The sequence below is a fragment of the Muricauda sp. MAR_2010_75 genome, assembly GCF_000745185.1.
In the GTDB taxonomy this organism is placed as follows: Bacteria; Bacteroidota; Bacteroidia; order Flavobacteriales; family Flavobacteriaceae; genus Flagellimonas.
Genome location: NZ_JQNJ01000001.1, coordinates 4,326,445 through 4,384,115, shown reverse-complemented (window position 1 = coordinate 4,384,115; position 57,671 = coordinate 4,326,445). Strand labels below are relative to the sequence as shown.

Genomic DNA, 57,671 nt, shown 5'->3' with positions numbered 1-57,671 from the left:
CCCATTGAACCGCAAAGGTGGAAGAAAAGTTGATGTCATATCAAAGGCGTAGACTGTTTGTAGGTTGGGAAGATAATCCCCTTCCTCCAAGGTATCATTGGTATGCGGGACGCCACTGATTTCGTTGATACCGATAATGGAATTCAAAAGGATAAAACCCGGATATACCTGTTGTCCGGTTATGTCTATGATCTTATAATCGATCCCATTGGCGTCCAGATCGGAGGCTTTGCCCAAAAAGGTAATGGTTCCCTTGTCAAATCCAACCGCGGTGTCCTCCAATACCCGGCCATCCCCAGTATGAACGGTTCCCCCAACCAAAAGGATGGGAGTTTCCTGCTCCTTGGCAACCATCGGAAGAATCTGGGCATCCAATCCTTCCAAAAGGCTCGAAAGGATCAGTATCATGGTTAATATCGTATAAAATGTCTTGTTTTTCATGTTCTTGATTATTTAGTTCTGCATCTCTAAGGACTCACAATGGAATTCCACCCGTTCCAAGGATATTCTGGTTGATACGTTCTCGGTACCTTCCAACCCTTCCATTTTTTTGAGGAGCCTGGCACGCTCTTTTGAATTCTCCCTGCGCAACTGCGCATCCTTGGCCAGATCAAAATAAATGGCCCCTTCAATGATGGTCTTTTCAGGTTTGGAATAAAGCGACAGTGGATCTCCTGTCCAAAGGACCACATCCGCGGATTTACCGACTTTGATGCTTCCCATGGTATCGTCCAGATGCAAGAGCCTTGCCGGGTTCAAAGTGACCATTTTAAGGGCTTCCTCTGGTGTGACCCCCCCATATCTGACCATCTTTGCGGCCTCATGGTTCAAGTGTCGCATTGTTTCACCACTATCCGAGTTCAATGCAGTGACCACACCTTCACGGTCCATGATGGGGGCATTGTACGGGGTCCCGTTCCTAGCCTCCCATTTATAGTTCCAACGATCGGAAAATGTGCTGCCCCCGACCCCGTGTTCCTTCATTCGGTCCGCGATCCGATAGCCCTCCAATGCATGGGTGAACGTGTTCAGGGCAAAACCAAACCGTTCCGCCACCTCCATCAACATCAACATTTCCTTATCCTGGTAGGAGTGGGCCGTAATGAACCGTTTCTTCTCCAAGATTTCCAACATGGTCTCGTGCAGAATGTTTTTACGGGGTTCCACTGCGGTCCTTTTTTCCTTTTTGCCCAAGCTTCTATATGCATCCCATTCCTTTTTGTAATCCAAGGCCTCGGTGAAGGCATTGGTATAAAATTGTTCCACGCCCATCAAGGACCTTGGAAATCGTATGGATACGTTGTTTTTTGAACGTTTAACGTTCTCTCCAAGGGCAAATTTGATGAAGGGGTCAGCACCCTGGATCAACAATCCCTTGGCATCCTCCCCCCATTTGAATTTTACTAGGGCGGACTGGCCCCCAATGGGATCCGAAGATCCATGTAGGAGCTGCGCCGCAACGACGCCCCCGGCCAAAGCCCTATAAATGCCCGGGTCATCGGGGTCGATCACGTCCTGCATCCGGACCATTCCCGAATTTGGTGCCATTTCATTGATACCGCCCAAGGCAATATGGGAATGCTCATCAATGATTCCAGGGGTCAGGTGCTTGCCCGTACCGTCCAATACCAAGGCATCCTTGGCACTGAGATCGGTCCCGATCTTGGCAATCTTGCCATTTTCAAGAAGCACGTCCGTGTTCATGAGGATTCCTTCATCTTCGTTCGTCCAAACGGTGACATCGGTGATTAAAATGGATCGGGATGCAATCTTTTCCGGACTGCCAAAGGCCATAAATGGATAGAATACCTCACCCAAGTCGATAGGACCCTTGTCCTGTACCTTTTGAGCTCCCAAGGTGCCCCTTCCTTTTTCTTTCATCCGGGCGGTCCAAGGTTGGTCCTCCCCAAAGTTCAGGGTGCCAGTACCGTTAAGCACGGTCATTCCCTTTTCTTGTTTGGTCCAACCTTTCAGATTGTATTGGCTTCCCTTGACCGTGAATTTAAGGACAGGTAGGTCCCCATCCATTTTAAATTCCACTTTTTCCTTTGATCCATCGGACAATGTCAATTCGGCTTGGTACTTGGGACCTTTTTCGATAATGGACAATACGGCCTTTAAGCCACCTACGGATAGGTCGTATTCCCCAAGGATCGATTCGGAAATGGGTTCGTTTACCACATAGGGTTTCCCTTCGATCCAGTTGTCCATAATTTGAGTGCCCGGTTCAAAAAGATCACCGTCCGTAACGATGAAGTTGGCCATTTTACCGGCTTCCAAAGTGCCCATATCCTGGTCAACGCCCAACCATTTGGCCGGAACGGTGGTCAAAGAGGAGAGTGCAGCCGTTTTGCTCAGGCCATACGCCACTGATTTTCTCAGATTTTTCAAGAAGTCAGGAAGATTTTCAGGTGGAAAGGAGTTGATGGCAAAGGGTATGCTGTTCTTTTCCAAAGATGCCGGGTTTGTAGGGGCCAGTTCCCAATGCTTAAGATCGGCCAAGGTGATTTTCTTGGTGATGTAGGGGTCACTCACATCATAGGCCTTGGGAAAGTCGATCGGAATGATCATCGGAGCTTTCATGTCCTTCACTTCCATAATCCGTTGATATTCGTCTCCGCCTCCCTTTATAATGAACTCGAACCCGAATTCATCCGCTATTTTATCGGCTCTTAAGGCGGTCAACCAACCATCGGCCTCCATGATTTTAGGTAAGTTCCCATTGACCAGCATGGCATCCAACGACAGGTCCGAAAAAGGTCTGTCGGTTTGTGCCCCATACCACTTGGCATCGTAAAAGGTCTGACGCAAAAGGGCAATGGTCCCCATAGCGGAAATGGGATAGTCCTGGGTCGAGGTGCCCTTGTCAAAAGAGTAATGGTCGGCCACCTTGGAATTGATGACCAAATTGTTTTCCGTATCCTCGCCTAGGGCTATTAGGGCAGCGGTTCCCCGTGCAATTCCATCCCTTCTGATGGACGCTACGGCACCAAATCCTTGGGCCCTCCATTTGGAGGCAAGCTTTTTGTCCATGGTAAAGTTTTCGGAACTGTTGTATTGCGATTTTATGGCCTCGTTGGCATTGTAGGGTCCCTTGGTATTGGACTGTATCTGCTCCCTGCTGAGAACAGGGTTCCTGAAGGGGGGACGTTTTACCTCGGGTTGCCCATATTCCCCAAACATGTCTATAAAAGAGGGATAGATATAACGTCCACTGAGATCGATTTCCAGATAGCCGTTGGGTACCTGGTTCCCCGCTTGTACCGAAACGACCTTACCGTCTTGGATGACCAACATCGCATTCTCCAAAACTTGCGTTGGGGCTGTGACGATGGTCGCATGGGTGAGGGCCACCCTGTCCGGGCGCGCATCGAGGACATCGTTTTTGGGAAAGGTCTCCTGTGCGAAGGAACTCCCCATGGATAGCATGATACCTAACAAAAAGAGGTATCCAAAGGTTTTTTTTATCTTCATTGTTGGTGATTTTATGATTTATTTGGTTTTAGATTTCAAACCATTGGTCTAGGTCCAGTCTTTGGTTGGATTCGGACTTGTGGTAAAAGGTATTGCTCATGGGATCGTAATCATATGCTTTGGCCATTTCAGCACCATGCTCCGCTATTTCGCGAAGTGCATCCAGTATAAGGTCCAGTTCCCCATCCGTCATAGTGGGATGGAGTGAGAGACGGACCCACCCAGGTTTGTCCTTAAGGTTCCCGTGCTCGATCTGGTCGGTAATGTGCCGTGATCGTTCTTGGGTGACCTCCAATAGTATGTGTCCATAGGTGCCGGCACAGGAACAGCCGCCCCGGACCTGGATTCCATAGTGGTCGTTCAATAATCGGACCACCAGATTGTAATGGAGATGTTCCACATAAAAGGAAAAGACTCCTAAGCGGTACCTGACTTCCGGTGCGAATACATGCAAGCCCTTGATCTTTGGCAACTCCTCGAAACATTTCCTTGTAAGTTCATTTTCCCGTTGCCGGATCTGCTCAATGCCCATTTTTTCCTTCAGAGCGATCGATAGGGCTGTCCTTATGGTCTGTAGGAATCCAGGCGTTCCACCATCTTCCCGGGCCTCAATACTTTCAAAAAAACTGTGCCCTCCCCAAGGATTTGTCCATTTTACCGTTCCACCACCTGGATTGTCCGGAATCCGGTTCTTGTAAAGCGCCTTGTCGAAAACCAGAACGCCTGAACTGCCAGGCCCCCCCAAAAACTTATGTGGGGAGAAAAAAATGGCATCCAATTTCCGCGCCTTGTTCTCCGGGTGCATATCAATCTGGACGTAGGGTGCTGATGCGGCAAAATCTACAAAACAGTATCCGCCGTGCTCATGCATGATTTCCGCCAGCTCATAATAGGGGGTTCCCACCCCCGTGACATTGGAACAGGCAGTAAAGGAACCGATCTTAAGTTTTCGGTCCCCATATTTCCGTAATTCCTTTCGTAATTGTCGGGAGTCGACGAACAGGTCTTCGGTAGGTTCCAGTAGGACCACATCCGCAATGGTCTCCAACCAAGTCGTCTGGTTGGAATGGTGTTCCATATGGGTCAAAAAAACTACCGGTCTTTCGGCCTCTGGAATCGAGAGCGAGTTCTGGAACTTTTCAGGGAGCTTTAGCCCCAAGATGCGCTGAAACTTGCAGAGCACCCCGGTCATACCCGTATCGGTGGTGATGATGACATCTTCCTCGGTGGCATTGACATGTTCCTTGATCCGGTGTTTGGCCTCCTCGTACAGGTTGGTCATCAGTTTACCGGTAAAAGTGGTCTCGGAATGGGTGTTCCCGACAAAGGGTCCGATTTTATTTTTCATGATATCTTCAATGGGACCATATAACCTGCCGCTTGCGATCCAATCCGCATAAACGATCTTTTTGGTCCCAAATGGGGTTTCGATCTCCTGGTCGATACCGATAATATTTCTTCGAAAGGAATCGAAGTACGATTCCAATGTTACCGTTTCTTGCAATCTCATGTTTCTATTTTAAAAGCTGCCCTTTACTGAAGGAACATCGCATACTAACTCAAATAACCTTAGTATATGTTTTTCCAATCCCATAATGGAAGAATGTACATTCCTAAAATTTGGTTCGATCAGTAAGGACAGCCTTTCTATGGATTTTTATTTTATTGGATAGAACCATCCCATGCTATCGTAGGTCATGGGAGTTGGTTCAGTGGTTCCAATGTGTTGTCACAAAGTCCAGATAAACGGTTACCGATCGGGCAAACGCCTCAGAAAACTTTTTCCGATTTTCCTCACTGTCCCGTACACCCTGAAAATTGGCCTCGATCTGCATCCCGAAAACTTTGGGATGATCGGAAGTAGTATACCTTCTGGTATTATACCCTCCATTGAAGTAGGCCTCGCCCTCCTTGGGATAAGGGTCGCCTTGGCTTGGAACCGCAGGGAAACCGGCTTGTTCCATAAGGGTTCCAAAAGCGTTTTCCCCGGTCAAGAGTTGGTTGAGTCCCAATTGTGCGTTATCCTTTAATAGGTTCCGTACCGAAGTGTTTCCGCCGATTTCAGACTCGGAACTTTCCCCTTCCCTTAGTTCCTTAAGGGCAGGTGTCCTAAGTAGGTACCCTAACTCCAAACGTTTTACTTTATGGCTTTGGCCGTGAAGGTCGATGTACATCGCATATCCGTATTTTTTGATGGCCGCATCCAAGGCCTCCTCGATATGCTTGTGATATTGTCTCCAGATATACTCCATTTGGGGGTTTCCACAGGTGGCCTCCTCCAGATCCCGGTTAAAATCGATCTTAGTCCTTGCCAACCGGGCAATGACCAGATATGGTTTTTTACCATGGGCCTTGAAGGCGTTTTCAATTTCAAGGGCAAGTTCGGCCGTGTTGTTATCCATTACCTTCGCGCCACAATCCCTGTCCTTGACCTCCTCGGGTGATATGGTTCCCCCATGTGGGGCACTGATGACCAGAGGCATATTGCCCTTTACAGTTTCCAACCAACTATCCTTGAATGTTTTCCGTCCTTCGGACAAAACCTTTTTGTCCGAACCGTCCGTTGTGCTTTTGCCACCAGCGCACTGCACTTGAAGAAGTGCAGTGGCAACTAGAAGGCAAATGAGCATGTTTTTCCCAATATTTCCTTGAAAAAATAGATCCCTATGCATTTTTCGGTGATTTAATTTTTCAATTATTGATTGACCTTGGTAGGTTCATATAAACCAGGGTCTGCCGGGGCCATTGGATTGGAAAGGACCTCGTCCTGGGGATACAACATACGCTCCACGTTTTGTGTACTGGTCGGTACGTTCAAAGGAAAAGGCACCGCTACGTCCGAATCATTCTTTCGGAGTCTGCGCGCATCATCGAATGGCATATAGGTGGTAAAGCCAGAAACATATCGTTCTTCGATGATTTCCCTGAGCAAGGCAGTATTCGGGTCTGTCCCGTCTATATTTTCCATGCCACCGGAATTGAAATCCCCGGCCACATAGGCTTCATATAAATAGGGTTCGGCGGAAAAATTCGCATTTAGGAAACTTCCGGTATTCAGATAGGCACGCAACTCGTTCAAATGTCCCAAACCAATTTCGAAACTTTGGGTACGGGCACCCGCTTCCGCCAATATGAGCATATTCTCCTGAAATGTGATCATTGGCTGTGGTTCAAGTTCCTGTGCTACACCCAGATTTCCGTCCGCATCCGATTGGTCGATGACATAGTACTGGCGCCTGGCCGTTTCATCGGTCTTGGCATTGTTTCGGGAGATTCCACTGGTATCGTCCAATAGCTGCATCAAATAACTGTCCCCGGTCCCTGTGTTCGGGCTACCGGCCAAAACAATGTAGTATTTGTTTTTGGTGGCGTTTTGCCCCGTAACGTCAAGGGGATTGAACATCATGTTGTTATCACTAGTGGAAATCCCGTTCAAGGCTGCACTATAAGCTTCGCCATATGCTTTGGTATGCATAAAGTAACGAGCTTTAAGGGTCCATGCGGATTCGAGCCATTTGTCGCGGTCTCCTTGGAAGATGTAATCCTCCAGAACGCCAAAACCGGCAGCACCCTCTAAATCGGCGATGGCACTGTCCAACAGTATCTGTAACTGTTCAAAAACATAGAGTTGGTCATCGAATTCAGGGTTTTCTATATCACCCAATGCCTGTGAATATGGGATATCGCCGAACAAGGAAGCATAAGTACCCACCAAATGAGCTTCTACTACCTTGGAGATACCCAATAATAGGGGGTTGTCCACAGCTCTGTCCTGTATTTGCCGCACTGGCGTCAAAACATTTTGGTAGCCATCCCAATCAAAGGTATTGTTGGCGACATTGTATTGATATCTTTCCAGTTCCACTTGTTCAAAACCGGTCAGTTGTCCGGACCAATAACCCGCCATTCTACTATAGGCCCCCAATTGGATGCCGATGTTTGAAAGCTCCGCGCCGTTTAGGAAAAGACCTGCGTCAATATCTGTTAAAGTTAATTGGTTCGGATTTTCGTTGAGATCTTCGACCATTTTTTCACAACCAAAAAAAACGAAAGCCGTGAAAATCAAAAGAATTTGTATATATGTTGATTTCATGATTATTAGGTTTTAGAAATTGGCTTGAAGGTTAAACAAAATCGAACGTGTTCCGGGATTGTTGAAGTAATTCATTCCGAAGGCATTGCTGACACCATAGTTATTGGTCTCTGGGTCCACATCCTTGATACCGGTCCATAGAATCAAATCCCGTCCCGTCACCGATATCCGGAACGAATCCAATGCCAGTTTTTTGCTCAACTTAATGCCCGAAAAAGTATACCCTAGGGTCACGTTACGGAGCTTGGTCCACGTGGCATCCTCGATGTACAGATCATTGGTCTTGTTGAAACCTAGGCCTCCACCGATACCGCGATACCACGATTCGTCCAATAATACATTGCCTGCACCAAAGTCTGCAATGTTTCCCCTTACCGTGGTACCTGCAGGGATTATGTCCCCATTGACATTAACAAGGTCCTCGGATAGGGTAACTTCTTGGGACACGTCCTCATGGACACCGAAGCCATAAAGAACGATTCTTGTCCTGTTGATGTAATCTCCACCTTGGGAGTGTTCAAAAAGGAAACTGAAGTCAAGATTTTTATAGTTGAGTTGCATACCGACGCCTCCCCTCCAATCAGGATTGGGGTCACCCAGAACACGGCTATCGGTGTCCAATTGTGGAAATCCATTGGCATCCAATGCTATACTATTGTCCTCATTACGTAGGGTTCCTGGCAAGAAAAAAGAACTCATCGGGTATCCCTTGACCGCTTTGGAGGTCCCCCCGATATCCACAGTTTCTGCACCAGCAATATCTACCACCATATTTTCATTGTTGTTAAAATTGGTGTTTAACGACAAGGTTAAATCTTCGGTTTCGATCAACTTGCCAGTAAGATCGACTTCAAGACCCTTGTTCTCGATGACCGCGGCGTTCTTATAGTTAAAGTTGAAACCGGAACTCGGATTGGCTTTGACGGCAAAGAGGATGTCCTTGGTTTCATTTCTATAATAGGTAAACCCTAATCCCACTCGGTCTTTAAAGAACCGTAAATCGGTACCAACTTCCCACTCTGTCTTAATCTCTGGTTTCAGATTTGGATTTCCTTTTTCCGAATCGACCATAAAACTTCCACCAAAAGAGGAAAAGCCCGTAGTGGCCAAAGTCTCGAATTTATAAGGAGCCGGTTGGATGCCCACCTTTCCCCATGCTGCCCTAAGCTTTCCGAAACTCAGGAAATCAGAGGAACCTACCAGGTCACTGAACTGCCAGGCAAGATCTACCGAAGGATAGAAAAAGCTACCCTTTATGGTGGACGAAGCTTCCAAGGCTCCTGAAAAATTGAGGAACAATTGACTGTAAAGGTTTATTCCCAAAATACCATAACCACGGTTTGAGCGAATATGTTGAAGATTACGATTCCAAGAACTGGCCGCTTGGTCCGGATTGAGATCTGGTGTGGGTAACCTTGAATCAACGGCAAAGGGACTTATTGTATTTGTATTGATAGCTCTTTTCCGATCATTGAAGTTAACACCGAATGTAGCGGATACCCCTAAATCATTGCTAAAGTCATGGGTAGCAACTATAATCCCATCTAAATTGAACTCCTTGCTGTTAATATCTGTCTGACTCCAATACCCGCCACTTCGAAGACCACTAGCCGAACCGATTGGATAAAATTGACTTCTTGCATCAGTATAATAATCCAGACCGCCCCTTAAAATGACTTTTAGCCAATTGGCAGGATCAATGGTCAACTCGGGATTGATGATGAAACGGTTGACATCATTGGGTGCTTTTTGTTCGTTTAAGGTCCACAAGGGATTGTTGTAAATGGGATTTTCAGATTCGCCCAATTGGCGTCTATAGGACCTTTGACGATTTGAGATGATGTCTCCATTGGATGCCGTGTAGGTTCCGATATAGTCTGTGATGTCAAAATCGGGTGCTGTTCTCAGTAATCCTAAAAGAATACCGTTAGTTGTTTCCCCTGCCTGTTCAATACGATTCGATTTAGTATTGGTAAAGGATACTCTATTGTTCCAACTCAGCCAATTTGTTATTTGGAACTTGGTGTTCAACCTAACATTTTGTCTTTTATAATCATAATTTTCGATGATTCCTTTTTGATCCAAATTCTCATAACTGAAAAAGTAAGAGGCTCTTTGCCCTCCTCCATTCACGGATACATTATGTTGTGAAAAGGTTCCAATACGAAAAACCTTGTCATAATTACTATCAGTAAAAGTTTCTCTTGAGTTTTTTGAGATTACGGAATAATATCGATTGCCGGTTGTGTTTGACAAAAAAGAGGCTCCGGATGTATTCAAGTCATCGGGCTCACCTGAGCGGTCTGCGATTTTGTCTCCCCAAGATTCCGCAAAAGAAGTACTGAAAACTCCATTACGTCCTTGTCCAAAGGAGTTCTGAAGAGGGGTCCTGACATTGATATAATCATAGGATTGTGAAAAAGTATATTGTATGGTTGGCTTTTGACCTAATTGACCGTTCTTGGTCGTAATCACAATAACCCCATTGGCAGCGCGGGAACCCCAAAGGGCAGCAGCTGATGCACCTTTTAAAATCTGAACCGAGGCGATATCCTTTGGATTGATGTCGTCCAATCGGGATTGTTGGCTGAGGGTGACGCCTCCGATATTGTCATTGCTCACTGGAATACCATCCAAAATGATCAAAGGCTGACTGGCGCCTTGGATGGTATTTGCACCACGGATCTGAATGGATGATCCAGCGCCTGGGTCACCGTTCGATTTACCGATCCTTACACCTGATGCTTTACCCGCCAAGGCATTTATAACCCCGGCTTCTCCGGATTTTGCAATATTCTCGGATTGAATGGAGGAGCTCGTGGAACCTGATTCATCCTTAAGTTGCTTGGTACCGATGGCCGTGACGATCACTTCATCCAGATTACTGACACTAGGGGTCATGGCAATATTGATGATCGGATTGTTCCCAATGGTTATCTCAGATGTCTGGTACCCGATATAGGAAAATACCAGGATATCGCCTTCGGAGGCATCAATGGCATAGTTCCCGTCGAAATCGGAGGAAACTCCTTTAATGGTCCCCTTAATGACAATACTGACCCCTGCTAGGGGGGAGTTGTTCTCATCAGTGACTGTTCCTGTGATGTTAATGAAATTTGGCTTCGAGGACTTTTCTGGTTGGGTACTGATCTTTTCCGGTTCATTTTTCCTTTTTACAAGGACGATCAACTTTCTCCTGATTTCATAAGAAACGTTGCTTTCGGCAAGGATAATATCCATCAGGACATCGATCTTAACTTTTTCCACATCCACTGTGATCCTTTTGTTCAAATCCAAGGTTGAATTTTTGTAAAGGATATTGTAATCGGTATTCTCCTCAATTTTTTCGAAAACGGATGCTATGGATGCATTTTCCATCTTCATCGAAACGAATCTTTGGGAATATGAATTATTGGCATTGAGTTGGAACAGTGCAACCAATAAAAACAGGGCGGAAATTTTCATTTTCAAATCTATTTTACCACTAAAATAGCTTTTGCATAGTGTGTTTTTCATACTTTTGATATGGTTTAAAAATTGGTCATTCAGTTTTTGAATTGTTTGAAAACCAGGGATTGTTCCCGCAATTCCTGGTTCTTTTTTGTGGTTTAGGTCATAGGCTAGTTGCTTTTTTGAGTTAGTATTATTTTATCGTTGGTTATCTTATAGGCAAAATCCTTGATTCTTTGAAATCCTTGTAGCACCTCTTCAATAGTTTCCGTTTTGAAGCGACCCGTGTACCGTTCACTTTTAAGAAGGTCCCCCCTTATTTCGATGGTCACATTGTAGTGCCTCTCCAATTTTTTGGTAATGTGGATGAAATCTTCGTTTTTGAAATACAGGATACCTTCCTTCCAGGCAATGTACCTGCTGACGTCCACATCGGTCAGTTGAAGTTCTTTATGACCATTGGAATAGGATGCCATTTGGTTCGGTTTCAAAAGGAGGTGTGATGCTTCGGAACCATTGCTCCTTTTGACCGAGAGACTGCCTTCCACCAAGACCACTTGAACGGTTTCGTCATCGGGATAGCTGGATAGGTTAAATTGAGTGCCCAAAACTTTAGTGTCCAATTCCCTTGTTTTGACCCTGAAAGGGCGCAAGGAATCGGATTCTACGGTGAAATATGCTTCCCCTGTCAATTCTACATCCCTTGGTCCCGAAGCATAAAATGCCGTGGGATAGGTCAAGGAAGAACCGGAATTGAGATAGACCTGGGTTCCATCGGAAAGCACAATCTCGAATTTTTTCCCATAGGGTACGTTGAGGGTATTGTATACCAAGGGTTCGCCCAAATCATCATTCTCAATGCTAACTTTTTTGTATACAATCTTAGATCCATCCTGTTCAGCAATGATATTGTTTGAACGCGTGACAATACCTGAGGCATCCTTGTTCGATAGTTCCTTGGTCGTACCGTTGTCCAGGACAATGGTGACTTCCTGTTGGCCAATGGTCTTTGGGGTATTGTTTCGTAGCAAAAGCAATGTTGATATTCCGATGAGCCCGATAAAAATGGCAGCATACCGCAACCAAGCCTGTCTTCTTTTTCTTTTGGATCGTACCAAGAGGTCAAATTTTGACAGTAATTCCTTTTTGTACTGTTCGGCATTTTCCTGACCGAGGGACCGTGTGATCAAATAGTGAAGCTCGGCCGATTCCTTAAAGGAAGAAGGATTGTCCTTGACCCATTGGGCCAATTGCTGAATTTCATCCGGGTTTGAAGGGTTTTCAAAGAAATTGAAAATAATTTTTTTGATATGTTTATTTTTCATTATCGTTAAATGCGGATTACCAAAATGTTATTTGTAAAACGATCTGAAATTGACAAACCCTTGGTTTTAATCAAAAAATATTGATAATATTGATCGGACTTAGAAGATAGGTGCAATGGATTCCAATGATATCGGGGGAAATATTGATTTAATCTCAATCCAAAAGGGCAGTCGAAAAGAATTCGAGAAGGTTGTTGAACTTTACTATAACGAACTCTTTTTTTATGCCAAAAGTTTATGTAGGGACGAATTGTTGGCTAAGGATTTGGTCCAAGAAGCTTTTTTTGGACTATGGCAAAAAAGGGAATCTTTGAATGCAAAAACGGTCCTTAGGGGATGGCTTTATCTTTCATTGAAGAATAAATTTCTAGATTATGTAAAAAAGTACAGAAAGGAAACCTATTTTTTCGAGAGGACCTATTCGGAGACTATGGAAACCCTTTCACAACAGGAACACCAAGAAAACCTATCCAGAAAGATTGAATTGATGGATAGGGAGATTGCCTTGTTGCCCAAGAAATGTAAGCAAGTATTGGTCATGAGCAAAAAGGAAGGATTGACCAATGCGGAAATTTCGGATTATCTGGACATTTCCATCAAAACCGTGGAAGGCCATCTTTCCAATGCCTATAGAATCCTCAAGGAGAAGTTGTATGAGAAGTTTCAAATTTTGTTCACCGTAATCGGGTTCAGATCAAAATGATAGGGAAATAGGTCCTAACCTTGATAAACCGCGATAAGGTTGTGGCCAATTCAAACATTTGACAATCCTACCGTCACGTATTAAAGGTTTTTTTTCATCATTTTTTACATTACAAGAATTTTGCGGTTCATCTTAATAACAATGAAAATCCTGAAAGCATTAGCAAAAACAGGATGCTCTTTTTATAATGGGATTTTCCTGAAATGTTGAAAGTTTTCCTACCCAAAAACTGGGCTAAAAGGAAAATGGGAAAAATAATTGCGGCGTATTTACATTGCTCAATATTTAGAATGCCACTTAAGGCCAAGGTTGGTATTCTAGTAAGGGTAACAAGTCCCAAAATGCCAATCATCGTGGCCCTTATAGCATTGATTTTCTTGACCCTATTCTCCACACAGATGATATACAATGGTCCCCCAGTGGAGAAAACCCCTGAGAAAAAACCTGCAAGAATTCCAATACCTAGAATACCTGCGTTCCTCAGATTCAATTCTCGCTTACCTAGTAAGGAATACAACACGTAGGCAAGAATAAAGGCACCGAGCATTCTTTTTAAAAAGATTGGCTTGGAAAATGAAAGGACCAATATTCCTAAAACAACCCCTACAATTGATGTTATGGAAAGGTCAAGGATTGTCTTTTTATCAATGAAGACCCATTCCCTGTAAATCAGGAAAATACTTGAAAATACATAAAATAGGGAAATGTAGGCAATGGACTCCGGTAATTGAAACTTCAATAATAGGATGGGAAGTGCCACGAGAGAACCTGCGAATCCCATGGCACTTTGCACATAAAACCCTGCAAAAATACCTATGGCCAATGTGATAAGTGAAAATAAATCCATGTTTCAAAAATTAAACGGCTAATCTAGTGGGTTGCAAAATGGTTTTAAAATTGAAAATTTGGAAAATGCAGGGTATTTTAATTGAATAAGTATAATTTTGACCAAAATAACGTTGAAAGGATGGTTGATGGAATAGATAACCGAATAATTGGTCTTCTGAGAAAGAATTCTAGGTATTCATTTGCCGAAATCGGCAGAATCATTTCACTTTCGCCTTCATCTGTGAGGGAAAGGATTCAGAAGCTAGAGGATTTAGGCATAATCGAATTGTACAGTCTCAAGGTCAATTATGCCTTGTTGGGGTATGGGATGGAGGTCTTTATCCTTCTAAAGATTTTCGATGGAAAACTAAAGTATTTTTTGGAGGAAATCCATGACTTTGTTGAAGTGGAGGAGGCACATAGGATTACAGGCCCTTATAATATCCATATTAGAGCAATTCTGCGGGACCAAAAACATTTGCAGGACTTTGTGGACAGGCTGATCAATTATGGAAGTCCAACAACCCTTTTGATTCTATCCGATATTGAAAAGAACTTGTAATTCATAAGTTCATTGTAGTGTAAAACACAGTGTAATTCTGTGCAAATGGCATTTGGGGGATTTAACTGATTTTATTTGAGTTTAATTGTTTACTTTTAACTCGTGAAAATCATTATTTCATACGAAGATGTCCTATGGGATGTCCTATTTTGGGAAAATCGACATAATATTCTGGATATTAATGGGTTAGCGCCTCTTTAAGAGGTCAGTCATCCCGACGAACCACTAAATAGGTGGTATCAAAGCACTGTCAACTGACTGATTGACAGTGCTTTTTTTATTGCATTCATTTGAAACCAGCTGAATTTACCTTTCTACTAAAAAATTCGTTTGATGGATCACTGTTTTTTTGAGTAGAACAGGTTCTTGCCTTTGGAAAGGTTTGAAAACAGTATTGGCCGTGAGATCATTAAGAACGGGAATCAGACAGGTACGATTATTGCCATTATCAGGGACATTGTAAAGAACCAGACGCTTCTCACTATTGGCATGCAGCAAGCTTTGTTCAATCTGGAATTGGACAATGATGGGCAAGAGGATTATTTTCTAGAGGACATGATGGAAAAGAATCCACCAAAGCCATACCCAGTATTTGAAGGTGAGGTATTGGGCCTAGGATTAAGCATGATCGTTTAGAGAAAAAGGCAGCCTCCCTTCAAACAGATTTAATGGAAATCATTAAAAAGGTCAAAGTGGTCAAGAATAGTTTTGGGAAGAGTTATCTGAAGCTTGAAATAACAGAAGGTTAGGTTTGAACGATATAAGTTTGAAGCCAAAAGACCTTTGGATTCCCAAATTCGATGAGAAGACTATATATAATCGATTAGATAAAGTTGCCTCGCTCAATAGTATTAGTTTGGTAAGTTTTGGGAACCTTGAAGTGTTACAATAGACTTGCTTATCTTCAATTAATTTGTAAGATTAAAAAATTAATATGGTTTAATTTTGGCTTGCCAAAAAAGTTAATATGATTGAAATATTTTACTTTTAAATAACTAGAAATTTGGATTGAATATCAATAGGAAAATAGACTCAAATTGTTCTCCCAACCTTGCTCGAAGTATTGTGAAGGCCTTGGTGATCTGAGCTTCAACCGTTTTTAATGATATGCCAAGATGTAATGATATTTCATTATTTGTGAGCCCTTCTTTTTTACTGAGACAGAAAACCTCCTTGCATTTGGGGGGAAGTTTTTCGATTTCCTGATAGACAATCTTTATCATCTGGACAATTGTGTTTTCATCCGATTCCTCCACAATTTGATTCAAAGTCTCCACATATTTATATTGTAGGAGCATCTGGGCCTTATCCTTTTGATATTGGTTAATAAATTCATTATGGACAGATCTAAAAAGGAAGTTCTTTATGTCATATTTACTACTGAGTTTTTTGCGGAATTTCCATGTGTTCAAGAAAACATTTTGAACAATATCCTTTGCCAATGGTGGATTCTTTACTAAAGTAAGCGCGTAAGCATACATACGGTTTCCGTATGTGTCCACCAAATATTCATAAGCAATTTCCTTGCCATTGTTCAGTGCCTTAATCAATTCCTCATTATCTTTAAATTCCATTGGTTATGCGTTTTCAAGAAACTAAAAGTAAATATTTTGCGAATATTAAAAAAAATAGACAAAAAATTAGGGTATTGTGATTGTGCTTTGTAATTCTTAAAACGAGCTCAACTAACAATGTCGTCAAAAGGTATGGATTCACTTCTGGTAAAGTTTCTTTGCGATTCCGCAAATAGCCATGATTTGGATAGCTTGAATGAATGGATTCAGGATCAAAAACATGATTCCACCTTTAAACAATATGTAAAAACCTACTATGCAATAACAGTTTCAATGAACGAACTCGACAAGAAGGAAATTAAGCAACAACTTTTCAAGGAAATTAGAAAGGATAAGAATGTTTTTTATCAAAAGCGGATGGGAACTTTCTTCCGCTATGCCGCATTGATTGTTATTTTATTTGGAGTGGGTTTTATGTTTAGAAACCAATTTTTTCCCGAAACAGAAAGTGTTAACCCAACCATTGTTCCACGCACCGATCAGATAACCCTACAGTTGGACAACGGTGAAGTAAAGGTCCTTAATACAGATACCAATGGGAGCATACAGTCTGCCAATGGCAATTTGGTGGGTATCCAGAAAGGTAACACGATTAAATACGAAAACGCTAAGCAGGAGACCATCATTTATAATACATTAAAAGTACCCAACGCCAAGCGTTTCAATCTTGTGCTTTCTGATGGGACCAAAGTACACCTCAATTCAGGGAGCTCCCTTCGTTACCCGGTAAGTTTCTTGCCTGGACAAAAACGCGAAGTGTTCTTGGAAGGCGAAGCTTTTTTGGAAGTCGCCCATGACAAGGAACACCCATTTGTGGTAAACGCCCATGATTTGAATGTTGAAGTCTTGGGTACGCGGTTCAATCTATCCGACTATGGGGAGAATAGTGATACTGAGGTAGTACTGGTAGATGGACTGGTGAGTCTGGAACCTCTCAACAATTTCGATGAAAATAGCAAGGTGTTACTTGAGCCAGGCTACATGGGCTCTTTTAATCGCTCCAACAAGAATATTTCCAAGTCAAAAGTCAATACCTCATTGTATACCTCTTGGGTAGAAGGTAGAATTGTGATTCGGAACGAACCTTTCGAAAATATTTTGATAAAACTTCAACGCTACTATAACGTCACTATCATAAACAACAACGAATCCTTGGCAAAGGAACGGTTCAATGCCACCATAGAAACTGAAAAGGAAACAATTGAGCAGGTGTTGAACTATTTCAAACAGGTTTATCGGATTGACTATGAAGTAGTGGAAAACAAAGTAGTAATTAACTAAACATCATAATTCTATGCACTGTACACAATCCCCTTTCCGCTGAACCGTAAAATAAAAATCGGGAAATGCTGCTACATTCCCCGACGAAAATTCAGTGACCTATAAACTAATTAATCACTAAAACTCAACCAAAGTTATGAAAAGCTTCTGGAAGTCTGGCTATATAATACCCCGGACACTAAATTTAAACCTTAAAATGAAGTTATCGCTTGTTGTACTATTTACGATAACCTTATCGCTGCAAGCCAAAAGTTCCTACTCTCAGTTAACCAAAGTCACCCTGGATGTGGAATCGGCAACTGTAGCGGAAGTTATAGATGAGATTGAATCGACCACCGAATTCACTTTCATTTTTAAGACTACTGCTGTTAACCTTAATCAAAGGGTTACCCTAAAATTTACTAAAGCCAATATTGAGGAAGTTTTAAACCGTTTATTTGATAAGACCAGAACGGTTTTTGAAATTCTCGATAGAAAAATAATCCTTACTGAAAGCCAACGATCACGTATTGACGATCAAGATAAGGCTGAAATTGAGCAACCTATACAGTATCAGGTGTCTGGGACTGTGGTTGACTCCCAAAATGTACCCTTGGGTGGTGCCAATATTGTAGAAAAAGGGACGACAAATGGAACCCAAGCCGATTTTGATGGCAATTTTTCAATGACCTTATCCGATGAGAACGCCATTCTTATAGTTTCATTTATTGGCTATGGAACCAAAGAAATTCCCGCTAACGGTCAATCAAGCCTTACTATCATTCTTGAAGAAAGCGCGGCCGGGCTTAATGAAGTTGTTGTAGTTGGGTATGGTACCCAGCGTAAGGTGGATTTGACTGGGTCTGTTGTTTCTGTGGAAGTTGAAGAACTTGAGGAACTTCCGATTACAAGAACAGACCAAGCCCTTCAGGGTCGTGTTCCTGGTGTGTTTATTCAAAGTACCGATGGTTCACCCAACGGAGGGGTAAACATTCGGATAAGGGGGTCCAACTCGCTGAGTGCAGGAAATGATCCACTTATAGTTATTGATGGTTTTCAAGGCGGGTCCTTAAACAATTTGAACCCAAATGATATCGAATCCATTCAAGTTTTAAAAGATGCTTCTGCTACTGCGATTTACGGTTCTCGTGGAGCAAATGGGGTTATCTTGATTACGACCAAGACGGGAAAAATAGGAAAGCCGGTATTGACCTACAATACCTTTTTTAGTGTACACACGGTAAGAAGGGAATTGGATTTGCTCAATGCCTCAGAATATGCACAAACTGTCAATGCCCACAGGGTCGCTTTTGGTGGATCACCGGTTTTCAGTGATTCTGAAATCTCAAATTTCAGAAGCACCGGAGGTACGGATTGGCAAGATGAAATTTTCAAAAATGGTTTTGCCCAAAACCATGTGCTAAGCATTAGTGGTGCAAGTGAAAACGTTGACTACTATGTCTCTGGAAACGTGACCGATCAAGATGGAATAGTCTTGAACACTGGGTATACCAGATATTCACTTCGTTCCAATATCAAGACCAAATTAAGTGATAAGTTGAGTGTTGGGGTCAATGCTTTCCTAGCAAGGGAAGAAAACCACCCCACAACCTTGAACGGATTGAACAGTCCAATTTTTTCAGCGCAACTTTTTGCGCCGGTTTTGCCGGTCTATGAAGACGATGGGACCTACAGTCAACCTTCCGGAAGTTTTGGACCACCAACACAGTTCAACCCTGTAGGTGTGGCCAAGGAACCCATCAACCAGAATATTTCAAATACGGTAAGTGTGAATGCCAATTTTGAATATGAGATTATTGATGACCTTAAGTTAACGGTTAGAGGGGCATATCGTTCAGTTGATTTGGAAAACAGTGCTTACAACAATCAATTGGCAACAAATAAGACCCAATTGGAGACAGCTTCCATTACCAATCAAAGGAGTTTGACATTACAGAACACCAACCAACTGACGTATACACCCAATCTTGGTGAAGCTCATCGCCTTACCGTTACCGGGGTTCTTGAACAACAATATGAAAGGAATAACGGTAGCGTTGCTTCAGCAACCGGTTTTTTGACAGATGGAGTAACCTTTAACAATTTGGCGCTTGGAGCCAACCCTCAGGTACCCACTTCGTTCCACGATGAACGTTCATTGTTGTCTTACGTCGGAAGACTTAGTTATGCATATGACGATCGTTATTCTATAAATCTTACAGCCCGATCAGATGGTTCTTCCGTATTTGGAGCCAATAATAAAAGAGGTTTCTTCCCATCTGCTGGTTTTGCCTGGAACATCTCAAATGAGAGATTTTTGGAAGATTCAGAGGACATCAACAACTTTAAGTTAAGGGCAAGCTACGGAATCATAGGTAACCAGAATATTGCTCCTTTCCTGTCCTTGGCCAGACTTTCAACAACTACTACCATTTTGGGAAGCGGTGGGGCATCTGTTGGTGTAATTCAAGCTGCAACCGCTGCCAACCCCGATTTAAAATGGGAGCAGACCAGACAGTTCAACGTTGGGGTAGATCTTGATCTCTTTAACAACAGGCTAAACTTTATAGCAGATTACTATAAGAAAACAACCGAGGATTTGCTTTTGTTTGTACCGCTACCAGGTACCTCAGGGGTGGACAATGTTCTTAGAAACATTGCCGAAGTGGAGAACAAAGGGTTTGAATTTTATCTGGGAGGTACACCTTTAAAAACCGAGAGGTTTTCATGGGATTCTGGATTCAACATTGCTTTCAACAACAACAAAGTTTTGTCATTGGATGGAGATAGGGACGAGATTCCTGTTGCAGGGGTAAATTCACTTCCCAACTTTGGAAATGTACTCTGGTTAGAGGTTGGTGAATCCATTGGCCAAATGAGAGGATACATACAGGACGGGGTTTGGAAAAGTTCCGAAGCAGCCGAAGCTGCCACGTATGGCTCTTTCCCTGGAGCACCAAAATATGTTGATGTAAACAATGACAATCAAATCAATGGTGATGACATCACGGTTATTGGAAGTGCTCTTCCAGATTACACTTTTGGGTGGAACAATACCTTCCGATATGGGAATCTTGATTTGAACATTTTCATTCAAGGAGTCCAAGGCAATGACATATACAATTTGGGTAGAGTACGGTCCGATCGTACTTCTGGGGATGCAGATGCAACTGGTGCTGCGATTTTGGACCGATGGACGCCTCAAAATGAAGATACCAACGTGCCATCCTTCGAAGGAACCAATTCACAGGAGCAACTGCAATCGAGCAGATGGTTGGAAGATGGTTCTTACATCAGATTTAAGAACATTGCCCTTGGGTATAGTTTTCCATCAGAAATATTGGACAAGCTTAATATTTCCAAGGCACGTCTCTATGTATCGGGAACAAATCTGATCACCATTACGGATTACACCGGATATGACCCTGAATCTACGAACCAAGTAGATACACAAGCTGGTTTGGATACATCATCGTACCCATCCCAAAAAGTGATAACAGTAGGTTTGGATTTAGGTTTTTAAGAAATAATAAAAATTGATATCAATGAAGAAGTTATTTATAAAGCAGTTTTTGCTAGGAATTACAGCCGCTTTGGTTTTAGCGGGCTGTACAGAGTTGGAAGAACAGCCCGAAGGTTTACTATCCCCTGAAAGCTTTTTTGCAACGGAAGCCGATTTTGATGCCGCTACAGTTGGGATTTATAGAAACCTTTATGGGGGTTGGGGAAATTTTGACTTTAACAATACATTCCTAATGAGTGGAGGTAGTGAAGATGTTACTTCCAGACCTCCAGCGGCCAACTTAAAAGAATATGATGAGTTTCATCCAGATCCAAACAATGGTTTGCATGTTTCTGTCTGGAGAGCATTGTACCGTGCTATAAACAATGCCAACAGTGTCATTGCAAATGCTGAAACAAGTGAGTTGTCAAATTTGGACGGGTCAGTGGGTCAGGCTTACTTTTTAAGAGGGCTATCCTATTTTTATCTGACACAATGGTGGGGCGAGGTGCCCATAATCACTGTTGAAAACCAGAATGATGCTGCAAATGTGGGACAATCTCCAGTTAGTGAAATTTATGCAGCAATCATATCAGATTTACAAAATGCAGAAAATCTATTGCCAAACTCATTTCCTGAAGAGGCAAGAGCAGACCGATGGGCTGCCTCCGCAGTGTTGGCAAAAGTATATTTGACCAAGGCGGGTTGGCCATTAAAAGATGCAGCTAGTTATGCATTGGCAAGAGATAAGGCCAAGGAAGTCATGGATGGTGGGGAATTTAGTCTTGAAACGGATTTCGCCAATCTCTGGAGGGCTGACAATAAGTTCACCAGTCCAGAATGGATTTTCTTGTTCGCAGGTAGTTCAACTGCCGGTAATGGTACAGGTAGTAAGCACCACCATGCCACCAGACCTGGTAGCGAAGGAGGTTGGTCCGATTGGTTCTCTGAAGCACGATTTTTTAATGCCTTCCCTGATGGCTATCGTAAGGATGTGTCTTTCCACACTGTTTTTAGTGACGGTACAGCATGGGAAGATGGAGAGTTTGGACAACCGTATATTGGTAAATTTAGGGATGCAGGACCTCCCTGTGGCCCAGATGTGTCGCCTTGCGGTAGTACAGAAGGCGATTTGTTTACTCCTATTATAAGATATGCCGATGTTCTTTTAATATATGCTGAAGCAGCCAATATGGCTGGTAGTGGTCCTACGACCGAAGCCTATGAAGCAGTGAACATGATTCGTAGAAGAGCGAACAACCAGGCAATTGGTACGCCTGACCCTGCAGTTGACCTACCAGCCGGACTGTCACAAAGCCAATTTGATGATGCGGTCATCGCAGAAAGAAATTGGGAATTAGCCTTTGAGAACAATCGCTGGTTTGATTTGGTGCGTAAAGAAATGGTAGTGGAAGCCAATGAGGATTTATATCCCAATGTTTCTGCAAACAATATGCTACTGCCCAAGCCTGGCACCGAAGTTGAACTCATTGATGGTCTAGATCAAAACCCTGGATATTAGATGTGGGTACTAAGAAGTGGTTTCATAACGGCAATAGGACATGTTCCATTGCTGTTATGCCCTTCTTTTGTTGACCGATCGGGATTATTTCTCCTGTCATTGCGCGGCTCTATCTTAAAAGTGATGGTTCCAAATGTATTGGGCATTGGGATTGATTTGGAAAATTTTGAAACTAAAACTCCATGGATTCAATGAAGAGAAATCTTTTAGGTTTTTTGTTGCTGATGCTGTTAGGTTCATGCACCAAAAAGAATAGTTCCAGTAACCAACTTTTTGAAGTGTTGGATTCAGATTATACCGGCATCGAATTTAACAATCAACTCGATGAAAACACTTTTCTAAATGGTTTTGTTTACGAATACTATTATAATGGTGCGGGAGTTGCCACCGGAGACTTTAATAATGATGGATTACAGGATATTTATTTTGTCAGCAATAGAAGGGCCAACAGCCTTTACCTGAACAAAGGAGACATGAAATTTAGGAACGTGACCCGTTCCTCCAATACAAAGGGTGGGTTTGGTTTCCCTACTGGGGTCACAGTTGTGGACATTAACAATGATGGCCTCTTGGACATATATATCTGTAAATCTGGAAGAATTGCCAATAAAGAACATCTTAGGAATGAGTTGTTGGTCAATCAAGGTATCAATGACAAGGGCATTCCTGTTTTTAAGGAAATGGCAGGGAAGTACGGATTGGATATTCCTTTGAATTCTACACAAGCCGCTTTTTTTGATTATGACTTGGATGGTGACTTGGATATGTTCTTGATCAATCATGATATAGACGTGTACAGTTTGGATAGCATCCGAACCCGTATGCTGTCATTACCTGATAATACTGGTGAAAGACTTTTCAGGAACAACAATGGCATATTCACCGATGTTACCATGGAATCGGGGATAATCGCAAATAAACTGGCGTTCACTTTGGGAGTGGCCATTGGGGATATCAATAATGATGGTTGGCCAGATGTATTTACCAGCAATGATTATTCGGAAAAGGATCATCTGTACATTAATAATCAAAATGGCACTTTCACCGAAAGTTCATTAAAGACTTTTGGACATGTATCCAATTTTTCCATGGGGAATGACATGGCCGATATCAACAATGATGGGTTGTTGGATATTATGACAGTGGATATGACCGCTGAGGACAACTATACCCAAAAAACAAGTATGAGCGGAATGAATGTTGAGATGTTCTTTAAACATGTCAATTTAAATCTCCATCACCAGTATATGTACAATGCCCTTCATTTGAACAATGGTGTTGACCCAAAATCCAAATTGCCCATGTTTTCAAATATTGAACAGATTTCGGGAGTTTCCAGTACCGATTGGAGTTGGGGCCCCTTATTCTTTGATATGGATAATGATGGGTACAGGGATATTTTCGTTTCAAATGGTATAAAACGGGACTTTAGGAACAACGACTTTAAATTATGGCACAAAGAATATCATAGTAAGGAAAGGGAACAAGCCATGGAGAGTGGGCATCTGGACAAGGAAGCCTATATGAAAGAGGTGATAGACCGATTGCCCAAAAGAAAGAAAGAGAACTATTTCTTCCTGAACCAAAGAAATTTAAAATTCGATAAAGTTGAATTGGCCAGACAACCCTTGACAAACTCAAACGGTGCGGCTTATGCCGATTTTGACAATGATGGTGATATGGATATTGTGGTCAATAATTCGGAAGATAACGCATTGGTGTATCGGAACAACACGGATCAAAAGAACAACTACCTAATGGTCGAGTTAAAAGGGGAAAATAGCAATGTAGATGCCATTGGCGCACGTGTGGAAATTAAATCAAAGGGAGTACATCAAATTGCGGAACAATATTATTCCCGCGGTTTTCAATCAGCCATGGCAGACAATCTACACTTTGGATTGGGGCACCTGAACGTAATTGATACTTTGATAGTAAGATGGCCAAACGGTAGCATGCAGTATCAATATAATGTTCCGGTCAATCAAACCTTGGAAATAGCCTATCAGCCTACAGATACGTTCAAGGCAGATGATTTTCAGAACGCAGGATATCTGTTTACGGATATAACCGATTCACTACAGCTTAATTTTAAACATGCGGAAAACGATTATAATGATTTTGATAAAGAATCACTGATACCCCATAAAATGTCCATGATGGGCCCAGCACTTGCCGTGGCAGACGTGAATAACGATGGACTTGATGATTTCTTTATCGGTGGTGCCAGAAACCAAGCCGGAAGTCTCTTCATCCAAAAGCAAAATGGAGGCTTTGAAGTTTCAAATTCCATAGTTTTTGAAAAGGATAAGGCACACGAGGATATGGGAGCTGTATTTTTTGATGCAGACAATGATGGCGATCAAGACCTCTATGTTACAAGTGGAGGCAATGAAGAGGCCCCGTTGAGCGGGTATTATAGGGACCGTTTTTATGAAAATAGAGGGAATGGAATCTTTGCAAGACTGCAAAGCAACATTCCAGATATAGTGACCAGTGGGTTTAAAGTTGTAACTGGGGACTATGACGGGGATGGTGATCTGGACCTTTTTGTGGGAAGCAGGCTAAGGCCCATGAACTATGGTCGTTATTCAAAAAGTACAATTCTGGAAAACAAAAGTGAAAATGGCCAAATAGTGTTTGCCGATGTTACCGAAAAAGTTGCTCCGATGTTAATGGAACACACCATGGTTACTGATGCCCTTTGGACGGATGTCAATGGCGATGGGAGCTTGGATCTAATTATTGGGAATGAATGGGGGCCTGTGGAGATTTTGATCAATACAGAAAACATGTTTGAAGATGCAACCGCACAATTTGGGTTGGACAAACATATTGGTTGGTGGTTTGGACTGGCAGTAGAGGACGTTGATGGTGATGGGAACAAAGATATCATTGCAGGTAACTTAGGCCAAAACTATAAGTACAAGGCAACATTTGAGGAGCCTTTCCATATCTATTTAAACGACTTTGATGAAAATGACTCCAAGGACATTGTGCTTGCCTATCATCAAGACAGCACTTTGTATCCTTTAAGGGGAAGGGAATGCAGTTCCAATCAAATGCCGTTCATCAAAGAGAAGTTCAAGACGTATGACGCCTATGGAAAAGCCAGTCTACAGGAGGTGTATGGTACCAAGCTGGACGAATCCATTCATTATGCGGCCACTAATTTTTCAACAGGGATTTTTAGGAACAACGGACAAGGAAAATTTGATTTTCAGCCCATGACAAGTGATGTTCAAATATCATCGGTCAATTCCATTTTGGTTCATGATCTAGATGGAGATGATCTAAGTGATATGGTCCTGTTGGGCAATCTGTACTCTTCTGAAGTGGAAACCCCACGAAATGATGCCAGTTATGGACATTTCCTGAGAGCAGATGGAAATGGAAAATTCAATGTTGTTCCGGCAAACAAATCTGGACTCTTTGTTAGGGGCGATGTGAAGAACGCAGAATTTATACGCATTGGTGCTGAAAAGGATAATTCCTTAGGAATAATTGTGGCCAGGAACAATGACAATATTGCTCTATTAAAAATAAATACTAAAAAAGTAAACCATAAAATATGAGGGGTTTAACACCAAAACCTTTGAGTGCATTAGCATTTGGAATCCTTGTTTTTTTCTCATCCTGTATAGATTCAAAGGAGAAAGATTCAAGTGATTGGCCTACGTATGGGGGCAATTATGCAGGTAACCGGTATTCACCACTTGATAATATCAATGTGGACAACGTAACGGAACTTGAGGTTGCCTGGATGTACAATGCGGCTGATGTCATAGAAGAAGGGCAATTTCCTAGACAAATACAGTGTCAGCCTATAATGGTGGATGGGGTGCTCTATGGCACCACCTCCAAACTTAAGCTGTTCGCTTTGGATGCAGCCACGGGAGAAGAACTGTGGAAATTTGACCCCCAAGCCATTACTCATGGATATAATAGCTCTAGCCGGGGGCTCATGTTCTGGCAGGATGGTGAAGACCGTCGTGTTCTTTATACGGCAGGAACTTATTTGATGGCTGTGGATGCAAATACTGGTGAATTGGTTGAATCCTTTGCAGACAATGGAAGGCTTGATCTTCATATTGGATTGGAAAACGATAGGTTCGCTATTAAAGATTTGGTAGTCACGGCCACCAGCCCCGGGGTCATACATGATGATGTATTGGTCATGGGCTCAACGGTATCCGAATCTGGAGATGCGCTTCCCGGTGATATCCGAGGGTTCAATGTCCGTACAGGAGAATTGTTGTGGGTATTCCATACCGTTCCCAGACCTGGAGAATTGGGTTATGATACCTGGCCGGAAGATGCCTATAAAAAAATTGGAGGAGCCAACAACTGGGCGGGCATGGCACTTGATAAAAAAAGAGGTATGGTCTATATGGGTACTGGAGCACCCTCCGTAGACTTTTATGGCGGGGAACGTGAAGGAGCCAATTTGTTTGCTAATTGCATCCTTGCATTGGAGGTAAAAACAGGCAAGTTAAAATGGCACTATCAAGTAGTGCACCATGATCTTTGGGATCTTGATTTGGCCAGTCCTCCAAACCTTACCACAATAGAACATGATGGAAAGGAGGTAGATGTGGTTGTTCAAGTGACCAAAGATGGTTTGGTATATGTTCTTGATCGTGATACAGGGGAATCCTTGTTTCCGGTTGAGGAACGAAATGTGCCCACTGAAGGTCTTCCAGGTGAGACGCCCTATGCCACCCAAAAATTTCCACTTAAGCCCGATCCTTTGGTGACCCGTCAAGTCATTACAGAAGCTGATCTTCCGGATTCAATCACTTTTCCAGAGCTGCACGCAAAGGCTAAGGAACGCTTTCTAAATACAAAAGGAGGAGAAAAGTTCCTTCCACCTAGTATAGAAGGAGCATGGTATATTGGAATAAGTGGCGGAGCCGAGTGGGGTGGTAGTGCTGTAAATCCCCAAGGCGTGTTTTTCCAGAATGTCAATGAAATGCCATGGGAAATCAAAATGGTCAATGTGGCCGAACAGCTCAGGGAAACCACTTCATTGGGTAGCAAGTTATATGTTACCAATTGTGTCATGTGCCATGGGGTGGATCGAAAAGGGGATGGGTCGGAATTTCCCAGTCTTGTCAATATTGGCGAAAAACTAAGTAGGAGAGAGCTGTTCACCACCATTCGAAATGGTCGCGGTAGAATGCCCGCGTACCAGCATCTGTCCTATGAGGAAATAAATGCATTAACTGCATATCTGTCGAACATCGAGGAAGATCAGCCAAAAGATGAACATACTGATGACGGAAATGTGGAACAAAAAAGCAAGGATTTTCCCTATAAGCCAGAGTACAATCGTGGAAGGGGAGGTAAGGTCAATATCGATGGATATCCAGCCATAGACCCACCTTGGGGCACTTTAAATGCAATAGACCTCAATACCGGGGATTATTTATGGCGGGTCCCTTTGGGAGAATTTCCGGAATTGACCGAAAAAGGCATACCCATAACAGGAACAGAAAATACCGGAGGACCATTGGCAACAGCAGGTGGCTTGGTATTTATTGGGGCAACCCAAGATGAAAGGTTTAGGGCATTTAATAGCAAAACGGGTGAAATGGTATGGGAATACCAACTTCCGGCAGGTGCTTTTGCAACACCCATATCATATTCTGTAAATGGAAAACAATATATAGTTGTTGCAGCAGGAGGTATCCGTTTTGGGAAAAAACCAGGGGGCAATTACATAGCATTTGCCCTTCCTGAATAATAAGATGTACAAAAATGACAAACCAAAGAGTAAAATGAATAGCAATAGGTACTTTCTATGTTGTTTGCTGATAGGCCTCTTCCACGGGGGATATGCCCAAGACAGGATTTCCAAACTTGAAAACAACCAGTTTAAATTGAAGGTTTCGGACCTTGAAATGGAAATAGACGCAAACAGTGGGGCCAAGATTACTTCTTTTAAGATAGGAGGTCAGGAAACCATTGCTGGAAAAGAAATTCACCCTTTTTTCTATGGCTCAACATTATGGTTGGCTCCAGAAGGAAAATGGAAAGGTCATGGCTCATTGGATCGTGGTGTTTATATGGAGAAATCCAAAAGTTCCGATGTTTTGAGCTTGGTCAGTGAAGCGGATACCGAGAGAGGTTTTCAATTCACAAAGAAGTTCATGGGCAATCCAGATACTTCTATAACCATCAAGTATTCCATTAAAAACATAGCTGAAACATCACAGGAGGTTGCTGCTTGGGAGGTTACCCGAGTTCCCACTGGAGGGCTGGCATTTATGCCCAAAAGAAACGAAACTGATCTGCCAAGACCCAACAACGTATATCCACTTCCCACCACTCAAGATAAAATCGGAATGATTTGGTATCCCTATGATTCTGATACAAGTTCACCCCAAAAATTATTTATGGAAGGTGGAGCGGGATGGATGGCTTATGTGAAGGATGGCATTCTGTTCGCTAAGAGCTTTCCTGTTGTGAGCAAGGATGAATTTGCCCCTGGAGAGTCAAACATCGAACTCTATGTGAATAAAGAAAAGACCTATGCAGAATTGGAAAATCAAGGGCCCTATGAAAATCTTGAAAGTGGGGAGTCCTTGACCTATGAGGTAAAGTGGTATGCACGGGAATTGCCTTCACACATAAAAGCGGAAGTGGGCAATCCAGATTTACGGAACTATGTTGAAAAAATGCTAAAAATAACCATGGCTGATAAAGAGAAGAACCTTGAAGAGGCTACGGCATTGTTGATTCATGCCATGCTTGAACCAGATGCTGATGTTTTGGGTGGACTATTTTCAGATCAGCTTAGCTATGGACATTCGGGCGGCCTCATAGAAAATAAAGAACAGATTATCTATGGATTGACCCAAGGACCTTTTCATTTTGAAACAATCGAAATTAAAGACCAAACAGTCCAAATTCTTGATGACGTTGGTATTGTGAGGCATTTTTTAACAACAAATTACACTAACAATGGGGAGACTGGAACACTGAAATTTGGAATCCTTCTTGTATGGCGTATAGAAAATGGAAAATGGAAATTATTGGCGAGACAAGCTGCAAAACTTTAAAACCTAAACAAAAGATGAAAACTATGAAAAAAACATTTTGGGCATTATGCCTCCTCTTAATAATCTCGGCCTGTAAAACCGAAAAAAAGCCGGACTGGGCAGGTGTCAATGAACAGGTAATTACTGAATATGAGGTTACAGGGCGCACCCGAACAGATGTTCCAAATACTGGCATAATATCAAACCTAGAAGATGCCAAGGTGACTAATGTGAAAAATTTGGAGAAGGTTACACTTGAAATAGGTGTTACGGCGAAGATATATTGGGGAATGGGAGCCCTTATGGCACTCATTGATATGGAACCGGATACTAGAATGCCAATTAGGACAATAGAGGGTGAACGTTTTCTTTTCGTATTGGAAGGTGAAGTGGAAGAGATAATAGATGGGGAGCCTCATACTCTTATAGCACGACCTAGAGAGGAACCTGGTCCATTGAAGGGTAGTGCTCCCAAACATGAATTCGTTTATCTTCAGAATGGTGCACAAAGTTCAGTTAAAGCCGGGACCGATGGGGCCAAAATTCTTGAGGTGTATAGTCCTGTACCCTCTTTTTATCTTAAGGCAGTAGGATACAAAGGGGACATCCCTACACCTATTTCCATCGATGGTTTCCCAGTGGAACCCAATGTGGACCCCGGTGTCATTATGAACCTTGATGAACTTCAATATGCTGAGTTGGTTCCTGGGGCCAATTCCAGGATTATATCTGGGAATGGTGTTCAAATGAGTTTTTTGCGTATGAACCCCAATACCGTTTTTGCACGACATATTCACCCAGAGGAGCAAACCATGTTGGCTTTTAGGGGATGGATAGATGAAATCATTTTGGACACTATTGTACAAATGAAGGATGGTGATATTGTAAACCTACCTCCAAATTTGGTACATGGTGGAAATCTTGGCCCTTACGGATGTGATGCAATGGATGTCTTTTTCCCTCCTAGAACAGATTATGATGCCAATAATAAGGCAAGGCTGGAAGGCTATCACAGCATAGTTCCTGAGGGCGCTAAGGCAGAATTATTGATCAACGGCTCGGAATCCGAACCAACGCTTGTGTTTACCGAAGGACCTGCTTGGCAGAACGGCAAGCTATACTTTTCGAACATGTATTTTGATGAAAACTTCAATGGAGACCCCAAGAAAAGTAGCCTCGTGGAAATGGACCCAGATGGTTCCTATCGAAATATCGTTCAGAATAAGATGCAGACCAATGGAATCACCGCTTTGGAGGATGGAACCTTGGCCGTATGTGATATGTTTGGTCACCGTGTACTCAAAATGGATACAAAGGGAAATATCCTAAAAGTTCTAGCCAATCGATATGATGGCAAACCACTTGATGGTCCCAATGATTTAGTAGTGGACAGTAAAGGAGGCATATACTTTACGGACCCACAATTCACGGCCGACGCTGTTAAAAACCAACCGGGTAGAACTGCATATTACCTCAGTCCTGATGGTAATTTGACAAGGCTTTTGGAACCTGACTCCTTTGCCATGCCCAATGGAATTGCGTTAAGTCCTGATGGTAAAACCTTGTACATCAACAATACGTATGATGATCGTGAATCATGGAATGTGAACAGTGATAAAGAGAATTTTATCTGGGCGTATGATGTTCAGGAAGATGGTACTATTACCAATGGGCGAAAATTTGCAGAGCTCTATCTAACAGGTGATGTCCTGGATAAGCTTGAAAAATCATCAGGAGCCGATGGAATGAAGGTGGATGCCAAAGGCAATCTTTATGTGGCCACTTTTGCAGGGGTACAACTTTTCAATAATAAAGGGGAATTCCAGGGCATAATTTATGTGCCGGATTATCCAGTGAACCTAGCTTTTGGTGGACCTGATATGAAAACGCTTTATATCACTTCCCTCAGTAAGATATATAGCATTCCTACTAAAATTGGAGCACCAAAATAAGGTGCCCTAAACAGAAGTCCGATTGTATACGCGGTATCAATAATAAATTGAACAGACATTATGGGTTTTTTAAAAAAATTGAATGAGGTCAAGTTTTTTGTCCTTGTAATGGTAATGGCGTTTTATGGCGTCAGCGCTATTGGGCAAAATGGAAGATGGGAGAGAGAGTTGTCCAACGCTCCCTGGAAATTGTGGCTCGATCACGGTGCCTTATGGTATAATGATGAGGTTTACCTTCCCCCAGTGGACATTTCTAAATTGCCGGTCAACCCTCCTACGGGTGGCTGGGATAAACTGCATGGAAATCCAGCGGCCATTGAGACCAATGTTCCCGGAACAGTGGAAGAACACTATTGGGGTGAAATTGGAGGAGTAGTTCCTGATACCGGGGGTGATTTTATTGGAGTTTCCTGGTGGAGTCGAACTTTTGACTTGGATGCTTCGCTGAAAGGCAAACGTATTCTTTTGGCCTTCCAATCGGTCAATCTCAGGGCAGAGGTATTTGTAAATGGAAAGTTGGTGGGATATGATGTCATCGGGAATACCCCTTTTGATGTTGATGCCACTGAAGCAGTTGTTTTCGGAGGTAAGAACTATCTCGATATTAGGATTACCGATCCGGTAGGAAGTTTTTCCTGGAATGACAATACCTTGATGCGTTGGGGAGACAATTTAGTTCCCGCCGTGCATGGTTTTGGGGGAATCACGGGCGATGTGATGCTCAAAGCCTTGGATAAGAACATAACCATCAGCGATATCTACGTTCAAAACCAGCCGAACCCCAAAAAGGTAAAGGTGATTACCACTGTGGAAAATTGGTCTGGAACGCCCCAAAAGGGGCAGTTGAAAGTTTCGCTGCACGAAATGGGGAATCCCAATGCAGAAGTATGGGGTAAGACAATCAATACTGAACTAAACTCAGAATCCAATACGTTCGAGGTTTCTGCAACCGTATCCCAAGCCAAACTTTGGGAACTCACCATTAACAAACCAGAGACTGAGCGGCATGCTCAACTTTATGAGGCTACCGTCTCTTTTATTGATGGGAATAAGATAGTGGATAACCAAAGTCAACGCTTTGGCTTCCGCTGGTTTGATGTAAAGGAAAAGAATGGTGATAAACGATTTTATTTAAATGGGAAAAGGGTCTTCATGCTTGCCGCGATGACACGTGGATTTTGGCCCAAGAATGGTATTTTTCCCACCCCAGAAATGGCAGAAAGGGATAAAGACGCCCTATATGATTTTGGACTTAATACGATGTTGATGCATAGAGCCATTGGACAGCCTTTGGTTTTTGATTATGCAGATGAGGCCGGACTTTTCACCTATGAAGAGCCCGGAGGGTATCGGGTAACTGCCAATCGCTGGGACAGTATTGCAGGTCCGGACGAACAAGCCTATAAATGGCGAAGCGAAAAATTGCGCCGAATGGTCATTAGAGACCGTTCCTTTCCTTCCATGGTGATTTACAATCTGAAAAATGAAGAAACCAATCCCCCCAATGAAGAAGATGTGAAGGATATGGAGATGGTCCACGAGTTGGATCCTTCCAGAGTGCTTACCTATAACAGTGGGAGCGACATAGGCAAATCTGGAGACGAATATTATCGGAACAAGCCTAACGACCCCTTCGAACTTCATGCACTGCCCTTTAAACCAGGACTCATCTATGGGGGTTGGTGGGACCAACACCATTGGTATTCTTATTCGGGCTATACTGATGACATGTACCGTAACCCCAAATTCTATTTAAGGGGTGTAATCAATGCTGCAAGGGTACCCTTGGCCAAGGACTCCTTATATCAGTTGAACAAGAAAAAGGTAATTTTCTTTGGTGAGGAAGGCGCTTTTGGAACCATGGTACGGCTACAGAAGATTAAAGAAGAAATAGAAGAGACCAGCAGTACGGGATTTAGGGAGCGAGAGCACTTGGATTGGTATGAGCATTATGATCGCTTTTTGGACGAAACCGGATTTAGAACGGCCTATCCCAATGTGGATAGTCTTACCATGAGTTTGGGAAGGAATCTACATTACTTCCATGGTCGAAACATTGAGAATGTAAGAATGGGCAATATTGCTGATGCCTATAATATGAACGGATGGGCCTCCGCATCAACCCGCACGGATGTAGTGGATATGTATCGAAACCCTACCGCTGATCCATCCATCATAAGGCACTACACCCAACCCCTTTATGTAGCAGTTAAGTTAAGGAACAAGGTCATCCCAACGGGAAAGGCCCCCATTGCGGACATTTATCTCATCAATGAGAAAAACCTTCGGGGACGGCATAATTTAGAACTCACTTTAACGGATATACAGGGCAATACCTTGTTTGAAAAAAACTATTCGGTAAGTGTAAAGGGAGGGGAAGAATTTGGCCAGATGTTGGTTGAAAGTGTTCAGTTGCCACCCATAGACAAGCCTGGGCATTATGTTCTCAATGCTAGCCTGAATTCCAATGGGCAGGCAAAAGCCACTGGATTTGACAAAATATTTTCAGTTGAACTTGATAGTGGGACTTCTTTGAAAGGTTCCATCGCGGTATTGGAAAATGATGGCACAGTGAGCGATTTTCTCAGCCAGTATATGAATAAAGAAACCACTTCATTTGTCAAAGGTGCTCCCCAAACAGATGTTTTGATTATAGGAAATCAGCCTGAAGAAGGCATTGCACCGGAATTGTTGCAAGACATTTTGGACAGGGTGGAAAATGGAATGTCCCTTATTGTACTTACTCAAGCGGATAAGGTTGCCGAACAAATTGACGCTAGACTAAAAAGAGTCCCCAAATTCTATGATGGTGAAGGCATCAAAAGATGGGGTGGTTCTGGCCGACTTTTTACAGGGTTGAGCCCAGTACTCACAGGACTTCCCCAAGGTGAAAGTATGAGTTGGGAATACCAATGCTTCTATAAAGGTGCACATATGGGCGATTATGCCCAAGTTCAAGGCATCATGCTCGACTATTTAGGCTTAGATCTTATTGTTGCATTGGGCAATCAAGGGTCCAAACAGATTTTGACCGCCTTGGGTCGTATACCCTTGGGGAAGGGGAATGTCACCATTTCAACATTACATTTAATTCCGCACCTTTCAAGTAAGGAGCCAAATGCGGTGGTAGCCAAGAAAGTATTGGTCAATCTTTTAAAATACTAACACCTATGAGTATATCCAAAGCTATTGATCTGATCAAACCATTGATGCTGAAGTGTTTTTTAGTAGTGTTGATACTATTTCATCTTGCGAATGCATTTGCCCAAGAAAGGCCCGAACATGCCCGTAACCTATATTGGCGCGCTCCGGATGTCATTAAAGAGACACTCCCTGAAATGAGGAGCGCAGCGTACTGGGTCAACCAAATGGATGCGCCAGATAAAGTAATTCTTTCTGTGGAATCCATACAAAAAATGAACAATGGTTATCAGAAACGGATGAAGCTGTGGGAAACGGACTTGGACAGTCTTTCAGCTCGAAGGATAGGATGGCAGATGCGAAGCAGACCTGGATTATTGCCCTATATTCCCAACTTAGGTAAAATGTCTCCAGAAGAACTGACCCAATTGACCAAGAATGCCATTGAAAAACAGATGGTTTACTTGGAAAGGGGAAGTTTTGGAAATCGACTTGCTGTGGAATACAGTCAAGCAGAGTTGGAATCTTTCAAGGCTGAGATGGCCTTGTCCCAAGTGCTGGAAGAAGCAAATCCAAAATCAGGCATAACAGTCTCCAAAACGCTTCTCAGGATAATTCCCTCGTTGCGAGATGAGAATATTGGTATGTCAAACAATGGTAAGGCCCGTTGGGATATGTGGAATTTGGATGTTCTGTCCTTGGGTGAAAAAGTTCAGGTCATACATTCATCGGCTTCCAAAGGATTTCTTTTGGTTGTATCAGAAAAGGGGATTGGATGGGTCCGGTCAGAGCAAATCGCTCTTGGTGAGGAAAGTGAAATCAATAGTCTGGTAAAGTCCGAAGATTTCCTGGTAGTAACTGGGGAAAGCGTTCCGTTTTATTCCGATAAAGAAGGTTCCTTGGTTTCTGGATGGATGGGGATGTCTACTCAAATGGCTTACAAAAAGGGGAATCCGAGTATTGTTTTGGTGCCGACCAGAAAAATAGATGGCACTTTGGTCATTCAAGAAGCTTGGCTGAAGGAACAAGCAGATGTCTCCGTAGGTTACTTGCCCTATACCAAAAAGAATATCATCACGCAAGCAACAAAACTTTTGGATTTGGTCTATGATTGGACAGGAGGTTGGTACGGTCGAAACCATACCACTATTCTTGCAGATCTATTTGGTTGTTTTGGTTTCAAATTTCCTTCCAATGGGGTATTGCTTTCAATGTTTGCCCCAGAACCGCATACCATATCACCGGAAGCGGGAAAAGAGGCACAAATGAGTGCCATTGGGTCCCATGATGCGTTTACCACTATTCAAGTCAGTAATAGTGGGCACAGCCAGCTTTTCGTTGGAACCTATAACAATATACCCATAGTGTTTGATACCCATGGATATGGTTATGCGGAAGAGAATGGAGATGAGTTTGAGATAAGAAGAAGTGTTATTGGAACGGTAGAGATTCCTGACTACATGCTAAAGCAGGAGATGACATTTATCGAATTAAAGTGATAAAGTCATAGTCGAGTCCACACTCATACCAAAAGTTCATTTTAAAAAATAGCGATAATCAAGTTTGTTAGTCCAGTTTGTTAGTTAGTGAAAGGGTGTATCCAAAAAGTGGGCACCCTTTTTCATACATAAAACGAACGGACACTAAAGTGAGGTAGTTATTAAACTATCCATAAAAATTGAAATTAATACTATGGCAAAATATACAAGATTGGAAGTGGCTTCGGCCATGCACGAAACTGGATTGGTGCCCCTTTTCTTTCATCAGGACCCGGAACTGGCAAAAAAAGTTCTCAAGGCCTGTTATGATGGAGGAGCACGTTTATTGGAGTTTACCAGTAGAGGCGATTTTGCCCACAATGTTTTTGAGCAGCTCAACCAATATGCCCTAAAAGAACTTCCCGGGATGATTCTTGGTGTTGGCTCAGTGACCGACGCTGCCGCTGCATCCCTGTATATGCAACTGGGAGCCAACTTTGTGGTGACCCCTGTATTGAGAGAGGATATTGCGTTGGTTTGCAATCGGAGAAAAGTTCTTTGGTCGCCAGGCTGTGGGTCGTTGACAGAAATCGCTAGGGCAGAGGAATTGGGTTGCGAGATCGTAAAACTTTTCCCAGGTGATATCTATGGTCCTGCTTTTGTTAAGGCCATAAAAGGGCCATGTCCATGGACCAGCATTATGCCCACTGGTGGAGTGTCCCCAACAGAGGAAAATCTTAAATCCTGGTTCCAAGCAGGAGTAACATGTGTTGGTATGGGTTCTAAATTGATATCCAAAGAAATCTTGGCCACTGGCGATTTTGACAGCTTGGCCGCGAAGGTAAAAGAAACCCTTGACCTTATTCAAAAATTGAAATAATCGAGCACAAAGAATTTAATAGTATGAAAAAACTAAACAAATATACCGTAGCATTCGGTTTGGCTGCCCTGCTTTTTTTGATTTGCCTTGTAATGCTGTTTTTGGGCAAAACTTCAGAAATGGGACCGCTCTTCATAGGGTTCTTTGCGGCCTTGGCATTCGGTTTCAGTGGGTATAAAGTTCTTAAAGGTTACATATTCACGGCAATGATTTTTGTTGGTGTCTCGTTGGCCATGTTCTATCCCAATTACTTTATTGAAATAGCAGGCTTTAAACTTACAGGCCTTATTATACCACTCATTCAGATCATTATGTTTGGTATGGGGACTTCAATGAGTCTAAAAGATTTTGCAGCGGTGGTAAAAACGCCGAGAGGAGTAATAGTTGGGGTCATTGCACAATTGGCAATCATGCCCATTGTTGGATTTATTCTGGCCAATGTTAGTGGATTGCCTCCTGAGATAGCTGCGGGGATAGTACTCATAGGTTGTTCCCCAAGCGGAGTGGCTTCCAACGTAATGGCATATCTGGCGAATGCCAATCTGGCCTTGTCCATTACCATTACATCCATAGCCACACTTATTGCTCCCTTTGTTACCCCGTTGTTGATGAAGTTTTTAGCTGGGGAGTTTGTTGAAATTGATGTACTTACAATGATGTGGAGCATTGTTAAAATGATTATACTGCCCATTGGATTGGGGCTGCTGTTCAATAGACTTTTGGGAAAAAGGACTCAATGGCTTGATAAAGCAATGCCCTTGGTTTCAATGGCTGGTATTGGGCTGATAATTGTTGTGATTACCGCTGCTGGTAGGGATAGCCTGTTGGACATTGGCGGTATTTTGATCGCCCTTGTACTGATCCATAATCTTTTTGGATATTTTCTTGGATATGGATTTGCCCGCTTGGTCAAAATGCCGGAAAGGGATGCGAGAACAATCGCCATTGAAGTGGGCATGCAAAATGGCGGATTGGCATCAGGAATTGCCAATTCTCTTGGAAAGATTGCCACCATGGGACTGGCCCCGGCCGTTTTTGGACCTCTGATGAACATTACCGGCTCCATTTTGGCTTCGTACTGGCATAAAAAGCCGATACCTACGGAAGATTTTGGTGCGATTGCAGATAATAGTAAGATTGAATAGTTTATTAGTTTGAAAAGGGCACGCAAAAATTAGTAGCGTAGGTAGCGTGCCCTTTTGTTTAAATAAAGTGAATTAAAAAAATAAAAGCTCTTTACAAATGAAGAAAGTAGTCACCTTTGGTGAAATTATGTTACGGTTGGCCCCGAGAGGATTTAAACGTTTCTCACAGGCAACCAGTTTTGAGGTCATTTATGGTGGAGGAGAATCCAACGTTGCAGTATCCTTGGCCAATTATGGAATCCCGGTTGATTTTGTGACCCGATTGCCCAAAAACGATATTGGCGAATGTGCCCTAATGGAAATGCGAAAACGAAATGTGGGAACGGATCACATTGTTTTTGGGGGAGACCGATTGGGCATTTATTTTTTGGAAACCGGAGCGGTGAGCCGGGGCAGTAAGGTAGTTTACGACAGGGCCCATTCCGCTATGTCCGAGATTAAACCGGGAATGGTGGATTGGAAGAAAGCGTTTGATGGAGCCGATTGGTTCCATTGGACGGGTATCACACCCGCAATCTCACAAGGAGCGGCCGATGCTTGTCTGGAAGCCGTTGAAGTTGCAGATAAGATGGGACTTACCATATCAACAGACTTAAATTACAGGGCCAAACTTTGGAAATATGGAAAGGAACCGGAAGAGATAATGACCCAATTGGTTTCGCATTGCGATGTTATTCTGGGCAATGAAGAAGATGCCCAAAAGCATTTTGGGATTCATCCCGAGGGGTTGGATGTACATAAGTCAGGTCATGATGTGACTGCAGAGGCCTTTCTTTCGGTATGTCAGCAAATGATGAAAAAGTTCCCAAATGCAAAAAAAGTTATTACTACCCTTAGAGGCTCCATTAGTGCTTCCCACAATACATGGGCAGGAGTAATGTATGATGGCAATACAATGTATAAATCCCCTACCTATCAAATAACCCATATTGTTGACCGTGTTGGTGGTGGTGATAGCTTTATGGGAGGTCTCATCTATGGTCTTAAAACTTGGCCAAATGATAATCAAAAAGCACTGGAATTTGCTGTAGCGGCTTCATGTCTTAAGCACACCATACAGGGAGATGCCAATCTTGTAACTGTAGATGAAGTTATGAAATTGCTTTCTGGGGACGCATCTGGAAGGGTGGCTCGATGACAATATATACGTTGCAAGTTGAATTATTTTTACTATTACATTCTTTCAAACATCAAAAAAATTAGCAATGAAAACTTTTTAAAACTATATTTTTGCTTCTGAAGATGCTACTTTCTTATCGCGAATTTGAAAAACAATACACTTAGACTATTTCTCTAATAATTCTTTATACTGATTTACCATTTTGGACAATTAAAAACCATTTAAAACTTCATAGTTCATTGCCAAGAGAGAGATATTATTGTTAACTTGATTTTTTGTGATAATAGCTTTGATGAAAGCCTTTTACACAATAAAATAATCCAGCTAAAGAATTTTTGTATAAATTTGGTATGCAAAATATCACTAATTTTTGCCTCTGATTGTACTGTTTTAATTACAGTTTAGAGTTCGGTTAATCAAGTCTTTATATTGGTGTAAAATATTGATTGTTAGGAGTTGTGAGAACTACTTTCTTCCAGTTATCCCGAAAAAAAGCACTAGTTTTATAGTGCCTTTTTTTTATTACAGGTTAACCCTTCTCAATTCAACATCCTGAATTCATTGGGTGTGTAGCCTACTTTTTTCTTAAACAAGCGACTAAAATGTTGGGGATGTTTGAAACCCAATTCATAGGCAATCTCACTAATGGATTTATGGGGGTCAAAGATTTTGTCCTTTGCAATCTCAATTAATTTATATCGTATAAATTCCATTGCACTCTTTCCCGTCTCTTTCTTTACCAAATCACCAAAATAGTTCGGGGATAGATGCTGTTCTTCCGCAAAATAACTTACGGATGGCACCCCTTCCTTTTTGGCCTTACCTGAAAGTATGTAGGCATTCAAAGAAGTTTCGAACTGCTCAACGACACCAATATTGGCCGAATCACGGGTTATAAACTGTCGGTCGTAAAACCGGGTACAATAGTTCAGGAACAATTCAATGTTGGAGATTATAACTGTTTTGCTGTGCTTGTCGATGTTCTGTGAAAGCTCATTGGAGATTTTATCGAAGCAATCAAGTACTATTTGTCTTTCTTTTAGGGATAGGTGAAGTGCCTCATGTAACTCATAGGAAAAGAAGGAATACCGCTCCATGATATTACCCAGATGGGTACCACGAATCAATTCCGGATGGAAAAGCAGCGCATGGCCCGAAGGCTTTATGCTCGTATCCAAATTTGAAATATCCACCACTTGGCCCGGACCAAGGAATACCAGCGTGCCGTCCTGATAATCATAGTTCTGTCGACCATACCTCAATACGCAATTTTGGCCCTGTTTTAGGAATGCGGCATAAAAGTGGTACCGTACTGCACCTGCCTTTTTGTCCACAGACCATTCGCCCTCATTAAGATTGATGGCACTGACCAAAGGATGCAGTGCCGAAAGATTAAGTCCAGAGCAATAATCGTTTACCGTAAATAAATCCACAATATCATTCATACCATTACTCATTTTGATAAAGTTAATATTTGCATCCGGAATAAATAATATAAATAAATGCAAATCCGTAATTCGGGTTGGTGATTCCGTAGTGTGGGTAAGTCATTTATTCTGTGGGCTTTGTAGCTTTGTGAAAATCGTTTGAACGTAAAAGAAATACACTATGAAAAATTCAGTTTTCACCCTATTAATTTTAGCCCCTCTATCATTATTTGCACAAAGTTCCAATTATGATGTTTCCTCTTATTTAACAGAGGGCACAAAGGCACCAAACACGCATTATATTGGAGAGGCTTGGTTAAATGGCATAATTCACGATGATACAGAATTGGGCTATAACATATCAAAAGCAACTTTCAAGGCTAATTCTACATTGGATTGGCATAAACATTCATCACCACAAGTCCTGATCTATGTTGACGGTGCAGGATATTATCAGGAAAGAGGAAAAGACCCTGTCATATTAAAAGCTGGCGATGTTGTTAAATGTGAAAAAAACGTAGAACATTGGCACTCTTCCACGAAGGAAAGCGATGTTACTTATCTGGCTCTGTATGGAGGCGAGACACCAACAACTTGGACCGAAGTTCTTACCCAAGAATATTATGATAGCGTAGCAAAAAAGCTAAATAAATAATGGTTGTCAGAGCCCATAGCTTATAACTTATTAGATTTAACAAAACTGTCTAAAAGGATGATGGGTATTGACATGTGACTCCAATATAAATTCCTTAACTTCAAGAAAATAATTAAGATTATGGCAAATTTCACACTTAGCATCAACGGAGAAACCCATCAGGTGGACGTTGATCCATCCACCCCAATGCTCTGGGTATTGCGAGACCATCTGAACTTGGTGGGGACCAAATACGGCTGTGGTATTGCTCAATGTGGTGCCTGTACGGTCCATTTGGATGGTACGGCGACCAGATCTTGCATGTTGACGGTTTCCATGGTCGGCAATTCTGAAATCAGCACCATCGAAGGTTTATCGGAAAATGGGGACCATCCTGTACAGAAGGCATGGTTGGAAGTGGATGTGCCCCAATGTGGGTATTGTCAGGCCGGACAGATCATGACGGCTTCGGCACTATTGCAGAAGAACCCTAACCCCAGTGATGAGGAGATCGAAATGGCCATGAACGGGAACATCTGTCGTTGCGGGACCTATATAAGGATCAAGAAAGCAGTGAAACTGGCTGCGGAAAGTAACACATAGACCATTAAAGGACAATAAGATGAGTGTAATGAAAACGCATATAGGGAGAAGGGCTTTTATCAGGAACACCAGTTTGGCCAGTGGTGGGCTGGTTCTTGGCTTTAGTCTATTGAATGCCTGCAAACCAAAGGACGTAGAGACCATGGCGGCCTTGGAAATGCCCAAGGAATGGTTTGAGATGAATGCTTTCCTAAAAATAGGGGATAATGGGGTAGTGACCATTATGTCTCCGAACCCAGAGTTTGGTCAAGGCGTGATCACCTCCATGCCCATGATCGTGGCCGATGAACTGGATGTGGATTGGAAAAATGTTTTGGTCGAGCAGGCCAATTTCGATCAAGAGGAATATGGATGGCAGTTCACGGGAGGTAGTCAGGGTATTAGACGTCGTTGGGAAGGCCTGCGTATGGCCGGGGCAACGGCAAAGCAAATGTTGGTGGCCGCAGCAGCGGAGACCTGGCAGGTTCCGGCATCTGAGATTACCGTTGCAAATGGAGTGCTGAGCCATATAGGATCGGAGAGGTCCGCAGGGTATGGGGAGATGGCTTCAAAGGCGTCAAAGTTGGAGATCCCTGAAGAAGTTACCTTGAAGGAAGTGAAGGATTTTACCATTATCGGGACTTCCCAAAAAAGTGTGGAAAACCAGAAAATTGTCACTGGAAAACCTTTGTTCGGATTGGATTATCAGTTTGATGGGGCCCTTGTGGCCATGGTGGTCCATCCACCTGCCTTTGGACTCCAATTAAAATCTTTTGATGGGTCGCGGGTCGAGTCCATGCCGGGCATCACAAATGTTTTTAAGATAAAGACCTTGGAAGAGGATTTTACCAGGGGCTATTTTGATACCAATGCCTTTACGGATGTGGTCGCCATTGTAGGTAAGAGCACTTGGGAAGTGATGAATGCCAAAAAACAATTGGACGTGCAATGGGAAACCATAGCAGATTCCATGCACAAAATGGACCGTTTTGGCACCCAAGTGGACGTGGAGGTTCCTAGTGGACTTGAAAGTACGGAGGACCATTATGCCCAGATGAATGAAATGGCCACCAGATCGGGTACGACCACCCGGAAGGATGGATATCCCGAGGGGGTATTTGCCTCAGCGGCAAAAACGCTGGAGCGCTCGTACACCTGTCCATTTTTGGCGCACAATTGCATGGAGCCCATGAACTTTTTTGCCCATGTGACCGAGGATATGGCCAAATTGGCCGGCCCATTGCAGGCACCTGTATTGACCGCTCCGACCGTGGCCGCTAGGTTGGGTATGCCCGTTGAGAATATTGAGATAGAGCTTACCCGAATGGGTGGTGGATTTGGGAGACGTGCCTATGGCCATTATGCCGTGGAGGCGGCCCTGATATCCAAAGAGGCGCAGGCTCCGGTGAAGTTGGTCTATACGCGGGAGGATGATATGACCTGTGGTATTTACCGACCTTCCTATCAGGCTACCTATAAGGCGGCTTTGGATGAAAATAACAATCTGGTCGCCTTTCAGGTCAAAGCAGGTGGTATACCCGAAACACCACTTTTTGCCAATCGGTTCCCGGCAGGTGCCGTGGATAATTATTTGGCCCAACAATGGGAAATCAACTCTAACATTACTATAGGAGCCTTTAGGGCACCACGCTCCAATTTCATGGCAGGTGTGGAACAGGCCTTTTTGGACGAGGTGGCAGAATTGGCAGGGAAGGACCCCATTGAATTTCGATTGGAGCTTTTACAGCGCGCCAAGGACAATCCGGTAGGGGAGAACAATGAGTATGATCCCGAACGTCTGGCGGGAGTATTGCAGTTGGTACGGGAAAAGTCCAATTGGTCCCAAGTACCATCGGGAACCCATAGAGGCGTATCCGCTTATTTCTGTCACAACAGTTATGCTGCCCATGTGGTCGATGTGGTGATGGACGGGGATACACCCAAAGTTGAGAAAGTGGTCTGTGCCATAGACTGTGGTATCGTGATCAATCCGGATGCCGCTGCGAACATGGCCGAAGGTGCCATTGTGGACGGTGTGGGAAATGCGATGTACGGGGAGCTTACCTTTAAGGACGGTAGCCCACAACAAAAGAATTTTGATAACTATAAAATGATACGACATGCCGAGGCACCAAAACATATTGAGGTCCATTTTGTGAAAAACGAGGTAGATCCCACAGGGATGGGGGAACCTCCGTTCCCTCCAGTATTTGGAGCTTTGTCAAATGCTATCTATAAGGCTACGGGCAGAAGGCGTTATAGACAACCATTTGCTACGGACAGGCCTCCTTTGGTCGGATAAGATTTTGGATTTCCGTACTACATTGATAATGGTAACAAAAAAACTTAGGATCATGCTACCCATACCTTATGCTATATTCTAAAAATTATATTAATTTTTACCTAGCAAAGCATCCATAAGTTTTGCCTCTGAATGTGCTGTTTTATAGACAGTTTAGAGTTTGGTTAATCAGTTTTGGAACACAGTATTAAGTGTTGACTGTAAGGTAGTTGAAAATGCTACTTTCTTCCAGTCATCCCGGCAAAAGAAAAGCTGAACAATTGTTCAGCTTTTTTGTTTGACCCCATTCCTATACAGGTTTAAACAAAGTTCTGGCAGTTGAATAGGTTGAAGTCGACTTTACATATACCTCGTATACTTAAGTAATTATAGGTAGGTTAGGAAATATTGCAACAAGAAGCCGAGTTTCACGCGTTTTTGACAGTATTGTTTCTTAATAATCAATCCCGGACAATTTGCCAGCAGCCATTAACCTGTCTTCTTAAAATTCTATGGAAAATAATATAAACTGGTTTTTAGATTTATGCGCTTTCTAAATCGCCAATATTTTTAAATATTCATCATAAGCTTCAATTTGCAATATGGGTCCAACAACTTCTACTTTTCGACCTCCTTTTTGCAACAATTCAATGGCTGGAATTTCAAAAACCAAATTTGAACCATCCCTTCCTATAATATCATAAAATGTGGTCTTGGCCAATGCATAAACCAATCGTCCGATACCACTCCAATAAATGGCAGAAGTACACATAGGGCAGGGTTCTACACTTGTGAATATGGTGCAATTGTTCAAATATGAAAAATCAAATGTCCTGCTGGCTTCCCTAATAAGGTTGACCTCTGCATGGGCAAGGCAATCCTTATCTGAATTTATGGTGTTTTGTCCTGTTAAAAGGACTTCCCCTTGTTGATTTACCAAGATGCATCCAAAAGGCAGATTGCCTTTTTGCTTTGATTCCTTGGCAATTTGAATGGCCATTCTTAGAAAGGTTATTTCGCTCTTCACTTAAATGTTTTTTTAATCAAAAAAAAAACCACCAAATATTTTATCTGGTGGTTTCAACTTAACTAAACACTGATTAAATATTTATGAATGCCCCCTAATCCCTTTGGAAAATAGTTACCACACATAAACAGTACTTTCTGGAATATTTAGATAGCTAATATTGGTATCGATCAAATTGGATCTCTGATTATTATAGACCGAGATGCCATGTTGACCACTAAAACCAATAATTGAATTTGATATGGTAAGTTTTCCTTCTGGACTATTATCTATGATAATATTTGCTGAAAAGCTATTAGCTACCTTTTTGCCCCCATGTAGAACTTCCACATAATCAAAATGGTTGGAGGCGTTGCTATTGGAGAAAGTAAACCCGTACCAACTTCCAGCCATTTCATTGGTGTTCTTGAAAACAATATGCTTGTTTGCTGAGCCCAAAGCATTGATGTAACCCTCACGGCCATTGGCATCTTCCACTACAATCCTGGCGTCGTTTTCCATTTCAATAATTACGCCTTCAGCCAATTTTAGGCCAGACCAAACAACTAGGTCTTTGCTTAATCCTTTAATGTGGTAGCTCATATTACTATGGTTAAACCCAGCCCAAACGGTTTCCAAATCACTGGCTATAGGATAATTTCCATCAACCCTAACCTTTGGAATACCATTGTTGGTGAAATGGGTATAGTAATCAATGACTGCCACATTCTTGGTCGAAACTGCCATCGGGTACCCGGCTTGGCCTCGAATTTGATTTTCAACAAAACTTGTAATTTGTGCTCCCTCTGAAGTAGCTTCAATGCCATCTCCAGCTCCTTCGTTAATATTTGTGTGGTCAATTGATGCAACACCGTATGGCCCCAAATGAATGGAAGCTGGTTGACTTCCGGCCAAGGGTGAACTTCCCGCATTTTGTATCACGGCATGTTCAAATTTAGAAGGATTATTGTCACTATGTTGAATGAAAATCCCTTTCCAATACCCAGCAACGTTTTCTACACCTTTAAACTCTACCCATTTACCATCTGTTCCCAATGCTTTTATTGCCCCTCCGTTCATGGCGGCTATCTGTTTGTCCTGAGAGACTGTAATACTGGCATATTGAGGCAATTCCAAGGTTGTTCCATCAATGATTTTTAGATCTTCCAACAATGTGTAGAGGTATTGGCCCCAGGTTATTATTTCGCCACTGTCCAGAAACGTAGTGGTTACAGCAACATCTCCATCCCAAAACTGATTGCCTGGTTGAATCTTTTTTACCTCATGGGCCGGTAAAGCAATTACGTGCCCAACGTTAAGTGACCCCTTAAAGTAGTTTGTAGTAAAGGAATTGATTACTGCACTGGGAGCAACATAGATTTGCAGCCCTTCATTTTCATCAAATACAGAACTTTCAACACTTAATTTGCTGAAATCGTCCATCCAAACTGCAGCTTTGGTGGCATACAAGTCATTTTCGGCACCAGCATGATTAATTACAGTATATTTTAAGATGTTTTGCTCATCATCTGACTGCAGTAAAATACCTGCCCAATACCCGGGAGTTGCATTTTGACCTACCAGATACACTTTTTTCTCATCCTCAACTTCACCTTCAGAGATCAAGGTTCCTGAGGAAGTTATGGTGAGTGCAGCATTTTCTGCAAAAGCAACCCTAACACCCGGATTGATGGTCAACTTAGCGGTTGACTTTATCGGTTTAGTGATTAAATAATCAATTTTGGTGTAATCCTCTGGAAAAATATCATTCAGAATCCTGTCTTCCGTAATGTCTTCAGATATGATGACCATTTGCTGGGTGGCCACTTCGGAAACAGTTATTTTTACCTCATCCTTGTCGGTCCAATTGTCCTTGCTGATTTCCAACTCCACAATGTAATCACCAGCAGTATTGGCCTCAAAATCTGGTGTTGCAGTATCATCGTCCGTTAGTGTAGCTGTACTACCGGAAGGTTTAGTCTTCACACTCCAGAGATAATCAAAGGTATCTCCTTCAGAATCTTTGGAAGCAATACCATCAAGCGCAACGGATACATCAACTGTAGTTTGTTTATCCTGCCCCGCGTTGGCGGTTAAGGGATTCATGATGACTTCTCCATCATCATTTTGACAAGAAAAAATGGTTAAGGCGGACAATAGTAGTCCTGCCAATTTTATGATTGACTTTTTCATTATATGTTTATTTTAGAGGTTGAGATTAAATTTTTGTTTGTGAATAAGCGGTTTCAGAGCCATCTGGATGTATCAAAGTGAGCACCTTTACTTCGTTTCCGTGATACTTTTCACCATCCGTTATTTTGAAGTTTAGAGAGAAGCTGCCTTTATCCTCATCTCGGTCAAAATCATTACCGGGATTGCAAACACTGTGATATTTTTTACGTCTTACAGTTGGATGAAAGGTCATTTTATTGTCCTCCACATTCACGGTTCCTTTAAGATATTCTGCCGTATAGACCTGGCAGCCTCCTGTACTTGTACTTGCCACTACGGTCCAAATAAAGTTTGCTTTGTCGTCTATTTGAAGGCCAAAACCAGGCCTCGGGTCCATGGACCAAGCGTCATGACTTCCACGAAACCACACTTTGGTGTTGGAATTGTACAACAATGGTTCAAATTCATATTGCATAAACCAACTCCAAGAGTCCATCCAATCGCCTGTTAGGGTAGCGGGAACTTCACTTGTTGGGGGTTCATTCACAGGTTCTTCTCCATCATCGTTGGAACAAGCATACGAGCTTAAAATTCCGGTTATGGCCATACACAAAATGACCTTTTTAAAAGTTTTCATAGAATATTAATTAGTAAAAGTTTATAACTGCTGTTGGTCAGGAAAACCCTTTATTTTTCTTCGGTTTGCAAATAGAGTTTTAAGACACTTGAGGTTAAAAAGGGGCGCAATGAAATTTGGTTTGTCAATACAATCACCGTGATTTTTTTATCAGGTAGCCTCATAATATCCGCAAGGGCAGGTCCCCCGCTATGACCAGTTGCTGTTGCTTCGCCAAAATGGTCCACAATCCAACCAATACCAAAAGGGGAGTTGGATTCGTCCCTTAATTTTATGGGCGTCCAAAGCAGGTTTTGATATTTTTCCGATAGTAGGGTGTTCTTGTCCAAGGCCACAATCCATTTGGACAAGTCTTCAATAGAAGAAAAAAGTCCACCTGCCGGATAGGTCCATTTTGGGAAGAGCATCGAGAAAATGCGTTGCCTTTGCTTTTCACTGTCCCAAACATAAGTGGTGGCAGCGTTGGGCATCATATCTTGGGTGCGATAGATAAAATCCTGTTCCATGTTATTGTATCCAGAATTTTTCATTCCAAGTTTGTCAAAAAGATAGGTTGACATGAATTCCTGAAATGGAACACCACTTACATTCTCAATTATTTTCATCATTACAGCATAATCCCCACCGGCATAAACGGTTTTGGTCCCGGGTTCAAAATCCAGCGGTTCAGTAGTGGCAGCTTGCAAAGCTTCATCCACAGAATTGAACTCTTCTTTCTGTGCCAAAAGATCTACTATGCCCGATTGATGGGCCACTAAATCTTTAATGAGCATGGACTCCCATGAGCTGGGAAGGCCTTTTACATAATGACTCACTCTTTCCTCCAAGTCCAGCTTTCCCTCCTCTATGAGCATGGCAATCGCTGTTGCACTCAATAATTTGGTGACGGATGCCAACTGAAACGAGGTTTGTTCTGTGCTGGGCACTTTAAATTCCAAATTGGCCATTCCATAGGAACCGATGCATTTGACATCACCATTCTCAATAATGGCGACAGAAAGTGCAGGAATATGGTGTTCATCAATTTGAGCCGTCAAAAAACTGTCTATTTTTGCCGCTCTTTCAAAAATGTCCTGAGCATTGGCCAAAACAATGGCGCACAAGGACATCGCAAACGCTAAAATGCTTTTACTAGTCATGTTTTTTTATTAAAAAGGTTTCTAAAAAGTCCTTTTGGCTAGTGTTTTAGCCAAAATGGATGCTTGCGTCCAAAATGGAGAGCTAAAAATTCAGCATAGGAGATGGCACAATATTATCTACAGGCTTAGTACTTTTTAAGTAGTCATAAATGGCCTTGATGTCGTCGTCACTCAATGCCTTATACGCTTGCCATGGCATGGGAGGCAGAAGGGTTCTGCTATTTTCAATTCCCTTGAACTTTCCTTCGGTAAGGGCCTTCTTAAATTGGGCGAGTGACCAAGTTCCAATCCCGGTATCACTGGAAGAAATGTTTCCTGCAAAGGAAACTCCCCAAGGGCCTACTGCTGCGGTAAGATCTGGATAAAAAAGCACCCATTTTTTGGCAATCTCCTTTTCACTGTCACTTAGTTCTGGGAATGGCTGCGAACCATCATAACCTCCAAAAAGTCGGGAAGGATTGGGAACCGGACCGTTTGGCGTGAAAACTTTTGGAGAATGACAAGATGTACAGTCCATGATTTCCACTAGATATTTGCCCCGCTCAATGGAAGATTCCATTTTTACGGGTACATCTTCAATTGATGCTTCTTTAGTTGCATTGTTTTGGCAAGCAGCAAGCAGAATGCCCAATGTGGCGCTTAAAATTAATTGTGATTTCATTTTTTTGATTGATGATGAATTAATATTGAAAATTTAGTCTAGTACTCGATAGAGTAGCAAATCTTGAAAATCGTAACTGAAATCAATGTTGGGCGATATGCCTTTCATTCTAATTTCGGTGGCCAATCCTTCCTCATTTAGAACGAAAGAAGCAAAGGCATCGGCCTGAAGATCACGGTCCTCCCATTTTATGGCAAAGGTGTTGGCCTTGTAATGATACATAGAACCTGTCAACTTGGGTGAGCGGTACGATTTGAACCATAACTGCCCATTATTCTTATGGATTTCAATTTTACCGAACCACCTGTCTTCGTAAGTTCCTATGTAATCATCAAAATTGATTGGCAGGCTTTTGTTGGCATCAATAATTTTCCAAACTGCCGTGGTGATAGAGTCTCCTTGCTGTTGCCGGTGTTGAAACCGTTGTTGGTATACGCTCACCCAATCTTTTGAGTCCAATCCCAGATAACTATCAGCGATAGTTTTGGAAACCGATGAAAAGAAGGCTCCGCCGGATTCGCTAGTGTTGGTTAAAATAACAATACCCAGATTCATTTCTGGAAGTAACCATATTTTGGTCATGATGCCTGGCCCACCACCTGTGTGTACCAAACTGAGATTGCCACGAACGTCGGATACGAACCACCCCAAACCATACCCCAAGAAGTGGGAATTGTACCTTGGGTCGTTGCTGGCATCCATAACGGTATGAATCTTCCACATTTCATATTGGCTTTCCGATGAGAACAATTGTTTCTGTAAGTCTTTACCGTATTTGCCATTATTGAGATGAACCAACATCCATTTGCACATGTCCTCAGCACTGGAAAAAATGCCCCCGGCGGCACCATTTACGTTCTCCCTAAAATGCGCTATTGTTCTTATACCGTTGCTCGCGCTTATGTGGGGAACGGCAACTTGATTCAAATCCTTGACATTATCAAGTCTGGAATAGGTGTTTTCCAATTGAAGCGGCTCAAAAATACTTTTCTCCACAAAACGTTCCCAACTGGAATCGGTTACTCTTGCTATTACTTCGCCAGCCACCCAGTACAAAAGGTTGTCATAGTCGAACTGGGTCCTAAAAGGAGATTTGGGCTCAAAATATTGAAAGCTCTCCAATACGTCCTCAATTGTAAAGTTACTACCGGAGGGGTAGCCCATCAGGTCACCTACGCCCATGCCCAGGCCACTTCGGTGGGTCAGTAAATCTTTAATGGTAAAGTTTTCCGTTACATAGGAATCATACATTTTAAATTCCGGAATATACTTTATGACTTTGTCATTCCATGAGATTTTACCCTCTTCCACCAAAATGGCCAACGCTGTGGTAGTGAAGGCTTTTCCTAAAGAAGCGATGGCAAATGGTGTGGTCCCGGTTATGGGAAGCTTGGTGTCCACGGATTTTACTCCATATCCTTTTAGGTGAACGATCTTCCCATCCTTGACAATGCCAACGGAAGCCCCGGCCACGCCGAAAGTTTCCAATGCTTTGTTTGCCAACTCATCAACTTTAGTGGACGACATTTGGGAATACATTGAAAGGTGGAGTAGGATGGTCAACGCCAATAGACACGTTTGGCCTATAACACGACTGTTCATTTTTTTGATTTATTTAATGATTGATGATAAATTTAAATTGGGAGACTGTTGATGTCCAATTATGTGACAGAGAGCACCCTACTTTTTCCAACCTTTTGAAGCATTTCGCCTGCCTGAACCAGATGACGTTCGTTGTGATGAACAACAAATCGTAAGGTGTCACCCAGATTGAGGTATAAAAAATTGGAAAGTGTCGTTTTTATTTTGATTTTTTTCAAATTGTAATGCTTGCTTCTGTTGAGGAGTTCCAGCAATCTTTTTTGTTGGGCGATAAATCTGTCCACTGTTTCCATAGTGAGGTCTGAAGCAATGGGATCCATGGCCTTGGTTGTTTTCATTTTTTTAATATCACCTTCAACGGGACGAATGATCTTAACAAAATAATTGCCCAGAATACTTCCTTTAAAGTTTTTAAGCCCATCACCGGGTTTGGAATTGTTCAGCGCTTTTTCAATCTCATCCAAATAATGGTCCCCATAAAGGTTTAAGTGCTCCAAACACTCGTAGATGTTCCAAACATTTTGTTCTGGCTTGAACTTAAGTTGGTAGTGGTCCAATTTTTTAAGGGCCAAGCCAAATTGTACGGCCTTCTGGGTGAGCTCGGTCAATTCATCGAATAATTCATCAACAGATATGTGCATTTCCTTTTTTTTACAAATATCGATTGGATCTTGTCCATTTGCATTGATTCAAATCAAGAATTACAAAGGCCTATTTATTCCGAAGTCTGCTCAAGGTCTCAGGGGTCATCCGAAGATAGGAAGCAATATATTTCAATGGGATTTCCTGAAAAAGCTGGGGGCTTCTTTCAAGCACACGATTGTACCGTTCCACAGGAGCTTCGGTCAATAGATCAATCTCTCGTTCCAACTGTTGTAATGCCAACTGTTCCATTAATCCACTATACTCTTTTAGACTTTGAATATCACCTCGGACAAATTCAAAGAATGTCATTTTTGGAATTTGGTACACTATGGTTTTTCTGATGGCCTGAATGTAATATTGTGATGTTTTACCCGAAAGAAACGAATCCAAGGAGGTAATAATATTGCCCGTGTACCCAAATCGAATATCGTGTTCTGCATTTCTGGAAACATAAAAAAGGCGCAAAGCGCCTTCTTCAATATAGTAAATGTGATTCTCTACCACACCGGGAGTCAATAAATATTCATGTCGGGACAATTCCCGCCTTTCCGACTTAAGGTGTTCCTTGGATCTTAAGGCTTCCATAAGACTGGGCCTATCATTCATTTCTGTATGGTTTGACCCCTAAAGATCTGATAAAAAATCATTGCAAGGTCAAATAAAAGGTCATTTATTGGTTTTTCACGGCAGTTTTTGATGTTAGCTGCCCCATGATCTTAGTTGCATTTACCTGACATTCCAATATAAGTTCGTGGGTTGTTTGATATGTTATTTTACCACCTTGTTTTACAATGTTTCCAGCAATTATCACAGTATCCACATCATGTTCTTTGGCATATAAAACCATACTTGAAAGGGGGTTGAAGGAAGGGGCCGTACCAAGTTTTTGGATATCTATCAGAATTATATCAGCTTGCTTGCCAACCTCCAGTGATCCTATGTATTGGTCCATGCCGAGCGTTTTTGCGCCATCAATGGTCGCCATTTTAAATATATCCACATCGCGGAGGGCAACTTGTTGGGACATGTCCCCGCGTTTATAGTTTTTCTCATTTTGAATGGCGCGTTCTGTTTGTAATGCTGTTTTCATTTGATCAAAAAGGTTCCCCGAAGTGGCAGTGACCACATCTACCCCCAAACCGGAGGTAAGGTTATGTTTTAAGGCTTTTCCTGTGGCGGGCAGTCCCAATCCCATCTGAAGCTCTACTTCTGGCGTGATGGAGAGTGTACAACCATGATCTGCCAACAAACAAAAATCAGCATCACTTAAGGTATTTCCATGCGCAAAATTTAGATCGGGGCCCAACAATCCAAGTTGATCCAATTTTTGCACCCCTTTATATTTAGGGCCAAAAACCCCGCCTCCAATGTGCATGGAAATTTGAAGCCCAAGGTCTCTTCCCATTTCTATATCCTGTTTGGCAATCTCCAGATCGGAATACTCGGGCCCCCTTATGGCCAAGGCCATGGTAACAAGCTCATTTTCTGAACTGAAATATTTCTTTTTGATGTCATACGCATTTTGGGGATGTGGATTTTTACTCTCGTAGAACCATTCCCATACGGAGGTGCCCGGGGTTCCATAGCCAAATTTGGCCCGTATACCTGAATCTCGTAGTGCCCTAATGGCAGCTTCTGCATGTTCATCGGAATTCATGACATGTGACCAATCAAAAATTGTTGTGATTCCTGAGTTGATGGCCTCCAGTGCACCCAATAGGTTCCCAAGATAGACATCCAATGGACCCATCTTAGGAGCAATGTCGCCAAGCATCCCGTTCAAATACTCCATTAATGTCCAATTGCTTGCAGTGCCTTTAAAGGCTGTTTCCCACAAATGTCGATGGGTATCGATCAACCCGGGGCTTACAATCATTCCGTTTGCAGAAATTTCCTCAACATCTGGTATTGAAATGTTCTTCTCAATATTGGAAATTTTATCGTTTTCCACTAGAATGTCCAGTTCCTCACAGACCAAGGAACCTTTTTGAAAGGTGAGAACGGTCCCCCCTTTTATTAGAATTTTTCTTGTACTCATGCTTTTTGATTTATGAGGTCAAAATTGCCTGTAATGCTTCAAAAAACACTTGATTTGGGTCAAGAGATGCGCTTGGCTGAAACTTGGTTGGACACTATCAGTTTAGAGGACCATTTGCATTTCGTACTGATCTAGGTAATTTGTGAGTCCGGCATTTTGGAGGTAGGTGATTTTATCCGTCAACCTTTCATCAACGTTGTTGATCTTGATTTGGCCTGCAATTTGTACCAGTCCGGAAAATAGTCGATTCCATGCACCTGGGTTTTCCACCAGAACTTCCATCTGGGCAACATACCCACCGCTGGGTGCTATTATAAAATATGATTCCGTAGTGCCCTGAAACAGAATTTCAAAATATCTGTAGTTTCCTTTGGTAATGGTCAATGCGTGATTTTCCCAAGAATACCAGTTTTGGTTTAACAGCATGATCAACACTTCAGTTGTGAAGCTACCTTCGCAAACTTGATGATCTCCTGAAGTCTTGTTGGGCAATGTGCCATTAAAGCATTTATAACGTTTGGAGATTTCAAAACCAACGTTTCCATATGCTTTAATGGCTTTTTCATTCTTGGTGATTACTTCAAGGGTGCATCGCTCTACTTCATTTGCCTTTAGTATGGGAATGGCATGGTCATAAATGGATTTCACCAATTTCTTGCCCCTAAACTCGGGAAGAACCCCAGTACAGGCATTGTAAGCGGTGAGCAGTCCTTCCCTGCAATCAACGGCATTAAGAACAAAGCCCACCAATTTATTACCGTGAAAAGCACCAAAGGACAATCCATAATTTACATTGGCCATCCTCCAACGCTCTTTGTAATATTCACGGTCCTTGGATATATCAACATAATACTTATGGAACGCTTGGAAAAAGCATTCCAAGATATCATTGAAGGGGGTATCCCTTAAACTTCTTATTTGCATTTTTTAATGGGAAAGTTCGGCATAGCGTTTGGTCAACCATGCTTCGGCCTGTGAAATGGTCTCGCACAACACGGTGGTAACCATATCATTGCTCTTTTTTTGTAACTCTATTGAAGAAAGTTTGGAAAACAGGTCTGGCGAAATGATACTGATGTTGTATCTAAGGCCAAACTCATAATTAAGAGGGAAAAAATAGTTGCTGATCCAATCTACAAGTCCTGCCCAGGCCCCTTCTATTTCCTTGGTGTCGTGTACGTGGAATTTACAGCCTTTCTTGAATCCTTCTCTTTTTTGCCATTCATACATTTTCATGGAAGCTGCCTTGACCTCATCTTCCGAACAAAATCCTATCCATTTCATCAAAAGATAGTTTTTTATGGGCTCATAGCTTAATTTGGCATAGATTTCCCCAGCGTCATTTCTAATAAGGTCAACAACTATCATCCTAAAGAAAATAAAGAGTAAGATAATTAGTTTTTGGCGATTTTCGGTACTATAAATTGAACGTTGTGCTCCTCGGCATGTTTAAATGCCCTCTCCACATTTAATTTTGAGAAGTCCGGTGCTTTTTCCAAATCTGGATAATCAGAATTAGTGGTTATAGGGTCCCCGATTGCCCTAAAATAATCGAGTAAGTTACCGGGGGTAAGTATAACGACCATTTTACCGGGCGTCTTGCCTACGTTTTTAAAGGTATGTACTTCATTGGAGGGCACGTGGACAACGCTTCCGGGAAGTGCCTTGAATGGATTGTTTAAATCGTTCTTGACAAATTCAAACTCTCCTTCCAACACATAAAAAACTTCTTCATCTGGATGGGAGTGGGGTGGTGGACCGCCCAGGGGAGGTACGCTTTCCTCAAATATGGCATATTTGTTTTCCGTTTCGGTATTGTTTACCAAGACCTTGATAACATCGGTCAGTATCAGTAACTGTTCGTTTTTTGATAGTGATTTCATTTTATTTCGATTATTTGATTTACGCTAATGTGGTAACTTCAATTCTATTGTTGTCTGGGTCCAAAGTTTCAAATTCATAATAGCCATCACCTGTAATCCTAGGGCCCTTAAGAATTGGAAATCCTTTGTTTTCCAGTTTTTTGGCCATTTGGTCCACTTCACTTTTGGATTCAACCCCAAAGGCAAGATGTATGATTCCCAAATGTTGCTTGATAACTGTATCGTTACTGTTTTTTGGAATCTCGGGCATGGACATCAATTCCAACCGCGCTCCAGACTCAAACGTCAAAAAGTAGCTTTGAAAATGGGTCTTTGGATTTGTGTATTTCTCATTGGGTATTCCAGAAAAATAAGTGGAATAGTATTCCTTGAGCTTTTCAAGATTGGATGTCCAAATGGCCACATGTTCAAGTTTCATCTGTAATTATTTGATCACCTTGAACAAAGAAAGGAAAGCAATCTATTTTTTCAATTGATTCAAATCAAGAAAAGTCAAACTAAAAACTTGGTTCGGTACCGGCTCAGGGTTTCCGGTGTTATGCCCAAATAGCTGGCAACATATCGGAGTGGAATCCTTTTAAAGATTTTGGGATGTTCTTCCATCAAGTTTTGAAACCGTTCCTCTGGGCTTACACTCAGTAATGCCGCCTCCCTTTTTTCGGCCCGTAGTAGTTGTTCCTGTACAATGATGTCCCCCATTTTTTTGAGGGAGTCATATTTTGATATCAATTCCATCACATCATCACGGTGGAGTACATAAAACGTGCAATTTTCTATTGCTGCAATGTTGACCAAGGAAGGGGTTTGGGACAAAAAACTGGCCAGTGAACCTACCATGGAATTTTCGAAGAAAAAATCGTTGCAAACCTCTTTGTCCGGCGAATCATAAAACAGTCGCATAGATCCCTTTGATATAAAGGCCAACCTATTGCATACCTGTCCAGATTTTAGAAAGATTTCATTTCTATTAAGGTGTTCTTCCTTCATGATGTTTCTAAGTGTGGACAATTCTTCCTCCGAAGCCTTAAATGTTCTTTCTATATTGAAGATGAGGTGGTTCATTTTATTTTTTTATAAATCAATGTTAGAAAAGTACGCTCAAATTTAATTGAAAGACGTGTGTGTTTTGAAAAAGCTTATTGAAATTACCTTTTTTGTTTTTGCAACCAATCAAAAAGTTTAATAGGGTGTTTTTTACATCCACCGTTTATCAATCAAATTTTTCTTAATAATCCCAAGGTTTAACCTGTGAGCGGTATGGTTGACTGTGGAATTATCCTCAGGGGAGAGCCTACCGATTTTAGTACTTGTATAGAAATCAAAACCTTAAGTCATGAAGCAGTATTTGTATTATGTTGTTTCCAAGAAAAAGTAACTCTACAGCTTATCGAGAGCATACATTGAGACCATAGCCTATTTGAATTGTTAAGGTTATTGAAGAAGTAACGTATAACCTCAAATATGTTAATCTTATACTAAAAAGAATGTTTTTTTGATCACTAACCAGTGAAATAAATGACAATTTGAAAAAAAACCTTATTTTTAAAAAGTGTGAAGTGAACACTTTATTTTAGACGGTTCATTTTGCGAGTTAAATCAAATCAAAATCAAGTAATAACCAATTATCAACTAATGCAGAATAAAAAAGGTTGGCTAAGGTTAGCCATTGTGGTCTCACTTTGCGTCATGATTAGCTCATGTAACAGCAAGAAATCCAACACCACGGACAATACTCCAAAAAGAATGGAGATTCTCTTTTTGGGTCATAAGACGAATTCCCATCACAACTCTGAAAAGTTGGCAAGTATTCTATCGAGGGAATACTTTAGAAGTGGCATCAATATCTCATTTACCGATGATCCAGACGATCTAAATAAAGAAAACCTTTCTCACTATGCGGGGTTGGTGGTTT

At 42.2% G+C, this 57,671-nt stretch carries 43 protein-coding genes (2 of these 43 only partly in view); 19 read left to right on the top strand and 24 right to left on the bottom strand.

The features are described from left to right. The 7 genes from FG28_RS19725 to FG28_RS19695 form a co-directional block, all read right to left on the bottom strand. Positions 1 to 441: the 5' portion of an amidohydrolase family protein gene (locus tag FG28_RS19725; protein WP_036385840.1), read on the bottom strand. Its footprint begins 882 nt before the window's first position; the window shows 441 of its 1,323 coding nt (coding positions 1–441); it begins with the start codon at positions 439 to 441; its stop codon lies beyond the left edge, outside the window. 12 nt (positions 442 to 453) lie between these two features. Then, complete coding sequence (locus tag FG28_RS19720; RefSeq protein WP_081894466.1) at positions 454 to 3,474, bottom strand: amidohydrolase family protein; 3,021 nt, start codon at positions 3,472 to 3,474, stop codon at positions 454 to 456. Positions 3,475 to 3,502: 28 nt separating this feature from the next. After that, on the bottom strand, positions 3,503 to 4,984 hold the full coding sequence (locus tag FG28_RS19715; RefSeq protein ID WP_036385838.1) for an aminotransferase class V-fold PLP-dependent enzyme: 1,482 nt from the start codon (positions 4,982 to 4,984) through the stop codon (positions 3,503 to 3,505). 199 nt (positions 4,985 to 5,183) lie between these two features. Next, on the bottom strand, positions 5,184 to 6,146 hold the full coding sequence (locus FG28_RS19710; protein ID WP_051947528.1) for an N-formylglutamate amidohydrolase: 963 nt from the start codon (positions 6,144 to 6,146) through the stop codon (positions 5,184 to 5,186). Positions 6,147 to 6,169: 23 nt separating this feature from the next. Continuing rightward, the gene (locus tag FG28_RS19705) at positions 6,170 to 7,567 is read right to left on the bottom strand and encodes a SusD/RagB family nutrient-binding outer membrane lipoprotein (RefSeq protein ID WP_036385836.1); all 1,398 of its coding nucleotides are present in this window, start codon (positions 7,565 to 7,567) and stop codon (positions 6,170 to 6,172) included. A 12-nt stretch (positions 7,568 to 7,579) separates the two neighbouring features. Further along, a complete protein-coding gene (locus tag FG28_RS19700) occupies positions 7,580 to 11,083 on the bottom strand; it encodes a SusC/RagA family TonB-linked outer membrane protein (protein WP_051947526.1) in 3,504 nt (1,167 codons plus the stop codon). A 104-nt stretch (positions 11,084 to 11,187) separates the two neighbouring features. After that, a complete protein-coding gene (locus FG28_RS19695; RefSeq protein ID WP_036385835.1) occupies positions 11,188 to 12,342 on the bottom strand; it encodes a FecR family protein in 1,155 nt (384 codons plus the stop codon). 115 nt (positions 12,343 to 12,457) lie between these two features. Between FG28_RS19695 and FG28_RS19690 the strand changes: the two genes are divergently transcribed. Beyond that, positions 12,458 to 13,045: an RNA polymerase sigma factor gene (locus FG28_RS19690; protein WP_036385834.1), complete on the top strand. Its 588-nt coding sequence runs from the start codon at positions 12,458 to 12,460 to the stop codon at positions 13,043 to 13,045. Positions 13,046 to 13,172: 127 nt separating this feature from the next. On the opposite strand, the gene FG28_RS19685 is transcribed toward FG28_RS19690, so the two are convergent. After that, the gene (locus FG28_RS19685; RefSeq protein ID WP_036385833.1) at positions 13,173 to 13,892 is read right to left on the bottom strand and encodes a sulfite exporter TauE/SafE family protein; all 720 of its coding nucleotides are present in this window, start codon (positions 13,890 to 13,892) and stop codon (positions 13,173 to 13,175) included. A 120-nt stretch (positions 13,893 to 14,012) separates the two neighbouring features. On the opposite strand from FG28_RS19685, the gene FG28_RS19680 reads away from it, so the two are divergent. Next, positions 14,013 to 14,435, top strand: a complete 423-nt coding sequence (locus FG28_RS19680; protein WP_036386927.1) for an Lrp/AsnC family transcriptional regulator — start codon at positions 14,013 to 14,015, stop codon at positions 14,433 to 14,435. A gap of 372 nt (positions 14,436 to 14,807) precedes the next feature. Then, entirely contained in the window at positions 14,808 to 15,071 is a 264-nt protein-coding gene (locus FG28_RS19675; RefSeq protein WP_156102334.1) for a hypothetical protein, read from the top strand. 359 nt (positions 15,072 to 15,430) lie between these two features. Here FG28_RS19675 and FG28_RS19670 read toward each other — a convergent pair whose 3' ends face one another. Then, positions 15,431 to 16,009 carry an RNA polymerase sigma factor gene (locus FG28_RS19670; RefSeq protein WP_036385830.1) on the bottom strand — a complete coding sequence of 193 codons (579 nt, stop codon included), beginning with the start codon at positions 16,007 to 16,009 and terminating at the stop codon, positions 15,431 to 15,433. A 132-nt stretch (positions 16,010 to 16,141) separates the two neighbouring features. Here FG28_RS19670 and FG28_RS19665 point away from each other — a divergent pair, with 132 nt between their 5' ends. The 12 genes from FG28_RS19665 (at position 16,142) to FG28_RS19605 (ending at position 39,070) form a co-directional block, all read left to right on the top strand. Continuing rightward, the gene (locus FG28_RS19665; RefSeq protein ID WP_197062639.1) at positions 16,142 to 17,290 is read left to right on the top strand and encodes a FecR family protein; all 1,149 of its coding nucleotides are present in this window, start codon (positions 16,142 to 16,144) and stop codon (positions 17,288 to 17,290) included. Positions 17,291 to 17,486: 196 nt separating this feature from the next. Continuing rightward, complete coding sequence (locus FG28_RS19660; protein WP_036385827.1) at positions 17,487 to 20,792, top strand: TonB-dependent receptor; 3,306 nt, start codon at positions 17,487 to 17,489, stop codon at positions 20,790 to 20,792. A 22-nt stretch (positions 20,793 to 20,814) separates the two neighbouring features. Then, positions 20,815 to 22,293, top strand: a complete 1,479-nt coding sequence (locus FG28_RS19655) for a RagB/SusD family nutrient uptake outer membrane protein (protein WP_036385825.1) — start codon at positions 20,815 to 20,817, stop codon at positions 22,291 to 22,293. A 191-nt stretch (positions 22,294 to 22,484) separates the two neighbouring features. Further along, positions 22,485 to 25,868: a VCBS repeat-containing protein gene (locus FG28_RS19645; protein ID WP_036385820.1), complete on the top strand. Its 3,384-nt coding sequence runs from the start codon at positions 22,485 to 22,487 to the stop codon at positions 25,866 to 25,868. Beyond that, positions 25,865 to 28,039, top strand: a complete 2,175-nt coding sequence (locus FG28_RS19640) for a PQQ-binding-like beta-propeller repeat protein (RefSeq protein ID WP_036385818.1) — start codon at positions 25,865 to 25,867, stop codon at positions 28,037 to 28,039. Before FG28_RS19645 ends, FG28_RS19640 begins: the two co-directional genes overlap by 4 nt. A 34-nt stretch (positions 28,040 to 28,073) precedes the next feature. Next, complete coding sequence (locus tag FG28_RS20340; protein WP_197062638.1) at positions 28,074 to 29,357, top strand: DUF4380 domain-containing protein; 1,284 nt, start codon at positions 28,074 to 28,076, stop codon at positions 29,355 to 29,357. 23 nt (positions 29,358 to 29,380) lie between these two features. Next, positions 29,381 to 31,288, top strand: a complete 1,908-nt coding sequence (locus FG28_RS19630) for an SMP-30/gluconolactonase/LRE family protein (protein ID WP_036386924.1) — start codon at positions 29,381 to 29,383, stop codon at positions 31,286 to 31,288. Between the two features lie 60 nt (positions 31,289 to 31,348). Further along, a complete protein-coding gene (locus FG28_RS19625; RefSeq protein WP_036385815.1) occupies positions 31,349 to 34,453 on the top strand; it encodes a glycoside hydrolase family 2 protein in 3,105 nt (1,034 codons plus the stop codon). 5 nt (positions 34,454 to 34,458) lie between these two features. Further along, positions 34,459 to 35,928 carry a hypothetical protein gene (locus FG28_RS19620; RefSeq protein WP_036385813.1) on the top strand — a complete coding sequence of 490 codons (1,470 nt, stop codon included), beginning with the start codon at positions 34,459 to 34,461 and terminating at the stop codon, positions 35,926 to 35,928. A 193-nt stretch (positions 35,929 to 36,121) separates the two neighbouring features. Then, positions 36,122 to 36,787, top strand: a complete 666-nt coding sequence (locus tag FG28_RS19615; protein WP_036385811.1) for a bifunctional 4-hydroxy-2-oxoglutarate aldolase/2-dehydro-3-deoxy-phosphogluconate aldolase — start codon at positions 36,122 to 36,124, stop codon at positions 36,785 to 36,787. Between the two features lie 23 nt (positions 36,788 to 36,810). Continuing rightward, positions 36,811 to 37,932: a bile acid:sodium symporter family protein gene (locus tag FG28_RS19610; protein WP_036385809.1), complete on the top strand. Its 1,122-nt coding sequence runs from the start codon at positions 36,811 to 36,813 to the stop codon at positions 37,930 to 37,932. Positions 37,933 to 38,029: 97 nt separating this feature from the next. Continuing rightward, positions 38,030 to 39,070: a sugar kinase gene (locus FG28_RS19605; protein ID WP_036385807.1), complete on the top strand. Its 1,041-nt coding sequence runs from the start codon at positions 38,030 to 38,032 to the stop codon at positions 39,068 to 39,070. Between the two features lie 521 nt (positions 39,071 to 39,591). Here FG28_RS19605 and FG28_RS19600 read toward each other — a convergent pair. Further along, the gene (locus FG28_RS19600) at positions 39,592 to 40,509 is read right to left on the bottom strand and encodes an AraC family transcriptional regulator (RefSeq protein WP_231562659.1); all 918 of its coding nucleotides are present in this window, start codon (positions 40,507 to 40,509) and stop codon (positions 39,592 to 39,594) included. A 151-nt stretch (positions 40,510 to 40,660) separates the two neighbouring features. Here FG28_RS19600 and FG28_RS19595 point away from each other — a divergent pair, with 151 nt between their 5' ends. The 3 genes from FG28_RS19595 (at position 40,661) to FG28_RS19585 (ending at position 43,997) form a co-directional block, all read left to right on the top strand. Next, positions 40,661 to 41,134: a cupin domain-containing protein gene (locus FG28_RS19595; RefSeq protein WP_036385805.1), complete on the top strand. Its 474-nt coding sequence runs from the start codon at positions 40,661 to 40,663 to the stop codon at positions 41,132 to 41,134. A 120-nt stretch (positions 41,135 to 41,254) separates the two neighbouring features. Continuing rightward, the gene (locus tag FG28_RS19590; RefSeq protein ID WP_036385803.1) at positions 41,255 to 41,716 is read left to right on the top strand and encodes a (2Fe-2S)-binding protein; all 462 of its coding nucleotides are present in this window, start codon (positions 41,255 to 41,257) and stop codon (positions 41,714 to 41,716) included. Between the two features lie 19 nt (positions 41,717 to 41,735). Continuing rightward, the gene (locus tag FG28_RS19585) at positions 41,736 to 43,997 is read left to right on the top strand and encodes a xanthine dehydrogenase family protein molybdopterin-binding subunit (RefSeq protein ID WP_036385801.1); all 2,262 of its coding nucleotides are present in this window, start codon (positions 41,736 to 41,738) and stop codon (positions 43,995 to 43,997) included. Between the two features lie 532 nt (positions 43,998 to 44,529). Here FG28_RS19585 and FG28_RS19580 read toward each other — a convergent pair. The 14 genes from FG28_RS19580 to FG28_RS19515 all read right to left on the bottom strand — a co-directional run bounded on the left by FG28_RS19580 (position 44,530) and on the right by FG28_RS19515 (position 56,821). Beyond that, on the bottom strand, positions 44,530 to 45,003 hold the full coding sequence (locus FG28_RS19580) for a nucleoside deaminase (RefSeq protein ID WP_036385799.1): 474 nt from the start codon (positions 45,001 to 45,003) through the stop codon (positions 44,530 to 44,532). A 114-nt stretch (positions 45,004 to 45,117) separates the two neighbouring features. After that, the gene (locus FG28_RS19575; protein ID WP_036385796.1) at positions 45,118 to 47,175 is read right to left on the bottom strand and encodes a hypothetical protein; all 2,058 of its coding nucleotides are present in this window, start codon (positions 47,173 to 47,175) and stop codon (positions 45,118 to 45,120) included. Positions 47,176 to 47,200: 25 nt separating this feature from the next. Next, positions 47,201 to 47,791 (bottom strand): hypothetical protein, encoded by a 591-nt coding sequence (locus FG28_RS19570; RefSeq protein WP_036385795.1) that lies wholly within the window; start codon positions 47,789 to 47,791, stop codon positions 47,201 to 47,203. Between the two features lie 50 nt (positions 47,792 to 47,841). Then, on the bottom strand, positions 47,842 to 48,930 hold the full coding sequence (locus FG28_RS19565) for a serine hydrolase (protein WP_081894460.1): 1,089 nt from the start codon (positions 48,928 to 48,930) through the stop codon (positions 47,842 to 47,844). An 82-nt stretch (positions 48,931 to 49,012) separates the two neighbouring features. Then, positions 49,013 to 49,591 (bottom strand): c-type cytochrome, encoded by a 579-nt coding sequence (locus FG28_RS19560; RefSeq protein ID WP_036385791.1) that lies wholly within the window; start codon positions 49,589 to 49,591, stop codon positions 49,013 to 49,015. Positions 49,592 to 49,624: 33 nt separating this feature from the next. Beyond that, positions 49,625 to 51,193 carry a serine hydrolase gene (locus FG28_RS19555; RefSeq protein ID WP_036385789.1) on the bottom strand — a complete coding sequence of 523 codons (1,569 nt, stop codon included), beginning with the start codon at positions 51,191 to 51,193 and terminating at the stop codon, positions 49,625 to 49,627. Between the two features lie 59 nt (positions 51,194 to 51,252). Next, the gene (locus FG28_RS19550) at positions 51,253 to 51,834 is read right to left on the bottom strand and encodes a DinB family protein (protein ID WP_036385787.1); all 582 of its coding nucleotides are present in this window, start codon (positions 51,832 to 51,834) and stop codon (positions 51,253 to 51,255) included. Between the two features lie 70 nt (positions 51,835 to 51,904). Further along, on the bottom strand, positions 51,905 to 52,444 hold the full coding sequence (locus tag FG28_RS19545) for a Crp/Fnr family transcriptional regulator (protein WP_036385784.1): 540 nt from the start codon (positions 52,442 to 52,444) through the stop codon (positions 51,905 to 51,907). Positions 52,445 to 52,508: 64 nt separating this feature from the next. Then, positions 52,509 to 53,876 carry an amidohydrolase family protein gene (locus FG28_RS19540; RefSeq protein WP_051947516.1) on the bottom strand — a complete coding sequence of 456 codons (1,368 nt, stop codon included), beginning with the start codon at positions 53,874 to 53,876 and terminating at the stop codon, positions 52,509 to 52,511. 102 nt (positions 53,877 to 53,978) lie between these two features. Beyond that, positions 53,979 to 54,800 (bottom strand): GNAT family N-acetyltransferase, encoded by an 822-nt coding sequence (locus tag FG28_RS19535; RefSeq protein ID WP_036385782.1) that lies wholly within the window; start codon positions 54,798 to 54,800, stop codon positions 53,979 to 53,981. A 3-nt stretch (positions 54,801 to 54,803) separates the two neighbouring features. Continuing rightward, entirely contained in the window at positions 54,804 to 55,244 is a 441-nt protein-coding gene (locus FG28_RS19530; RefSeq protein ID WP_036385776.1) for a hypothetical protein, read from the bottom strand. 26 nt (positions 55,245 to 55,270) lie between these two features. Next, on the bottom strand, positions 55,271 to 55,759 hold the full coding sequence (locus tag FG28_RS20335) for a cupin domain-containing protein (protein ID WP_051947514.1): 489 nt from the start codon (positions 55,757 to 55,759) through the stop codon (positions 55,271 to 55,273). A gap of 19 nt (positions 55,760 to 55,778) precedes the next feature. Further along, the gene (locus tag FG28_RS19520; RefSeq protein WP_036385775.1) at positions 55,779 to 56,177 is read right to left on the bottom strand and encodes a VOC family protein; all 399 of its coding nucleotides are present in this window, start codon (positions 56,175 to 56,177) and stop codon (positions 55,779 to 55,781) included. A 74-nt stretch (positions 56,178 to 56,251) separates the two neighbouring features. Further along, positions 56,252 to 56,821, bottom strand: coding sequence for a Crp/Fnr family transcriptional regulator (locus tag FG28_RS19515; protein WP_051947512.1), 570 nt, complete (start codon positions 56,819 to 56,821; stop codon positions 56,252 to 56,254). A gap of 570 nt (positions 56,822 to 57,391) precedes the next feature. Here FG28_RS19515 and FG28_RS19510 point away from each other — a divergent pair. Then, positions 57,392 to 57,671, top strand: partial view of a PVC-type heme-binding CxxCH protein gene (locus FG28_RS19510; RefSeq protein ID WP_036385774.1) — the beginning only. 3,242 nt of this gene lie beyond the right edge of the window; only the first 280 of its 3,522 coding nucleotides appear in the window; its start codon is at positions 57,392 to 57,394; the stop codon falls past the right edge of the window.

What these genes read in the sequence shown, in the direction of transcription:
- FG28_RS19720 (WP_081894466.1), bottom strand. Translation starts at nt 3,474, where the DNA reads ATGAAGATAAAAAAAACCTTTGGATACCTCTTTTTGTTAGGTATCATG.
- FG28_RS19565 (WP_081894460.1), bottom strand. Translation starts at nt 48,930, where the DNA reads ATGACTAGTAAAAGCATTTTAGCGTTTGCGATGTCCTTGTGCGCCATT.
- FG28_RS19715 (WP_036385838.1), bottom strand. Translation starts at nt 4,984, where the DNA reads ATGAGATTGCAAGAAACGGTAACATTGGAATCGTACTTCGATTCCTTT.
- FG28_RS20335 (WP_051947514.1), bottom strand. Translation starts at nt 55,759, where the DNA reads ATGAAATCACTATCAAAAAACGAACAGTTACTGATACTGACCGATGTT.
- FG28_RS19645 (WP_036385820.1), top strand. Translation starts at nt 22,485, where the DNA reads ATGAAGAGAAATCTTTTAGGTTTTTTGTTGCTGATGCTGTTAGGTTCA.
- FG28_RS19615 (WP_036385811.1), top strand. Translation starts at nt 36,122, where the DNA reads ATGGCAAAATATACAAGATTGGAAGTGGCTTCGGCCATGCACGAAACT.
- FG28_RS19575 (WP_036385796.1), bottom strand. Translation starts at nt 47,175, where the DNA reads ATGAAAAAGTCAATCATAAAATTGGCAGGACTACTATTGTCCGCCTTA.
- FG28_RS19515 (WP_051947512.1), bottom strand. Translation starts at nt 56,821, where the DNA reads ATGAACCACCTCATCTTCAATATAGAAAGAACATTTAAGGCTTCGGAG.
- FG28_RS19620 (WP_036385813.1), top strand. Translation starts at nt 34,459, where the DNA reads ATGAGTATATCCAAAGCTATTGATCTGATCAAACCATTGATGCTGAAG.
- FG28_RS19585 (WP_036385801.1), top strand. Translation starts at nt 41,736, where the DNA reads ATGAGTGTAATGAAAACGCATATAGGGAGAAGGGCTTTTATCAGGAAC.
- FG28_RS19610 (WP_036385809.1), top strand. Translation starts at nt 36,811, where the DNA reads ATGAAAAAACTAAACAAATATACCGTAGCATTCGGTTTGGCTGCCCTG.
- FG28_RS19550 (WP_036385787.1), bottom strand. Translation starts at nt 51,834, where the DNA reads ATGCACATATCTGTTGATGAATTATTCGATGAATTGACCGAGCTCACC.
- FG28_RS19695 (WP_036385835.1), bottom strand. Translation starts at nt 12,342, where the DNA reads ATGAAAAATAAACATATCAAAAAAATTATTTTCAATTTCTTTGAAAAC.
- FG28_RS19630 (WP_036386924.1), top strand. Translation starts at nt 29,381, where the DNA reads ATGAAAAAAACATTTTGGGCATTATGCCTCCTCTTAATAATCTCGGCC.
- FG28_RS19705 (WP_036385836.1), bottom strand. Translation starts at nt 7,567, where the DNA reads ATGAAATCAACATATATACAAATTCTTTTGATTTTCACGGCTTTCGTT.
- FG28_RS19520 (WP_036385775.1), bottom strand. Translation starts at nt 56,177, where the DNA reads ATGAAACTTGAACATGTGGCCATTTGGACATCCAATCTTGAAAAGCTC.
- FG28_RS19540 (WP_051947516.1), bottom strand. Translation starts at nt 53,876, where the DNA reads ATGAGTACAAGAAAAATTCTAATAAAAGGGGGGACCGTTCTCACCTTT.
- FG28_RS19660 (WP_036385827.1), top strand. Translation starts at nt 17,487, where the DNA reads ATGAAGTTATCGCTTGTTGTACTATTTACGATAACCTTATCGCTGCAA.
- FG28_RS19555 (WP_036385789.1), bottom strand. Translation starts at nt 51,193, where the DNA reads ATGAACAGTCGTGTTATAGGCCAAACGTGTCTATTGGCGTTGACCATC.
- FG28_RS19710 (WP_051947528.1), bottom strand. Translation starts at nt 6,146, where the DNA reads ATGCATAGGGATCTATTTTTTCAAGGAAATATTGGGAAAAACATGCTC.
- FG28_RS19545 (WP_036385784.1), bottom strand. Translation starts at nt 52,444, where the DNA reads ATGAATGATAGGCCCAGTCTTATGGAAGCCTTAAGATCCAAGGAACAC.
- FG28_RS19530 (WP_036385776.1), bottom strand. Translation starts at nt 55,244, where the DNA reads ATGATAGTTGTTGACCTTATTAGAAATGACGCTGGGGAAATCTATGCC.
- FG28_RS19655 (WP_036385825.1), top strand. Translation starts at nt 20,815, where the DNA reads ATGAAGAAGTTATTTATAAAGCAGTTTTTGCTAGGAATTACAGCCGCT.
- FG28_RS19680 (WP_036386927.1), top strand. Translation starts at nt 14,013, where the DNA reads ATGGTTGATGGAATAGATAACCGAATAATTGGTCTTCTGAGAAAGAAT.
- FG28_RS19605 (WP_036385807.1), top strand. Translation starts at nt 38,030, where the DNA reads ATGAAGAAAGTAGTCACCTTTGGTGAAATTATGTTACGGTTGGCCCCG.
- FG28_RS19685 (WP_036385833.1), bottom strand. Translation starts at nt 13,892, where the DNA reads ATGGATTTATTTTCACTTATCACATTGGCCATAGGTATTTTTGCAGGG.
- FG28_RS19700 (WP_051947526.1), bottom strand. Translation starts at nt 11,083, where the DNA reads ATGAAAAACACACTATGCAAAAGCTATTTTAGTGGTAAAATAGATTTG.
- FG28_RS19640 (WP_036385818.1), top strand. Translation starts at nt 25,865, where the DNA reads ATGAGGGGTTTAACACCAAAACCTTTGAGTGCATTAGCATTTGGAATC.
- FG28_RS19535 (WP_036385782.1), bottom strand. Translation starts at nt 54,800, where the DNA reads ATGCAAATAAGAAGTTTAAGGGATACCCCCTTCAATGATATCTTGGAA.
- FG28_RS19600 (WP_231562659.1), bottom strand. Translation starts at nt 40,509, where the DNA reads ATGAGTAATGGTATGAATGATATTGTGGATTTATTTACGGTAAACGAT.
- FG28_RS19560 (WP_036385791.1), bottom strand. Translation starts at nt 49,591, where the DNA reads ATGAAATCACAATTAATTTTAAGCGCCACATTGGGCATTCTGCTTGCT.
- FG28_RS19595 (WP_036385805.1), top strand. Translation starts at nt 40,661, where the DNA reads ATGAAAAATTCAGTTTTCACCCTATTAATTTTAGCCCCTCTATCATTA.
- FG28_RS19670 (WP_036385830.1), bottom strand. Translation starts at nt 16,009, where the DNA reads ATGGAATTTAAAGATAATGAGGAATTGATTAAGGCACTGAACAATGGC.
- FG28_RS20340 (WP_197062638.1), top strand. Translation starts at nt 28,074, where the DNA reads ATGAATAGCAATAGGTACTTTCTATGTTGTTTGCTGATAGGCCTCTTC.
- FG28_RS19690 (WP_036385834.1), top strand. Translation starts at nt 12,458, where the DNA reads ATGGATTCCAATGATATCGGGGGAAATATTGATTTAATCTCAATCCAA.
- FG28_RS19590 (WP_036385803.1), top strand. Translation starts at nt 41,255, where the DNA reads ATGGCAAATTTCACACTTAGCATCAACGGAGAAACCCATCAGGTGGAC.
- FG28_RS19625 (WP_036385815.1), top strand. Translation starts at nt 31,349, where the DNA reads ATGGGTTTTTTAAAAAAATTGAATGAGGTCAAGTTTTTTGTCCTTGTA.
- FG28_RS19570 (WP_036385795.1), bottom strand. Translation starts at nt 47,791, where the DNA reads ATGAAAACTTTTAAAAAGGTCATTTTGTGTATGGCCATAACCGGAATT.
- FG28_RS19665 (WP_197062639.1), top strand. Translation starts at nt 16,142, where the DNA reads ATGGATTCACTTCTGGTAAAGTTTCTTTGCGATTCCGCAAATAGCCAT.